Here is a 55,800-nt window from a genome sequence, read left to right as displayed (position 1 = left end):
TGCGAAGTGCTCATCGGATCCCTCGGGTGCCCGCTTGGCGATCACCCCGACCTGATCCAACGAGAATCGGCCCTCCCGCATCCCCGCCGCACACTGAGGGAACTCCTCGAGCCGGCGCGCGACGGCGACGATCTTTTGCGCCGTGTGCGGTGACACCCCGGTCTTCCAGGCCACCAACGCCGCAACCGAACTACACCCCGTAGCACCCCACAACCCGTCGCGGTCGATCTCGGCGACGACCTCCACCAGCCGACCGTCGATCGCGTTGCGCTGACCGACCAACTCCGACACCTCATCGAACAACACATCGATACGCCTGACAGAATTCACCTCAGGAGCGAAAGACTCTGCCACCGAAGACATAACACCATCAAAGCAGAAGCCACCGACAAAAAACGGACGCCAAAACCCCGCCAGCACTACGGCAATAGCGCGATCTTCCCAACGTCCGACTTCTCCAGGAACCGCCGTTGCGCCGCAACGACGCCCTCGAGCGGAAAGGTCGCCGCAATCACCGGTTTCAACCGGCGCTCGGACAAGTACCGGATGATGTTCTCGAAGACGACGTCCTCCTGAAAGGCGCAGCCGTACAGAGTCAAGTCCTTCAGATACAGGGAACGGACGTCCATTTCGACGATCGGCCCGGCGATCGCGCCTGCCGTCACGTAACGACCTCCCCGTCGCAACAACGGCAGCAATGACTTCCACTCCTCCCCCGCCACCAAATCGACCACAGCGGTGAGACTTTCGACGCCGAGGCTCTCGACCAAATCCTCACCGCGAGGGATGACCCGATCGGCCCCAAGCCCGCGCACCGCGTCTGCCTTGCCGGCGGAGGCCACCGCGATCACCTCGGCGCCGCGCAGCTTTGCCAACTGGACGGCCGCCGAACCGACCCCGCCGGACGCGCCGGTGACGAGGACCCGGTCGTTGGAACCAATGTCCGACCGCACGAGCATTCCTTCCGCGGTGCTGTACGCGCAGGGAATGGCACCCAACTCGGCATCGGTCAGGTCGCTGTCCACCCGATAGACATCCGCGTCGGGCGCGACGACGAACTGCGCGAAGCCACCGTCGCACTCCGACCCGAACGTCCAGCACTCATACGGCCGAAAGTCGACCGGCGCCCGCAGCATGGTTCGGACCAGCACCCGCTGCCCAACTCGATCTGGCGCCACGCCATGACCGACGGCGACGACCTCGCCGTAGCAGTCGGCGCCCTGGATGCGGGGGAACCGGATCGGCTGGCCGGTCCAACCGCCGTCGGTGTCGTCGGCCCCCGCGGCGGGGGCACCGGCGTTCGTCGCACCCGTGACCGACTTCGAGTACCAGGCAAGGCGGGTATTGACGTCGGTGTTGTTGATACTCGTCGCCCGGCACCGAATCAATACCTCTCCGGCACCCGGACTGGGCACCGGAACATCGGTCCGAAAATGCAGCTGGTCGAGTTCGCCGTGGCCCAAAAGTAAAGCGGCAGACATCTTTTCGGGGAGCACGCCGCCCACCGCCGTTCTTGATCTCGTCCGGATTGTTCAATGGTCCTCTTGCCAATTTCACCGATACTTAAACACTCGAACCAATGCGGCGAACGTGACCTCAGCGTTTGACGCGGCACCACAGAAGCGGTCGAATTGCTCGACTGACATTCCCAGACGGTGAAGGAGCGGCGGTCACACGCCGACACGATGACATCCGAGATCGACAAGACCCAAGAGTCCAAACAGACCGGTAGCGCGGGGTTGGTGTCGCCCACCTCCGACGTCATCCCGCACCCCGTGTTGGACGTGCCCATCGACGAGGAGGCCCAACACCGCCGGAGAGCATTGGACCGCGCGGTCTTCGGCATCACGGCCGTCATTGCCGTTGCCTTCCTGCTGTGGGGCTTCCTGAGCACGAGCTCGCTCGCGAAGGTTTCGGGTACCGCGTTGACTTGGACGATGGACAACACGGGCTGGTTGTTCGTCCTGACGGCGTCGGCGTTCGTCCTGTTCGTGCTGTGGTTGGCGTTGGGTCGCTTCGGCAACATCCCGCTGGGTCGCGACGACGAGGAGCCCGAGTTCCGCACGGTGTCGTGGATCGCGATGATGTTCAGCGCGGGCATGGGCATCGGCCTGATGTTCTTCGGCGTCAGCGAGCCGCTGTCGCACTTCGTGACGCCGCCCCCGGGTACCGGCGCCCCCGGCAATCCGGATGCCGTGCAGACGGCAATGGCGACCACGCTCTTCCATTGGAGCCTGCACCCGTGGGCGATCTACGCCGTGGTCGGTCTGGCCATCGCCTACGGCGTGTACCGCAAGGGGCGCATGCAGCTGATCAGCGCCGCCTTCGAGCCGCTGATCGGCGACCACGCCAACGGCCCCTGGGGCAAGCTGATCGACATGCTGGCGATCTTCGCCACGTTGTTCGGCTCCGCCGCATCCCTGGGCCTCGGCGCGCTGCAGATCCGCAGCGGCCTGCACATCGTCGCGGGCCTCAGCGAGACCGGCAATGCCATTCTGATCGTCATCATCGCGGTACTGACCTGCGCGTTCATCCTGTCGGCGGTCTCCGGTGTGGCGAAGGGCATCCAGTGGCTGTCCAACATCAACATGGTCCTGGCGTTGACCCTCGCCGCGTTCGTGTTCATCGTCGGGCCGACCGTATTCATCCTGAATCTCATCCCGACCACGCTCGGCAGTTACTTCCAGGAAGTCGCGATGATGTCGGCCAGGACCGGCGCCGAAGGCGGCGACGTCAACACTTGGCTGCAGTCGTGGACGATCTTCTACTGGGCGTGGTGGCTGTCCTGGACGCCGTTCGTCGGGATGTTCATCGCGCGGATCTCGCGAGGCCGCACCATTCGGCAGTTCGTCTCCGGCGTGCTGATGGTGCCGAGTCTGGTGTCCCTGGTGTGGTTCTGCGTGTTCGGCGGGGCGGCGATCGACGTCCAGAAGTCGGGCGTCGACCTGGCCGGCGAGGGCAGCATCGAGGCGCAGCTGTTCGGCCTGCTCGACCGGTACCCGCTGGCCATCGTCGCGAGCGTCCTGGTGATCGTGCTCGTCGCCATCTTCTTCGTGTCGGGAGCGGATGCCGCCTCGATCGTGATGGGCTCGCTGTCGGAACGCGGAACGATCGAGCCGTCCCGGCCAACAGTGATCTTCTGGGGCGCCGCCACCGGGGCGGTTGCCGCGGTGATGCTGCTGGTCGGCGGTGAGGATGCGCTCACCGGCCTGCAGACCATCACGATTCTGGCCGCGCTGCCCTTCGTGCTCGTCATGGTTGGACTCGCCGCGGCGCTGGTGAAGGACCTACGGCATGATCCGCTGATGGTGCGCCGCAGGTATGCCGCCGAAGCGGTGAATGCCGCCGTCGTCACCGGTGTAACCGAGCACGGCGACGATTTCGTGATCTCCGTCGAGAAGAGCCCGGACGCCTAGGCGAGAACGGCGATGCCTGCTTCGGCGTCGTCGGTGCCGTGCACCATCGACAGCAACATCACCGAGCTGAACTCGACGACTCCGATGAGCAGCAGCGGCCACACCAGGCCCCCGGCGATGGCCAGGCTGACCCGATGCGTCGCGGGGCGCCGTTCATCGACGAGGCGGCGGGTGGCGAGCAGCATGATCACCGCGGTCACGATCGCCGAGGCGATGTAGAGAAGCGTCAGATTCCAGAGCACGACTACCCCTTGGGTCAAGTGGTCGCGGTTGTTTTCCCAAGATGTGCGGAGTTCAAACCATCGAGTTGTCGCGCCTGGTCAGGACGACCCCGCGGCGGCGCGAAGCTTTTGCAGCAACGGTTCGGCCGCCTCCTTGAGGAACGTGTCCTGGCCGTCGTCACCGATTTGAACCAGGGCGATGTCGGTGAAGCCGGCTTCCCAGTACTTACTGACCGCGTCGACGATGGCGTCGAGGTCCGGCCCGCACGGAATCGACGACGCCGTGTCCTCCGGCCTGACGAACTGGGTGGCGCCGGCGAAGCCCGCCGTGGTGGGTAGGTCGGCGTTCACTGCCCAGCCGCCTGCGAACCAGCGGAACTGGTCATGGGCGCGGGTGACGGCGGCGTCTCGGTCGGGATCCCAGCAGATCGGGATCTGGCCGATGACGCGGACACCCCCCGGCAACCCGGTGGCCTTGCGCGCCGCGTGCCACGCGTCGACGAGATCCTTGTTGGGTTCGACGGCGATGAGGTGGTCGGCCAGCGGGGCGAACGTCTCGACGGAGCGCTCGCCCGATACCGCGGCGGCGATCGCGACGGGCACCTCGGGAACGTCCCACAGCCGGGCGGAGTCGACCTGGAAGTGTTCGCCCTTCCAGTCCACCAACTCGCCGGTGAAGAGTTCCCTGATGATCTGGATGGCTTCCCGCAGCATCTCCTGGCGGCGCGCGACGGTCGGCCAGCCCTTGCCGACGACGTGCTCGTTGAGGTTCTCGCCGCTGCCGACGCCGAGGGTGAACCGGCCGTCGGCAAGGATCTGCAGGGTCGCTGCCTGCTGCGCCACGATCGCGGGGTGATAGCGCATCGTCGGGCAGGTGATGTAGGTGAACAACTCCACCCGCTCGGTGGCGTGCGCGACCGCGCCCAACGTCGTCCACGCATTTGGCGCATGCCCCTGGGAGGACAGCCAGGGCGAGTAGTGATCGCTACTGACTTCGAAGTCGAATCCCGCCCGCTCTGCCGAAACCGCATAGTCGACAAGCTCTTTGGGGCCGCTCTGCTCGGTCATCAAGGTGTATCCGAATCGCGTCATGCCCGACGGGTACCCGCGCGGTGACGTCGAAAACCGGCCGTCGAAAAGCGGCTAGAGCCGATCCTTGACCGCCGCGGAGAGCCGCGCACCATCGGCTTTGCCGTCGGCGATGGCGGTGGCGGCCTTCATCACCTGACCCATCTGCTTCATGCCTGGTCGATGGCCGATCTCCTCGGCGACCTGGGCGATGGCCGTGTTGGCCACGTTGGCCAGCTCGTCGTCGTTGAGCGGCGTGGGCAGGTATTCGACGATCACGCTCGCCTCGGCGCGCTCGTTGGCGGCAAGCTCGCCCCGACCGTTGGTGATGTAGATCTGCGCAGCCTCACCCCGCTTCCTGGACTCCCTGGCGATCACCTTGAGGACGTCGGCGTCGGACAACTCACGCGCCTCCTTGCCGGACACCTCCTCGCTCTGGATCGCCGCGATCAGCATGCGCAGCGTCCCGGTGCGCAACTTGTCCTTCGCCTTCATCGCCGTGGTGAGGTCGGCGCGCAGCTTGTCCTTGAGTTCTGCCATGGCCGAGACGCTACGCCGACGACCCGGTGACCGTGGCAGGCAAGCGGTTCCAGCTTCCGATGACGCGGGCGTGTCGCTCGGCATCGAACCGGCGTCGGCGCCAGATCATGGCTCGGACCGGCGGGCAATGCGTGCACGTTGTCAATTTCCGCGGCTATCGACAGGATGGTGATCATGAGCAACGACGCCGGTGGGTTCGGTCCTGGCGGCCCACCGCCGCCGGGATATCCGCCGTCCTACGGCCCACCGCCTGGTTACGGGTATCCGCCGCCGGCCCACTATCCGCCGTCCGGCTACCAGGATTACCCACCGGCCGGTTATCCCCCGCCGGGGTACGCACCTCCGGGTTATCCGCCTCCCGGTTATGCGCCGCCGGGCTACGCGCCCCCTGGTTATCCGCCTGCGGGCTACGCACCGCCGGGCTATCCGCCGCCGGGTTATCCGGCAGCGCTCAAGCCGGGCGTCATCCCGTTGCGTCCGCTCAGCCTGTCCGACATCTTCAACGGCGCCATCGCCTACGTCCGGATGAACCCGAAGGCAACGCTGGGCCTGACCACGGTGATCGTGGTGGCCGCACAGGTCATCGCGCTCGTGCTGCAAACCGGAACGCTGTCCGCGACCGGGGGACTGACGCCGATGTTCAGCGAGTCGGGTGACGAAATCTCGACCGCCGCGCTAGTGGGATCGTCGCTGTCCGGACTCGCGGGCGCCGTCACGACCGGGCTTTCGGCGATCGTGCTGAGCGGACTGCTCACCGTCGTCGTCGGGCGCGCGGTATTCGGGGCAAGCATCACGATCGGTGAAGCGTGGCAACGAGTTCGCGGGCGCCTGCTGGCCCTGTTCGGGTTCACCGCACTCGAAGCTCTCGGCGCGGTGCTCCTCGCCGGAATCGTGGCGGGGATCATCGCGGTGATCGCAAGCGCCAGCGTCACGGCGGCGTTCGTCGTCGGTGCACCACTGGTTCTGGCACTGATCGTGGCACTGGTCTATCTCGGCACCATGCTGAGCTTCGCTCCGACGCTCATCGTGCTCGAGCGACTCGCCGTGGTCCCCGCCATCAAGCGCTCGTTCGCCTTGGTCAAGAAGGACTTCTGGCGCGTGTTCGGCATCCGCCTGCTCGCCACGCTGGTGGCAGGCATGATCGCCGGCGCGGTGTCGGTGCCGTTCAGCTTCGGCGGTCAGATCATCTTGGTGAGTTCGACTTCGACGACGACGGTCATCGTCGCGTTGATCCTGACGGCCATCGGCGCAGCGGTAGGTCAGGTCATCACGGCACCGTTCAACGCCGGCGTCGTCGTCCTGCTCTACACCGATCGGCGCATCCGCGCCGAGGCGTTCGACCTCGTCCTGCAGTCCGGTGCGGCGGTCCCCCCGGGCGTACCGGCGGATTCGACCGACCACCTGTGGCTGACGCCACATCCCTGACGTGTCAGTCGAAATCGATCGCGACGCTGCGCACGACGCCGCGCAGCGCGAGCTGTCGAAGCCGATCTACCCGAAGGCCTCGCTGCTCGACCGCCTCACCGACTGGCTCGACGAACTGCTCTTCAAGCTGTTGACCGAGGCGGCTTCGGTGCCCGGCGGCTGGTTCACGCTGACCGTGCTGTTCCTGTTGGTGGCCGTCGCGGTCGTGGTGGCGGTCCGGGTCGCCCGGCGGACCATGCGCACCAACCGCGGGAGGGACGCCGCACTCTTCGGCGCGCACGAGCTGACATCGGACGAGCACCGAGCGACCGCGGAACAGCTTGCAGCGCAAGGCAACTGGTCGGCGGCCATCCGTCACCGCCTGCGTGCCGTTGCGCGGCACCTGGAGGAGACGGCTGTGCTGAACCCGATTCCCGGTCGCACGGCCACCGAACTCGCACGCGACGCGGGTGCGGCGCTTCCCGACCTGACAGACGAATTGCAGCGGTCCGCAGAGGCTTTCAACGACGTCACGTACGGCGAGCGTCCCGGCACCGAGGCGGGCTACCGCATGGTGGCCGACCTCGACGACCACCTCCGCTTCCGCAGCAGGGCCGGCAGCGGCACCGCCGTCGCACCTGCGGCGACCGACGACTGGGCCGACGTCCGATGACCGACGTCTCCTCCGCCGTCGGGCCGACGGTGTTGCAACGCTGGCGCACGATCAGGTGGGTGTTGTTGGCGCTGTTGGTCATCGCGCTGGTGTCTGCACTGACGACCTACCTCACGGCGCCCCGGCCGGGTGGCCGGATGGATCCGCAGTCCACCTCCCCCGACGGCGCCAGGGCGCTGGTCTCCCTGTTGCGCGACCAGGGCGTCGACGTCGTCGAGGCCTCCTCCGTCGCCGACGTCCAACGCGCCGCACGTCCGGACTCACTGTTGGTCGTCGCCGAGACGTACTTCCTGACCGACGACGAGAGCCTGCGGACGTTGTCTGCGGTTCCCGGTGACCGCCTGCTTGTCGAACCGGTGTCCCGTACCCGGGCGGCGTTGTCGCCCCGCATCCGCGTCGCGGCCACGCCCAGCCTCGTCGACGATCCGGATTGCAGCATGCCGGAAGCCAACCGTGCGGGCGTCGTCCAGTTCGGTGGCGGCGACACCTACGAAGCGGTGGACGACGCCGTACTCACCCGGTGCTACGACGGCGCGGTGGTTCGCTACACCGACGCCGGGCGCACGGTGACGGTCGTGGGCAGCGCGGAGTTCATGACGAACAAGGGGCTGCTGGAAGAGGGCAACGCCGCGCTCGCGATGAACCTGACCGGCACCCGCGACAGGGTGATCTGGTATGCGCCGCAAGAGTTTCAGGGCACCTCCAGCGGTGGCTCATCGCTCACCGACCTGATGCCCGATCGAGTCGGATGGATCGTGTTGCAGTTGTGCCTGGCCGTGCTGCTGACGGCCCTGTGGCGCGCTCGCCGGGTCGGCGCACTGGTCGCCGAAGACCTGCCCGTCGTGGTCCGGGCTTCGGAAACCGTGGAGGGCCGCGGTCGCTTGTACCGTTCGCGGCGGGCTCGCGACCGCGCCGCCGAGGCGCTGCGCACCGCCGCACGTGCGCGCATGCTGCCGCGTCTGGGACTGGGGCCCGACGCGGAACCCGCCGCGGTGATTCAGGCCATCGCCGTTCGGGTCGACGTCGACCCGAACACACTTGGCCACGCCCTGTTCGGTCCGCCGCCCGCCACGGATGCCGATCTGATCAATCTTGCTCGCCAACTCGACGACATCGAAAGGCAGGTTGTCCTGTCGTGAACCAGCCCCATCCGACCGCCAACCAGACCGTTGACGAGGACGCCGCGCGGAATGCGTTGCGCGCCTTGCGCACCGAGATCGCCAAGGCCGTCGTGGGCCAGGACGCCGTGGTCAGCGGTCTGGTGATCGCCCTGCTGTGCCGGGGACACGTCCTGCTCGAAGGCGTGCCCGGCGTCGCGAAGACACTGCTGGTGCGCACTCTCGCAGCGGCTCTGCAACTGGAGTTCAAGCGCGTGCAGTTCACCCCCGACCTGATGCCGGGTGATGTCACCGGCTCGCTGGTATACGACGCTCGCACAGCCGAATTCGAGTTCCGGTCGGGCCCGGTGTTCACCAATCTGCTGCTGGCCGACGAGATCAACCGAACGCCGCCGAAGACCCAGGCCGCGCTGCTGGAGGCGATGGAGGAACGTCAGGTCAGCGTCGACGGTCAGCCGCGTGCACTGCCCGACCCCTTCATCGTCGCCGCCACCCAGAACCCGATCGAGTACGAGGGCACCTACCAGCTGCCGGAGGCCCAGTTGGACCGATTCCTGTTGAAGCTCAACGTCCCACTGCCGCCGCGGGACCAGGAGATCGCGATCCTCACCCGACACGCGCAAGGCTTCGATCCGCGGGACCTGTCGGCCGTGCAGCCGGTGGCCGGGCCCGCGGAGCTCGCCGCAGGCCGCGCCGCGGTGCGCCGAGTTCTCGTCGCCGACGAGGTGCTCGGCTACATCGTCGACGTCGTCTGCGCCACCCGGCAGTCACCGTCGCTGCAGCTCGGCGTGTCACCGCGCGGGTCGACGGCGCTGCTGGCCACCGCACGGTCCTGGGCGTGGCTGTCGGGGCGCAATTACGTGACCCCCGACGACGTCAAGGCGATGGCCCGTCCGACGCTGCGGCACCGGGTGGCCATGCGCCCCGAGGCCGAGCTCGAGGGCGCCACGCCCGACGGCGTGCTGGACGGCATCCTGGCCTCGGTACCGGTCCCGCGCTAGTGACGCTGACCGGCCGGGTTGGCCTGATCGCCCTGATCTGCGTCCTGCCGATCGGCGTATCTCCCTGGCCAGCAACGGCCTTCGTCGTCCTGTTCACCCTGCTGGTTGTTGCCGTGGTCGTGGACGTCGCGCTTGCCGGCAGCAGCCGCAAGCTGCGCTTCACCCGCGTCGGTGACACGGCGGCACGGCTGGGCCAGGCCGTCGACACCACGCTGATCGTGGAGAATCCCGGTTCCCGCCGGTTCCGCGGCCAGATCCGCGACGCATGGGCGCCGTCGGCCCGCGCTGAACCCCGCCTGCACGCAGTGAACATCGCTGCGGGACAACGGCTCCGGGTCAATACCCGGCTGCGGCCGATGCGTCGCGGTGATCAGCGTTCGGCACTCGTCACCGCGCGCTCGGTGGGCCCGCTGGGTCTCGCGGGCAGGCAGAGTTCCCACCGGGTGCCGTGGCAGGTCAGGATTCTGCCGCCGTTCCTGTCCCGCAAGCACCTTCCGTCGCGGTTGGCCAAGCTGCGGGAACTCGACGGCATGATTCCGGTGTTGATCCGCGGCCAGGGCACCGAATTCGACTCACTGCGCGAGTACGTGGTCGGCGACGACGTGCGGTCCATCGACTGGCGCGCCACCGCGCGGCGTTCGGACGTCGTGGTACGGACCTGGCGCCCCGAGCGGGACCGCCGGGTGGTCATCGTCCTCGACACCGGCCGCACGTCGGCGGGACGGGTGGGCATCGATCCGACGGCGAGCGACCCGAGCGGCTGGCCGCGGCTGGACTGGTCCATGGACGCCGCACTTCTCTTGGCCGCGTTGGCCTCTCGCGCCGGCGATCACGTCGAGTTCATCGCCCACGACCGAGTCCCGCGGGCGGGGGTGTACGGCGCGTCGCGCACCGAACTCCTCGCCGCGCTCGTCGGGGCGATGGCTCCGCTGCAGCCCGCCCTCGTCGAGTCGGATGCGGCGGCGATCGTCGCCACGGTGCGACGGCGCGTCCGGCAGCGCGCCTTGGTGGTGCTGCTGACCGACCTCAACGCCTCCGCCCTGGACGAGGGTCTGATGGAGGTCCTGCCTCGGCTGTCGGCACGGCACCACGTGCTGATCGCCGCGGTCGCCGATCCGCGGGTGGAGCAGTTGGCGGCCGGACGATCGGACGCGGCGCAGGTGTACGACGCGGCGGCCGCCGAACGGGCCCGCAACGACCGCGTGTCGATCTCCACCCGGCTGCGGCGCCACGGCGTCGACGTCGTCGATGCCGAGCCCGACGAACTGGCTCCCGCGCTGGCCGACCGCTACCTCGCGATGAAGGCCAGCGGCAAGTTGTAGACCCGGCTCATCCCGTCGGCACGACGTCGGGCGCGTCCTCGACGTCGCCCGTCTCCCCCGCCCGAACACCCTTGCGCCCGAAGTGCACGACGTAACCGAGGAAGGCCGCCTCGGCCACCACCCCAATGGCGATTCGGGCGAACGTCGGCAACGGCGACGGCGTCACCAGCGCCTCGATCAGCCCCGACACCAGCAGCACACCGACGAGGCCCACCGCGACCGCGACGACGGCCCGACCCTGCTCGGCGAGCACCTGACCTCGTGGCCGGTCACCGGGGGACACCACCGACCAGCCGAGCCGCATCCCGGCAGCCGCGGCGAGGAACACCGCGGTCAGTTCGAGCAGCCCGTGCGGCGCGATCAGACCGAGGAAGACGTCACCCTTGCCCGCGTCGAACATGAACCCTGCGCTCCCGCCGAGGTTGGCGGCATTCGAGAAGAGCAGGTACGGGATCGGGATGCCGAGCAGGACGGCGAAACCGATGCACTGCGCGGCGACCCACGAGTTGTTGATCCACACCTGCAGTGCGAACGATCCGGCCGGGTGCTCGCTGTAGTAGGAGGCGAAGTCGTGGTTGACCAATTGGTCGATCTCGCTTGGGGTCTGCAGCGACGCCTGCACCTCCGGGTTGCCGGCTATCCACACGGCGATCAACACGGTGACGACGAAGAACGCCAACGCCGTCCCCGCCCACCATCGCCACGACCGGTACGCCACCACGGGGAACGACACCGTCCAGAACCGGGCGAATTCGCTCCACAGCGGCGAGTGCGCTCCGGTGACCGCCGCTCTGGCCCTGGCCACCAGCCCCGACAGCCGGCCGACCAGTACCGAATCCGACGACGCGCTGCGCACCATCGACAAGTGCGTCGACACCCGCTGGTACAGGTCCACCAACTCGTCGATCTCGGCGCCGGTCAGCTTGCGGCGGCGCTTGACCAAGTGCTCGAGCCGGTCCCAACTGGCGCGGTGTGCCAGCACGAACGCGTCGACATCCACGCCCGGAATGCTAGTAGCGTTTCTTTGTATGGTGGCTCAGCCCGAACCGATGGTCACGGGCGACGCCGTGGTCCTCGACATCCAGATCGCCCAGGCGCCGGTCCGCGCAGTGTCGGCGTTCATCGACATCACGGTCGTATTCGTCGTATACGTCATCGGCCTCGTCCTGTGGGCAGCCACGTTGAGCAACCTGGACTCCGCCCTGTCGGGGGCGGTGCTGATCATCTTCACCGTGCTGGCACTCGTCGGGTATCCGCTCATCTTCGAGACGGCCACGCGCGGGCGCTCGCTGGGCAAGATGGCCATGGGTCTGCGCGTGGTGTCCGACGACGGTGGTCCCGAACGCTTTCGTCAGGCGTTGTTCCGCGCGCTGGCGGGCTTCATCGAGATCTGGATGCTGGTGGGTGGACCGGCAGTGATCTGCAGCCTGTTGTCGTCGAAGGGCAAGCGCATCGGCGACGTGTTCGCGGGAACCATGGTGATCAGCGAACGTGGCCCGCGATTGTCTGCGCCGCCGGTGATGCCGCCGTCGATGGCGTGGTGGGCGTCATCACTGCACCTGTCGGGCCTGTCCGCCGAGAGCGCCGAACGCGCACGCCAGTTCCTGTCCCGGGCAACGCAATTGGACGTGCGAGTACGCGATCAGATGGCCTTCCGGATCTACTCCGAGGTGACCGCGCAGATCTCGCCGCCCCCGCCGCCCGGGGCGCCCCCGCAGTTGGTGCTTGCCGCGGTGTTGGCTGAGCGGCACCGGCGCGAATTGGCGAGGATGCGGCCGCCGCCTGGTCCGCCACCGCAGTGGCCGGCGCAACCCGCGTACCCGTATCCGCCGTCCCCATACCCGCAGCCGACACCGCCGGTGCCGCCGTCGTCGGCAGACGCCGGCGGCTTCGCTCCGCCGAGCTAGCGGTAGCGCAGCCCGACCAGCAGCACGGCGGCGATCACTATGCGGTGGTGGTCACCGTCGAGGACGGCACCGACCGGTAGAGCTTGACCGACACAGGCGTCCGCGTCTTTCTATCCGCGTACCGCGCACGCCCGAGATAGCCGCACGGCATAGTGGGACATCTCTGTCCCACTATGACAAGATCGTGCTACATTTGGCTACATGTCGGTATCGCAATCGCAGGACGGCGGCGCACGCTCGCGTACCCGCCGGGCGATCCTCGACGCCGCGATGACGGTCCTCGGCGACAACCCCACCGCGTCGCTCGGTGACATCGCGACGGCCGCCGAAGTCGGCCGCAGCACTCTGCACCGCTACTTCCCCGAGCGCTCGGATCTGCTGTGCGCCCTCGCCCGGCACGTGCACGCGTTGAGCAACGAGGCGATCGAACGCGCGGAGCCGGACTGCGGCCCTGCGGTCGAGGCGTTGCGCCGGGTGGTGGAGTGCCAGCTCGCCCTCGGCCCGATCGTGCCGTTCATCTTCAACGAGCCCACGGTCAACGCCGACCCCGAACTCGCCGCGCTGCTCGATACCGGCGACGAAGTCATCGTCGACGTGCTCAACCGGGCGTCCACCCGAGGTTCCGCCGGACCACCCGAGTGGCCGCGGCTGGTGTTCTGGGCACTGCTGGAAGCCGGCTACCTGGCGCTCAAACGCAACAGCGCCCCGCGCGTCCAGATCGTCGACGCCATCATGGCCAGCCTCACCGAGGGCACCATCAACCCGAATCAAACCTGAACCAACCACCCTGAACCAAACCCTGAACCAGGAGTCCCATGTCCACCCGGCTCGACGTCGTGCCAACCCCCGCCCGCGCTTCCCGGCGCGCGTGGTGGGCGCTCGCCGTCTTGATGCTTCCGGTGCTGTTGATCTCGATCGACAACACCGTGCTCGCCTTCGCGCTTCCGATGATCGCCGAAGACCTGCGCCCGTCGGCGTCCGCCCAGTTGTGGATCATCGACGTCTACTCGCTGGTGCTCGCCGCACTGCTGGTGATGATGGGTAGCCTCGGCGACCGGCTGGGGCGACGGCGGCTGTTGATGTTCGGCGCCACCGGGTTCGCCGTGGTGTCGTTCGCCGCGGCGTTCGCGCCCACGGCCGAATACCTGATCGCCGCGCGTGCGGCGCTCGGGGTCTTCGGGGCGATGCTGATGCCCTCGACGTTGTCGCTGATCCGCAATATCTTCACCGACGCCTCGTCGCGACGGCTCGCCATCGCGATCTGGGCGTCGTTCTTCACCGCCGGGTCGGCGCTGGGTCCGATCGTCGGCGGTGTGCTCCTTCAGCACTTCGCCTGGGGGGCAGTGTTTCTGGTGGCGGTACCGATTCTGCTGCCGCTGCTGGTGTTGGCGCCCCGCCTGGTCCCCGAGTCCAGGGATCCGAACCCGGGTCCAGTGGATCCGGTGAGCGTTCTGCTGTCGCTCGTCACGATGCTCCCCTTCGTGTGGGCGATCAAGACCGCGGCCCACGACGGGTTCTCGGTTCTCGTCGCGGCGGGCTTCGTGATCGGCATCGGGTCGGGCGTCGCGTTCGTCCGTCGCCAGAAGCGCAGCGCGACACCGATGCTCGACGTCAGCTTGTTCCGCTCCGGACCGTTCTCCTCGTCGATCCTGGCCAACTTCCTGTCGATCGTCGGGCTGATCGGCTTCCTGTTCTTCGTCTCGCAGCACCTGCAGCTGGTGCTGGGCCTGAGCCCGCTGGCGGCAGGCCTGGTGACGCTGCCAGGAGCGATGCTGTCCATGGTGGCGGGAATCGGTGTGGTGCAGCTGGCGAAGCGGTACTCGCCGCGCACGCTGTTGATCGTCGGGCTGCTGCTGGTGTCGGCCGGCTTCGGCATGATCCTGCTGTTCCGTCACGATCTGACGGTGCTGGCCGTGGTGGTGTCCTTCGTGGTGCTCGAGCTGGGAGTCGGGATGTCCCAGACGATCTCGAACGACACCATCGTCGCGTCGGTGCCGCCCGCGAAGGCAGGGGCGGCGTCCGCCGTCTCGGAGACGGCATACGAAGTCGGTGCCGTCGTCGGCACGGCGACGCTGGGCACCATCTTCACGGCGTTCTACCGCACGAACGTCGACGTACCCCAAGGCCTTCCACCACGGGAGGCCGCTGACGCCGCCGAGAGCATCGCAGGCGCGACGGCGGCTGCGCAGCACCTGCCGGCCACCCTCGCCGAGCGGCTGCTCGACTCGGCCAGGATGGCGTTCGACTCGGGCATCGCGCCGACCGCGGCCATCGCGGGCCTCTTGACCCTGATTGCTGCCGCGGTCGTCGCCATCGCGTTTCGGGATGCTAGAAGTACCGAAGGCCCGTCAGCATCAGTGCCGCGCCCACGAACCCGGTCGCGGTCCGGACGTGGTTCCACACCGTCCACGTCGACAAGTAGGCCTGCCACTCGCTGGCAGCGTCGGCGACCGACAGACCCGCGGGGTCGACGCCGTCGAGATGATTGTTCAGCGGGACGTTGAACGCCATCGTCACGAAGGCGGCGCCGATCCCGAAGACCGCACCCGCCAGCAGGTACCAACTTCCTGGCTGACCGAGTCGGGTGACCGCGACGATGCCGAGGGCCACGGCGAGCACCGCCGAGCCGAGGAACATCAGCAGGAACGGCGCGTTCGCCTGAGCTTCGGCGTTGATGCCGCGCATTGCGGTGATCGCATCGACGGGGTCGGTGCGGTCCAGACCCTTCATCACTAACGTCGAGAACGCGTAGAAGAGGCCTCCTACCGCGGCGCTGCCGATCGCGGTGACGGTGGTCAGGATGACGAGTGGGCTGGTGTTCATGACGCTTAGTCAACCGCGGGCCACTGAGACGATCCATGGCTTGCAGTCTCGCTCGCATATCTGATCGTCTACCATTTCGGGGGTGGACGCAGTGGTGGGCCTACTCGACGGAGTGCGCGCCCGCGGCGCCTTCCTGCTCCGGATGAAGATGGATCCGCCGTGGTCGATGAGCATCCGCGACGAGGCCCCGCTGACGCTGATCTGCCAGACCCACGGCGAGGCCGTGATCGTCTCGGAGTCCGCCGGCACGACGCGGCTGGCGCCGGGGGACGTCGCCCTGACCCGCGGAACCGAGCACTACCTGTTCGCCGACGATCCCGCGACGAAGCCGATGGTGGTGATCAACCCCGGCCAGCGCTGCACCACGCTGTCGGGTGACGATCTGCGGTTCGAGATGTCGCTGGGCGTGCGGACCTGGGGCAACAGTGCATCGGCCGCGACGACGTCGTTGATCTGCGCGTACGAAGGTCATAGTGCGGTCAGCGGGCGGCTGCTGGATGCGCTTCCGACCGTGCTGGTGCTGCGCGCCGACGACTGGAACAGTCCCCTGGTCGGCCTGCTTGCCGCCGAGGCCGGACTGGATGGCCCCGGCCAGGAGGCCTATCTGGACAGGCTGCTCGACGTGCTGCTGATCGCGGTGCTGCGCACCTGGTTCGATCGCGACGGGAACGCGCCGACGTGGTGGCACGCCGAGCGCGACCCCGTCGTGGGCCATGCGCTCAAGCTCATCTACAACAATCCCGCACATCCCTGGACCGTCGCGAATCTCGCTGCTGCGGTTGGCAATTCCCGCGCGGTGTTCGCCCGGCGTTTCACCGACCAGGTGGGCGAGCCACCGATCGCGTTCCTCACCACCTGGCGCCTGGCCCTGGCCGCCGACATGCTGCGGTCGGGCCGCATCACCATCGCGGCCATCGCCCGGCAGGTGGGCTACGGAACGCCGTTCGCGTTGAGCAGCGCGTTCAAGCGCGCCTACGGCGTCAGCCCGAACGTCTACCGCGAGACGGCCGCGTCCTCGGCTTGACGCCCGCCCCGCTCCTCCCCTCCCCTCCCCCTTTCGCCGAGACTGCTGCTAGATCACGAATTTCACCAAAATCGCGATCTGACAGCAGTTTCGGCGAGTTTGAAGTCGCGCCTAACGTGCAGGGTCAGCGCCGCGCTGGGCTCGCTTCGCCAGCGCGCCCGCGACCGAGGTGACCGCGATGGTGACCAGTGCGCCGAGGATCAACGCCGACGGCTCCCCCGCGCCGAGCAGGCCCCGCTCGATGCCGAGAGTGGCCGCCGCGACGGGGACACCGAGCTGCGCCGCCGCGAGCGCAGCAAGAGCCAGCGGTTGGCCCAGGAGCCTGCCCACGCAGTGCGCCAGCACCGCGCCGACACCCAGTCCCATTCCAAGCACGACGAACTCGGGATGGTCGGCCAGTTCCCGAACCTGAAGTGAGGCACCCAACCACACGAAGAACAGCGGCGCGAAGAATCCCTCGGTCACGCCGAACAGTTGGCGCGCGAGCCGGCGTGGTTCACCGATCGCCGACACCACCAGGCCAAGGGCGAAGCCTGCCAACATGATCGACACGTGGGTGGCGACGGCGAGCGCAGCGAGACCGAACAGGCAGATGAGGCTGATCCGCAGCTCGAGGGCCTGCCGGTGGTCTTCGGAGTAGTGGTGCAGTCGCTTGCGGTCACCGCGGCGATCGAAGTACCACAGCACCACGAACAACACGGCCGCCCCGCCGACGATGGCCAACGCGCCGAGAGCGGCGCGCGGCGCGTGACTCGGGTCGATGACCAACGGCAACAACACGATCGACGCGGAGTCGGCAATCGCGATCTGGGCGGTGACCGACAGGACCTGCGGTCCGCCGAGCCCGAGCGAGTCGATCACCGGCAGGGCCAGCGCAGCGGACGACGACGCCATCAGTACCGCGTAGAGCGCCGCATGCCCCGTGTCGAACGCGGCGGCCAGCGCGACGCCGAGGACCGCGGCGACGGCGCCGACGAGCACGGCCCGCAGCAACGCCTTCGGCAGCGCGCCGCGAAGGGATTCGTCGCGGACCGGCACGTGGGTGCCGACCACGAACATCACCAACGCGAAGCCGATGTTGGCGAGCAGCGTGAACGTGGGGTCGGAGGCGTCGACGATGCCGAAACCCGTTCTGCCGACCACGATGCCGGCGGCCAGCTCGCCCACGACGACGGGGATGGCCAGCCGTGGCACCGCGGCCAGCAGCGGCCCCGCCATCCCGACCACGACCAGCAGAGCCAGCGTGTCGAACCCGAAGCCCGCCATCTCAGCCGGTCAGCGCGGCTGCCACGACACCAGCCGGCACGGGATCGGGGTGTTCTCGTCGGTGAGGTAGCTGGCGCATACCCTGTGGTATCCGTCGGCAATCTGTAGCGCCGTGGCGGTCTGGAAGTTGCCGCGTACCAACAGGATCGGCGAGAGCTTCTTGCCGGCGTCGATCTTGGCCAGGTCGCCCTTGACGCGCACGTTCGACTCCGTCAACAAGGCCAACTGGGCCGCGCGCAGGATGTCCTTGGCCTTGCGGAACGTCGGTTTCGCGTGCTTGAGAGCCTCAACCGTCGCGCCGACGGTGTCGGGTTCCGCGATCAGGGTGAGGTAATCGGTGGCCGCGTCGTAGTCGTGCGCTTCGGGCTCGTCCAGCCACTTGACCGCCATCCGCACACCATATGTCGAACCATGCCGGAAGCGTCAACTGTTCCGCCGACTAGGCGCCAATCCAGTTGCCGTGGAAGCCGTACGGGACGCGCTGCGGCAGTTTGATGGTGGCCACCGGCTTGCCCGCGAAGTCGGAGGCGTCGACGATCACCAGATCGCTGCCGTCGCGGTCCGGGTCGTAGACGTACCCGAGATACCAGCCGTTGCTCTCGTCGGCCGCACCGGGCGCTGGCACGAACACGGCCTCACCGGCTCCGCCTGCGCCGAGGTCATGCACGACGGCCTGCCCACTGGTCAGGTCGTGGCGCACCCAGTTGTTGGTGCCGACCGAGACCGAATAGCGCGCGGGCAGGCCCGCCAACCGATCGTCGATGCGCGGGAACTCCACGCTGCGGTCGTCGAGTTGACGCTCGGAGACGGTGCCCGCGCGCAAGTCGATCGTCCAGTTCCACAGCACGCCGTTCGCGTCGAATCCGCCATTGTCCCGCCATAATTCGGGGTAGCGGACCGCCTGCAGCACGATCGACGAGCCATCATCGGAGTCATGGGCGTTTGCGACGTGGAAGACGTAGCACGGGTCGATCTCGAACCAGCGGACCTCGCCGAACGGATCGTCGCGGCGCAGCACGCCCAGCCGCGCGCCGTACCCGTCGTCCCAGCGGTAGGGCATGTCGCCGTCACCCTTGAGCGCGACGTCCATGTTGAAGACGATCGGCAGGTCCATGAAGACGACGTGCTCTGCCGTGAGCGCGAAGTCGTGCATCATCGTCAGCGCCTTGACCTCCAACGGCCGGTTGATGATGAGCTCGCCGTTGGCGTCGGCACGGTGATAGGTGACGTGGGGTTCGAAGATGTTGCCGTAACCGAAGAAGTGCAGTTCGCCGGTGGTCGGGCAGATCTTGGGATGGGCGGTCATCGAGTCGACCAGCTTGCCGCCGAAGTCGTAGGCGCCGATGGTCTCGAGGTCGTTGGTGATCTCGTAGGGCAGCGATGATTCGACCAGCGCCAGGGTCTTCCCCGCGTGGTTGACCACGTGGGTGTTCGCGTGACTGGCACGCAGGTTGCGGGTGCCGTCGGCGTTGTACAGCGGAAACTCGTCGACGAAGCTGTCGGTGCGCACCCAGCGGTTGCGGTACCACTTCGCCTGCCGGTCCTCGACGCGGACGCCGTGGATCATGCCGTCCCCGGTGAACCAGTGCGCGGTGGCCTGGCGCGGGTTGGGGCCGTTGCGGAGGTACCAGCCGTCGAGTTCGGGCGGAATGGCGCCCTCGACGGGCAGGCCGTGTTCGGTGAGTTCGTCGGCGACGGGCGCATAGTTGCCCACCCGGAAGAAGTCGCCGGTGCTGGGCAGGCCGGCCGGATCGGTGGCCGAGAGATCCGTGGTGTCGGTCATGAGTGCCTCCTGGGGCTGTCGGCGGTGTAGGACCACGATGACATTCCACTAGTGACATGTCAAGAGTGAACTGTCATGTCCACCCGCCGGATTCGCCCAAAACGTAGGAGGATCGCTGAATGCCGGCCCGACGACATTCAGCGCTGCTGTTCAAGCTCGCGGTGAACCGCGGCGGCACGTCCCAGCAGACCATCGTCGACGAGCTTCGCCGGGTGATCCTCGACGGTGAAGTGCCGCCCGGCACGCCGATCCCCGTCGGCGACGTCGCCGAACTCTTCGGGGTCAGCGCCATCCCGGTCCGCGAGAGCCTCAAGACCCTCAGCGCCGAGGGATTGGTCCAGCATCAACCCAACGTCGGATTCGCCGTAGCCCAACTCACCGCCGAAGAGCTGGCCGAGATGTACATCGTCCGTGAGACGCTCGAGTCGGCGGCGTTGGCCGCCGCGGTGCACCTCGCCACCGACGCCGACCGCGAGCACGTCATCGAGATCAATCGTCTACTGGAAGTGGCTGTGCGCCTTGATGACCCGCAGTCATATCACCGGCAGAGCCGGCAGTTCCACATCGGCCTGACCCGGCCGTCGCGGATGCTACGCCTCATGCACATGCTCGAATCAGCCTGGAACATAACCGAACCCGTTCAGGCCATGGTGCACGTCGAGAACACCGACCGCGCCCAACTGCACGAGGACCATCAAGTGATGCTCGACGCGTTCGTGTGCCGCGATGCCGACCGCCTGCTTGCCGCGGCCGCGATTCACCACAATCACCTCAACCGGGTGGTCGCGACACTTCCCCCAGGCAGCGGACTCATCGAACCCGATGGCTAGCTGACGAAAATATATTCTCGGGGCAACGGTTACGAAATATCGCGCGGCTATTTTTCCTCCATCTACCGCACTGTTTCTGACAGGAAGCCGCTGACATGACCGAACTCAAAGAGCCGCCGCCGGGCGCCAAGGTGGGCGCAGGCGACATCGTCGAAGCCGCAGGACATCCGGTCGGTGCCGGACTGATCAAGCCCGACTACGACCCACGCCTCACCAACGAGGACCTGGCGCCGCTGCGCGATCAGCACTGGTCGTCGTACAACATCTTCGCGTTCTGGATGTCCGACGTACACAGCGTCGGCGGCTACGTGACCGCCGGCAGCCTGTTTGCACTCGGCCTCGCCAGTTGGCAGGTGCTGATCGCGCTTCTGGTCGGCATCACGATCGTCTACTACCTGTGCAACCTCGTTGCCAAGCCCAGCCAGCAGGCCGGTGTTCCGTATCCGGTGGTGTGCCGCAGCCCGTTCGGCGTGCTGGGCGCCAACATCCCGGCGATCATCCGCGGCCTGATCGCCGTGGCGTGGTACGGCATCCAGACCTACCTCGCCTCGGCAGCGCTGGACATCGTGCTGCTCAAGCTGTTTCCCGGCCTGGCGCCCTACGCCGACGTCGATCAGTACGGGTTTACGGGCCTGTCCCTTCTCGGCTGGGGCAGCTTTACGCTGCTGTGGATCCTGCAGGCGGCCGTGTTCTGGCGCGGCATGGAATCGATCCGCAAGTTCATCGACTTCTGCGGCCCCGCCGTCTACGTGGTGATGTTCATCCTGTGCGGCTACCTGCTGTGGAAGTCGGGCTGGCACGTCAGCCTGAACCTGGGTGGTGAGAAGAAGGGCAACTCGCTGGTCATCATGCTCGGCGCGATCGCCCTGGTGGTGTCCTACTTCTCCGGTCCGATGCTGAACTTCGGAGACTTCGCCCGCTACGGCAAGAGCTTCAAGACGGTGAAGAAGGGCAACTTCCTCGGCCTGCCGGTCAACTTCCTGGTGTTCTCACTGCTGGTGGTCGTCACCGCGGCCGCGACGGTCCCGGTGTTCGGCGAACTGCTCACCGACCCCGTACAGACGGTCGCCCGGATCGACAGTGTGACGGCAATCGTGTTGGGCGCCTTGACATTCAGCATTGCGACGATCGGCATCAACATCGTCGCGAACTTCATCTCACCCGCGTTCGACTTCTCCAACGTCAGCCCGCAGAAGATCAGCTGGCGCATGGGCGGCATGATCGCCGCCGTCGGCTCGGTGCTCCTCACACCGTGGAATCTGTACAGCAACCCAGAGGTCATCCACTACACGTTGGAGACGCTCGGCGCGTTCATCGGTCCACTGTTCGGCGTCCTCCTCGCGGACTTCTACCTGATCCGCAAGCAGAAGATCGTGGTCGACGACCTGTTCACCATGTCCACGTCCGCGAACTACTGGTACAAGAACGGCTACAACCCGGCGGCGGTGGCTGCGACGGTGGTGGGCGCGGTCCTGGCCATGGCGCCCGTGCTCCTCGGCGGCATCGTCTTCGGAATGGCAGGCGCGTCGCAGTACAGCTGGTTCATCGGGTGTGGGGTGTCCTTCGGCTTGTACTACGTGTTCGCGACGCGCGGCCCGTGGACGATGGCGCCGCTTAGCGAGAGCGAAACCGCAGAGGCCACCGTCTGATCTCGACACGCTGACCTCGACTCGCCGCTACGGCCCGACATTCCACAACTGGAATGTCGGGCCGTACGATTTTCTGGTGAGCCTTCGCATTGCGGCCCTCGGGCTGCTGGTCCGGCATCCCGGCAGTGGGTATGACCTGCTCAAACGGTTCCAAAAGTCGATGGCGAACGTGTGGCCCGCCACCCAGAGCCAGCTGTACGGCGAGCTGAACAAGCTCGCCGACAGCGGGATGATCGAGGTGTCCGACGTCGGTCCGCGTGGCCGCAAGGAATACCGCGTCACCGAGGCGGGCCACGCCGAGCTGCTGCGCTGGATCACCAATCCGCAGGACGACCCGCCGTGGCGCAGGCCCGATTTGTTGCGCGTCTTCCTGCTGGGGCAGATCCCGGCCGAGGATGCCCGCAAGTACGTCGCCACCTTCGTCGAGCATGCGGAGTCCGAGCTGAAAAGGCTTGAGCACCTTCGTGATTCGATCGACTGGGACAACGGCCAAGGCGACTTCTACGGTCGCGCGGCGCTCGAGTACGGGCTGCGCCACTCGGCAATGGAGGGCGAATGGGCGCGCTGGCTGATCCGGGCGATCGACGAGCGGGCCAGAATCTAGCACCACTCAGTAGTTGCATCGCGATAGCTTCCGATATATCGTTAACGTATCGGAAGCGCATTCGGCGTTTCCCGTCGAAAGAAGGACAACAGATGGACACCCCATTCAACGAAGGCCCGTTCCAGGGCCACCCCGGTTTCGGATTCACTCCCGCCGACCGCCGCGTGCTGCACGAACAGCGCAGGCAGGCCCGACGCGACTTCCGCGACCACGTACGCGAGCACCGCGGCGAGCACGGCGGCTTCGGCCCAGGTTTCGGTTTCGGCCCCGGCCGTGGTTTCGGCTTCGGTCCCGGCGGCTTCGGCCCAGGGGGCTTCGGTCCCGGTGGACCCCGTGGCGGCAGGCGTGGCGGACCGCGCGGCGGCGGACGCAGCAGGCGCGGTGACGTGCGTGCGGCGATCCTCAAGCTGCTCACCGACCGGCCGATGCACGGCTACGAGATGATCCAGGAGATCAACGATCGCAGCCAGGAACTGTGGAAGCCCAGCCCCGGCTCGGTGTACCCGACGCTGCAACTGCTGGAGGACGAAGGCCTGATCGTCGCCGTCGAAGCCGAGGGCAGCAAGAAGCTGTTCCAGCTGACCGACGAAGGCCGCGCCGCCGCCGACAAGATCGAGACGGCGCCGTGGGACGAGATCACCGAAGGCGCCGACCCCGGCGCGGTGAGCCTGCGCAGCGCCGTCGGCCAGCTGATGGGCGCGGTCGCCCAGTCGGCGCACGCCGCGTCGGCCGAGCAGCAGCAGCGCATCGTCGACATCGTCAACAACGCCCGCCGCGAGATTTACCAGATCCTCGGCGAGTCCGAATAACCCCCCGTGATTTGGGCGTGATCGGTTGCGCTGAGCGTGACCGATCACGCCCGAATCGCACGGTCGCTAGCCTGAGAGACCATGACGACGTTTCCGCTCGGTCAGTACACGGTTCACCGCGTCGGGTTCGGCGCCATGCAACTCCCCGGACCCGGCGTGTTCGGCCCGCCGCGCGACCGCGATCAAGCGCTGGCCGTGCTGAGGCGGGCGGTGGAGCTGGGCGTCGACCACATCGACACCGCTCAGTTCTACGGCCCCGACGTCGCGAACGAACTGATCCGCGAGGCGCTGCATCCCTACGCGGACAACCTCGCGCTGGTGAGCAAGGTCGGTGCGCGGCGCGACGACACGGGTGCGTGGGTTCCCGCGCACGAGCCCGACGATCTACGCGCCGACATCGAGACGAACCTCCGATCCCTCGGAACGGACCAGCTGACCGCAGTGAATCTCCGTGTGATGGACAGTGATTCGGCTGACCCGACCAGTGTCGGCACCGTCGACCGCGACCAGTTCTGCGCTCAGCTGGCCGCGATGATCCAGGCTCGCGAGGACGGCCTGATCGCAGGCATCGGGCTGTCCAACGTCAGTGTGGACCACCTCAAGATCGCCCTCGAGCGCACCGAGATCGTCTGCGTGCAGAACGCGTACAACCTCGTCGACCGCGCGTCGCAGCCGGTGCTCGACGCGTGCATCGAACACGGCATCGCGTTCGTGCCGTTCTTCCCACTGGGCTCCGGCTTCAACGCCGACAATCCAGTGCTGGGCAACGACATCGTGCGCCGAACGGCCACCGAGCTCGGCCGCACCCCGGCGCAGATCGCCCTCGCGTGGACGCTGTCCGTGGCGCCCAACGTGCTGCTGATCCCCGGCACGTCGTCGGTGGCTCACCTCGAGGAGAACCTCGCCGTCGCCGACATCGAACTGCCCGCCGAGGTGAAGACCCAGCTGGACGCCCTCGCCTAGTAGCGATTTCGGCGTGATCGGTAACGCTCAGCGTGACAGCACACGCCGAAATCACTCGACGTCGACCCAATCCAGCGTCCGCGTCACGGCCTTCTGCCAGCCCGCGTAGCCCTCGGCGCGCTGCTCGTCGCTCCACGACGGCGACCACCGCGCGCCCTCCTGCCAGTTGGCCCGCAGATCGTCCGGGTCCGCCCAGAACCCGACGGCCAGGCCCGCGGCGTACGCCGCGCCCAGCGCGGTGGTCTCGGCGACGACCGGCTTGACCACGTCGACGCCGAGTACGTCGGCCTGGATCTGCATGCACAGGTCGTTGGCCGTGATGCCGCCGTCGACCTTCAGCACTTCCAGGTGCACGCCCGAGTCGGCCTCCATCGCGTCGACGACGTCGCGGCTCTGGTAGCAGATCGCCTCCAGCGTGGCGCGGGCCACGTGCGCGTTCGTATTGAATCGCGACAGGCCCACGATGGCGCCGCGCGCATCGGATCTCCAGTACGGGGCGAACAGGCCGGAGAAGGCCGGCACGAAGTACACGCCGCCGTTGTCCTCGACCTGGCGGGCCAGCGTCTCACTCTGCGCCGCGCCGCTGATGATGCCCAACTGATCGCGTAGCCACTGCACCGCCGAACCCGTCACGGCGATCGAACCCTCAAGCGCGTAAACGGGTTTCGCGTCACCGAACTGATAACACACCGTCGTCAGCAGACCGTTCTCCGACCGCACCATGTTCTCGCCGGTGTTCAGCAGCAGGAAGTTGCCCGTGCCGTAGGTGTTCTTGGCCTCGCCCGCCTTCAAGCAGACCTGGCCCACCATGGCGGCCTGCTGGTCGCCGAGGATGCCGGTCAGCGGAACGCTGCCGCCAAGGGGACCGTTGTCGAGCGATGTGCCGTAGGCGTCCGGATACGACGACGGCTTGATCTCGGGCAGCATCTGGCGCGGAATCCCGAAGAACGACAACAGTTCCTCGTCCCAGTCCAACGTCTCCAGATTCATCAGCATGGTCCGGCTGGCGTTGGTCACGTCGGTGACGTGCACGCCGCCGCGCGGCCCGCCGGTGAGATTCCACAGCACCCACGTGTCGGGGGTGCCGAAGATCGCGTCGCCCTTTTCGGCGGCCTCGCGCACGCCGTCGACGTTCTCCAGGATCCACTGCGCCTTGCCCGCGGAGAAGTACGTGGCGGGCGGCAGCCCCGCCTTGCGCCGGATGACGTCGCCGCGCCCGTCGCGGTCCAGCGCCGAGGCGATCCGGTCGGTGCGGGTGTCCTGCCAGACGATGGCGTTGTAGTACGGCCGTCCGGTGCGACGGTTCCACACCAGCGCCGTCTCGCGCTGATTGGTGATGCCGAGGGCAGCCAGGTCGCTCGAGGACAGATTCGTCTTGTTGAGCGCCGACATGATCACCGACGCGGTGCGCTCCCAGATCTCCACCGGGTTGTGCTCGACCCAGCCCGCCTTCGGCAGGATCTGGTCGTGCTCCAGCTGGTGGCGGCCCACCTCGGCGCCGTCGTGGTCGAAGATCATGCACCGAGTGCTCGTGGTGCCCTGGTCGATGGCGGCGACGAATTCGGCCACGCGTGCTCCCTCCCTTCAGATCATCCCGGGTCGCTTCGCTCCTGCCCTCCGAGAAGTGTCCGTCGTCCATCATGGACTACATGGCCACTTCGACTGTCGACATCGCCGCCATGCCCCGCGGCGGCCCGGACGCATCGTGCCTCGACCGCCTGCTGGAGACGGACCGGCAGGAATACCTCGACCGCGACGACGTCGACCCGGCGCTGAAGCGTGGCGTGGTGCGGGCGCTCGAGCGCACCGGCGAGTGGTTCGGCAACCACCAGAAGTTCGCGCAGATCGCGCTTGAAGAGGTCGCCGACGTGCCCGATCCGCGGATCCTCGAACTGGGTTCGGGCCACGGCGGCCTGACGGCCAAACTGCTGGAGATGCACCCCAGTGCGCGGCTGACGGTGACCGACGTCGAGCCCGACTCGGTGGCTGCGATCGCCGCCGGTGAGCTCGGGCGTGATCCGCGCGTCACGGTGCGCGCCATGGATGCGACCGCCATCGACGCCGAGGACGGCGCGTTCGACCTCGCGGTGTTCGCGTTGTCGTTCCACCACCTTCCGCCCGCGGCCGCGGCCGAAGTGTTCGCCGAGGGCACCCGGGTGGCCGGCAAGCTGCTGATCATCGACCTCCCGCGCCCGCCGACGCCGCTGCACCTGCTGCGGTTGGCGACGATGCTGCCGTTCGCGCCGTTCGTCCCTTTCGTGCACGACGGCGTGATCAGCTCGCTGCGGGCCTACAGCCCGTCGGCGCTGCGGGCGCTGGCCGCGCATGCCGACCCGTCGATCGAGCTCGATCTGCGCGGCGGTCTCGCCAGCCCGCAGGTGGTGGTCGCAAGCCGCGGCTGACGTCACACGGTGACCGAGGACCCGCGCTGCAGCTCGATGACACGGTCGGCCAGCCCGCGCCGCCGCATCTCCTCGAGAAAGTCGGACAGCGGAGACGCGAACACCCCGTAGTCGTTGAAGTGCACCGGAATGATGCGTGACGGATTCACCAGCTGCGCGACGTCGGCGCCCTGCTCCCCGTCCATCGTCACGGTCAGGCCGAACGGGAGATGCCGGCCGAACGGCAGCCGGGTACCGCCGAGATGCAGGATGCCGGCATCGATCGGATCGAACCGCCGCGGTATCTCGTTGAGCTCCTCGATCAGCAGCGTGTCGCCGGAGACGTAGATCCGCCGGGTGGTGCCGTCCTCGCTGGCCGCCACCACCATCGACCCCATCACCGGCGGCAGGAACCGGTGCACGGGCGACGGCGCATGGCGGCCCGGTAGCGCCGTCACGCTGGTGGTCGTGTCGCCCTTGACGAATGCGTGGCTCTGCCAGGTCGACAAGCCGAGCGCCTGCCCGAAGCCGCGACGCACCAACCGCTTGGCGGCGTGCGGTGTGGTGAGGACGGGCAGCTCGTGGTCCAGCCCGGCTTGCGCGACGCGATCCCAGTGATCGCCGTGCATGTGGGACAGGACGATGCCGTCGAGCGGGGGCAGCATGCCGACGTCGAGGGCCGGTTCCTGTAAGCGCTTCGACACCAGGCCGTAGCCCAGGTAGGCACGCTGCCCCTGGTGCAGGAAGTTCGGGTCGGTCAGCAGAGTCACGCCGCCAGCCTCGATGAGTGTGGTGGCGTTGCCGATGAAGGTGACGGTGACGTCCATCGGCTCCGTCTACCCCGTCATGTGACGGACATGCGGCGATCCGGCGATTTCCTTGCGGACGCGTCATCGAGCCTGTTGCATCGGGTTCGTGGGTGAGGACGTCACGAAGACCGAGTTCACTCGGGCGCACCGCCGCGAATACCGGCGCAAGGTCCAACTGTGCCTCGACGTCTTCGAGACGATGCTCGCTCAGTCCAGTTTCGACGTGGAACGCCCGATGACCGGCATGGAGATCGAGTGCAACCTGGTCGACGGCGACTATCAGCCCGCGATGAGCAATACCGAAGTCCTGGCGTCGATCGCCGATCCGGCCTACCAGACCGAATTGGGTGCCTACAACATCGAATTCAACGTTCCGCCGCGTCGATTGCCTGGCCGCTCGGCGCTCGACCTGGAAGCCGAGGTGCGGGCCAGCCTCAACGCTGCGGAAGCCAAGGCGAGCGAGGACGGCGCCCACATCGTCATGATCGGCATCCTGCCGACGCTGCTGCCCGAGCATTTGTCGGGCCACTGGATGAGCGAGTCGCGGCGTTATCAGGCGCTCAACGACTCGATCTTCACCGCGCGCGGCGAGGACATCCACATCGACATCGGCGGACCGGAGCGGCTCAGTCTGGAATCGGCGTCGATCGCGCCCGAATCCGCCTGCACCAGCATGCAATTGCACCTCCAGGTCTCCCCTGCCGACTTCGCCAAGAACTGGAATGCCGCGCAGGTGCTTGCCGGTCCGCAGTTGGCCCTCGGCGCCAATTCGCCGTACTTCTTCGGCCACCAACTCTGGGCAGAGACCCGCATCGAGCTGTTCGCGCAGGCCACCGACACCCGTCCCGACGAGCTCAAGACGCAGGGAGTGCGGCCGCGGGTGTGGTTCGGCGAGCGCTGGATCACGTCGATCTTCGACCTGTTCGAGGAGAACGTCCGCTACTTCCCGTCCCTGCTGCCCGAACTGTCGGACGAGGACCCCGTCGCCGAGCTCGCGGAGGGCCGCACGCCCAAGCTGCCCGAGCTGCGGCTGCACAACGGCACCATCTATCGCTGGAACCGCCCGGTGTACGACGTGGTCGGCGGCCGGCCGCATCTGCGGGTGGAGAATCGGGTGCTGCCCGCCGGCCCCACGGTGGTCGACATGTTGGCGAACTCGGCGTTCTACTATGGGCTGCTGCGCACGTTGTCCGACGACGACCGGCCGGTCTGGACGAAGCTGAGTTTCGCTGCGGCCGAACATAATTTCCTGGCCGCCGCTCAGCACGGGATGGACGCGCGGCTGTACTGGCCGGGGCTTGGCGAGGTGACGCCCGACGAACTGGTGTTGCGGCAGTTGTTGCCGATGGCCGAGGAGGGACTGCGCCGCTGGGGTGTCGCCGCCGAGGTGCGCGACCGGTACCTCGGCGTCATCGAAGGCCGCGCGAAGACGGGGCTCAACGGGTCGACGTGGCAGGTCGCGACGGTCCGCGCCTTGCAGGAACGCGGGCTGACCCGGCCCCTGGCCCTTGCCGAGATGCTGCGGCTGTACTGCCAGCGCATGCACAGCAACGAGCCCGTGCACACCTGGGACGGGCCCTCGTGAACAAGACGTGGTCGGTGGCGCTGCTCATCGGGATGGCGGTGGCGGGCTGCGGGTCGAGCCCGGTGGCAGAGGCAGATCCGGTCGCCTTCACGTGGGACCAGGCCTTCGCCCTGCCCGGCGGACGGGAAGCGACGGCGCCGGGCGGCGACCTCCTGGTGCGCTTCACCGACGTGCTGGAGGATTCGCGCTGTCCCACGGAGGTCGAATGCTTCTGGACCGGGCAGGCGCGAATCGCGATCCAGGTGCAACCCGCGGGGCGTGAACCGACCACCACCGAGTTCAACACCAACCCTGCGCCCGGCCAGAACGTCCAGACGGCCCGCGTCGGCGAGTACACGGTCAGCCTTCGATCACTCGACCCGTACCCACGGGTCATCGACGAGTCGATCTCGCTCGAGGACTACACGGCAACCTTGTCGGTGACGAAAGCCGCAGGTTGACGGAACCCTGGCAACGAGCCAGGCCAGACGTGGGAAATCAAGGCGTACTTTGTCTTTCATGAGCGATGCGATGAACACGGACATCATGGATTGGGACAGCGTCTACCGCGGAGAGGCCGGTTTCGAGGGCCCGCCACCGTGGAACATCGGCGAACCCCAACCCGAGCTGGCGGCGCTCATCGCGGCAGACAAGGTGCGCGGCGACGTACTCGACGCCGGCTGCGGACATGCCGAGCTGTCGCTGGCCCTCGCCGCCAAGGGGTACACCGTGGTCGGCATCGAACTGACCCCGACCGCCGTCGCGGCCGCGACGCAGGCGGCCAAGGAGCGCAACCTGCCCAACGCCACGTTCGTTCAGGACGACATCACGACGTTCACCGGGTTCGACGGCCGCTTCGACACGATCATCGACTCGACGCTGTTCCACGCGCTGCCCGTCGAGGCGCGGGATGCCTACCAGCAGTCGGTGTTCCGTGCCGCCGCGCCCGGTGCGGTGTACTACATCCTGGTCTTCGCCAAGGGCGCGTTCCCGGCCGAACTCGAACAGAAGCCCCACGAGGTCGACGAGGCCGAACTGCGTGAAGCGGTCGGCAAGTACTGGGAGATCGACGAGATCCGCCCGGCGTTCATCCACGCCAACCCGATCGTCGTCCCGGACGCGCCGTTCGAGATGCCTGCCCACGACCACGATGACAAGGGCCGCATCAAATTTCCCGCATTCCTGTTGACGGCGCACAAGGCCTAAGCGGCGGCAGTCACCGCGGCCAGTGCCCGGGTGAACGTCTCGAGATCCTCGGCGGTGACGTCCACGTGCGGCGACAGCCGCAACGCCGGGCGCGTCATCTCCCCCGGCGCGCGCTCAACACCGGCGTAGGTGGTGACGATGCGGTGTTCGGCAATCAACCTGGCCCGCACGGTCTGCGGGTCGACGCCGTCGGGTGGGACCAGCGTCGTGATGGCGCTGCGCTCGTCCACCGGCTCCACCACCTGCCAGCCCGTGACGTCGGCCACCGCGGTTCGTGTCATCGCGCCGACCTCGGCCAGGCGCGACTGAATTCGCGCCGGGCCTGCGGCCAGGTGCTCACCCAGCGCGAGTGAAAGCCCCACCTGTGCAGCGACATTGACTTCACTGTGATCGAGCTGGGCGCGCGTGTCGTCGCTCAGCAACCCGCCCCGTGCGGCGAGCACGCCGACGCCGCGCGGCCCGGCCGTCCACTTGCGCGACGACGAATACACCGCGTCGGCGTCGACGCCCGAACAGTCCAGGTGCGCGAACGCCTGCGCGGCGTCGACGATCAGCGGGATGCCGTTGGCGCGGCACACCGTGGCGATCGCGGCCGCCGGCTGCACGGTGCCACGATGGCTGCCCAGCGGGGTGAGGTGCACCAGCGCCGGCGGATCGGCCGCCAGCTGGCGGGCAGCGGCGTCGACGTCGAGGCGGTCGCCGTCGTCGACCGGAAGCGGTCGCACGTCGAAACCGTGCCGCGCCATGATCACCAGGTTCGGCCCGTACTCGCCGGGCAGGCAGGCCAGCGTGCGGGCGCCCCGCCAGTCGGCGAGCAACGTGTCGAGGGCGTGGTTGGAGCCGGTGGTGAATACCACGTCCCCGGAAGAGAATCCGGTGAGCGCGGCGACGGCCGCGCGGCCCGCGTCGAGCACCGGTGCGGCCGCTTCGGCGGCGACGTAGCCGCCGACCTCGGCCTCGTGCCGCGCGTGCTGGGCCGCGGCGTCGATCACTGCGACCGTCTGCCGGGAGCAGGCGGCGCTGTCGAGGTGCACCCCCGCCATCGGGGGCCTGGCATCCCGCCAGGCGGTCGCCAGGTCGGCGGTCCCGGTCATTTGACCGCGAGTGACAACCCGAAGTCCCCTGCCGAGTCGGTCCACCACTCGATCCGGCGCAGACCGGCGGCAGCGAGTTCGTCGGCGACACCGTCTGACCGGAACTTGCAGGACACCTCGGTGAGCATCTCCTCGCCTGCGGCGAAGTCGACGGTCAGGTCGAGCTCGGTGATGCGTACCCGCTGCGGAGTGCTTGCGCGCAGCCACATTTCGATGCGCTCCTCGTCGGCATTCCAACGTGCCACGTGTTCGAAGGCATCGAGGTCGAAGTCGGCGTCCAGCTCCCGGTTCACCACGGCGAGCACGTTCTTGTTGAACCGCGCGGTCACCCCGGCGCTGTCGTCGTAGGCACGCACCAGCCGCTCGACGTCCTTGACCAGGTCGGTGCCGAGCAGCACGGTGTCACCCGGCCGGAGGCTGTCCGACAACGCGGTGAGGAACTCCGCGCGCGGTCCGGTGGTGAGGTTGCCGATGGTCGATCCGAGGAATGCCACGAGCCTGCGACCGACCCGCGGGATCTCGGCCAGGTGGTGCTCGAAGTCCCCGCAGACGGCGTCGATCTCGATGCCGGGATACTCCTCGCCGATGGCAGCGCCCGCCGCCCGCAGCATGCCGGCGTCGACGTCGAACGGGATGAACCGTCGCAGGCTTCCGCCGTCACGGAGCGCGTCGAGCAGGATGCGGGTCTTCTCGGACGTGCCGCTGCCGAGCTCGACCAGCGTGTCGGCGCCGGATGTCGCGGCGACGTCCGCAGCGCGGGTGCGCAGGATCTCGGCCTCGGCGCGCGTCGGGTAGTACTCCGGCAGCCGGGTGATCTGGTCGAAGAGGTCGCTGCCGACGGTGTCGTAGAACCACTTGGGAGGCAACGTCTTCGGTGTCTGCGCCAAACCCTCGAGCACGTCGCGCCGCAGCGCGGCGGCGGCGGAGTCCTCGGCGAGGTAGTTGGACAGCGACAAGGTCATGACGATCCTTTCAGCGGTATCAGTTCAATTCCAGCAGTGTCGACGCGCACCAGGTGGCGGTCCGGGATCTCCTGCCACTGCGGGTCGTCGTCGTAGGGTTCACTCGCCAGCACCACGCCATCGCTGCGGCGCAGGACGGACAACGTGTCACCCCACGTGGTGGCCACCAGCCGAGATCCGTTGGCCGCCAGGATGTTCAGCCGGGCGTTGGGGTCGGCGGCACCGACTTCTCCGATGGTCTCGCCGAGGCGGTCCAGCCCCCGCTCGAAGATCAGCGCGGCGAGGAGCGCACTGTCGACGGTGGATTCCGCCTTCGACGACAACGGCAGCACCGCCCGGTCCACCAGACCGTTGTGGGACAACAGCCATTCGCCGTCACTGAACGGCGCCGACGCCGACGGTTCGATGGGCATGCCGACGCTCGCCGAGCGGACCGCTGCGACGATGCATCCGCTGCGCAGCGCTGGCGCGACCGATGCGAACGACGCGTCGCCCCACAGCGGGGCGGCGCTGCGCCACCGCGCGGGCCGGTCCCCCGGCAGGTCCGGTGAGAAGAATCCCACTCCCCAGCCGTCGGCGTTCATCAGGCCGTGCTTCTGTCGCCGCGGCGCGTACGACTGAACCCCGAGGCCGTACGGCGGCTCCAGGACGAGCGACGCGACCGATACCGGTTGCCCGAGCCAGCCCAGATGTCGGCACACGGGCTCAGACGTCCCAGGCCAGCCGGACGCCGGAGAAGATCTGCCTCCGGACCGGGTGATCCCAGTTGCGGAAGCTGGGCCGGATGATGCTCGACCCCACCGCCCAGGACCCGCCGCGCAGCACCCGGTAGTCGCCGCCGAAGAACGGCTGCGTGTACTGCTCGTAGACCATCGGAGTGAAGCCCGGCCACGGCCGCAGCGGGGACGTCGTCCACTCCCACACGTCACCGATCATCTGCTCGGCGCCGTACGCCGACGCGCCGGCCGGGTAGGCCCCGACGGGCGCGGGGCGCAGCGCGTCCCCGCCGAGGTTGGCCAACTCGGCGGTGGGTTCAGCCATCCCCCAAGGGAATCGGCGACGCTTCCGCGTCACGGGATCCCACGCACACGCCTTCTCCCACTCCTCCTCGGTGGGCAGTCGGGCGCCTGCCCATGCCGCGAACGCCTCGGCCTCGAAGAACGTCACGTGCTGCACCGGTTCGTCGGGCGGAACGTCCTCGACGTGGCCGAACCGGGTGCGCGTCCCGTCGGGACCCCAATACTTCGGCGCCGTCAGACCCGCCTCCTGGCGATGCTTCCAACCGCGGTCCGACCACCACCGCGGCTCGCGGTAGCCGCCGTCGTCCATGAATTCGCGCCACTCGGCGTTCGTCACGGGCACACGACCGATGCGGAAGCTCGGTACGTCGACGTGGTGCGCGGGCCGCTCGTTGTCCAGCGAGTGCGGTTCGCTGGTGGCGTCCACGCCCAGCACGAAGGGACCGCCGGGCACCAGGACCGACGTGCCTGCGACGCCGGACCGGCCGCGGGGCAGCGGCGCGCCCGAGCCGAGAATCGCCGGCCCCGACCGCAGACCGAGAGCCTGCAACATCGTCTCGTCGTGCTGGTTCTCGTGGCTGATCACCAGGCCGTAGACGAACGCGGGGTCGAAGGCCGTGCCCGCCAGACCCGCCAACTTGTCGTCGGAGAACCCGTCCAACGCGTCGAGGGCCTTGGACCGCACGGTGCCGCAGTAGGCGCGGGCGTCGGCGGGGGGCAGCAGCGGAAGGTCGACGCGGCTGGCACGCGAATGCACGAACGCGTCGTAGAGTTCGTCGACCGCGGCGGGCAGCATGCCGGGCCGGGCCGCGTCACCACCGCGCAGCAGCCACAGTTCCTCCTGCTGGCCGATGTGAGCGAGGTCCCAGACCAGCGGGCTCATCAACGGGTCGTACTGGCGCAGCAGTTCGGCGTCGTCGAATTCGACGAGACGCAGGGTGCGGTCGCGCGCGCGGGTCAGCTCCCGCGCGAGGAGTTCGCGTGTGCTCACGAGGCGCCCTGCGCCAACAGGCTCACCGCCGCGTCGACCCCACGAGCCACCACCAGATCGGAGAAGTCGTCGGCGGGACACCGGCCCAGCTCGACCTGCGCCAGCAGATCGCCCATCGCGTCGGCCAGCCCGTCGGGTGCGCGCTCCGCGGCAGCCTCCACGCATCGGACGGCGGCCTCCTGCAGCCGGTGATCGCCCAGCCCGAGCCGCGCGGCGCGGTCCCAAGCCGTGGCGACCGATTCGGTGGCCTCGGCGGCGATGTCGGCGGCGACGGGATCGTCGAGCAGGGTCGCGAGGGTGAACACGACGGCGGGCCACACGTCGTCGGGAACGCTGTCCAGATAGCGGATCTCCAGGAAACCCCTCGGCCGCACGGGCGGAAACAGCGTGGTCAAGTGGTAGTCGACGTCGGCCGCGGTCGGGCGACGCCCGTCCAGCATCGTCGTGCCGTCGGCCCAGTCGGCGAACGGCACCCAGTCCGTCATCGGTACGGCCTCGGGCGTGTGCACCAGCATCACCGGCGCCTTCAACGCATAGCGCGACCAGTCATTGGCGGGGTCGTCGCCGTTGGCGCCGAGAATCGGGCCGCACCGCGCGGAGTCGAGTTGACTCCACACCCGCTGACGCGTGCTGCGCCACCCGGAGAACTCGCCGCCCAGCAGTGGCGAGTTGGCCGAGATCGCGATCATGGTCGGCCCCAGCGCGTGGGCCAGCCGCACCCGGGAGGCCCACTGATCGCGGGGACCCGCATCGACGTTGACCTGAACCGACGCCGTCGACGTCATCATTGCGGCGCCCGCGGCGCCGGTGTCACTGGCCTCGAAGAACCGTTCCATCGCGTGGTAGCGGGCGCCGGGATTGACGCGTTTGGCGGGTCGCAGCGGATCGGCGCCGAGCAGCACCATGCCGAACCCGCACCGCGCGAAGGCTTCTCGAAGCACGGCCCGATCCGCGCTCATCGCCGCGATGGCGGCGATGGCGTCGTCGTAGGGCGGGCCGGAGAGCTCGACGGCACCGCCGGGCTCGACGGTGATCACGCTGCCGCCCGGCAGAGCCGGAACGGTGTCGATGACCTCGGTCAGCTCGTCCCAGCCGGGGCGACGCATCGGATCGGCCAAGTCGAAGCAGTGCGCCTCGATCTCCAGACCGACCTTGCCCACCGGGCCATCGCGCAGGCATTCACCGCCGATGTACTGGGCGACGTCGACGGCGCTCGGGAGTTCAACGGAGACGCTGGTGCGGCGCTGGTCCACTGCAGTGGTCGTCATCTCAACCATGCCTCTCGGGTCGGTCGCGGTCGCTCGTGATCGCCGATCCCCTCTATCTTCCAGAGGGCACCGACAAAGTCGCGCGGATTTTCCGGCCACTCATGCCGCAACGCACTCCGCCGAGCCGTTACTGACCCAGGCTGTTCTGCATCGCCCCAGCCAGAACGTTCACCGCGGGTCCGCCATTGCCAGGCTGGCAGACTTTCGCTTGCAGCAGAACGTTCTCGCGCAACCGCGTCTGGGTGAAGCACCGTCGGTCGGTACCCGCTTCCTGCTTCACCCACACGGCGTCGGTCGCCGTCGGCGGACCACCGGTGAAGGTCCACACCTCGGTGACGAAGTCGTTCAGGTGCATCGCCGTGGTCTGTCCGGCGCACCCGACCGTGCGGTCGGTGACGCGGTGAAACGCCCTTGTCGCCGCGTCAGTGGTAGCGAACACGCCGACCGCCTGCTTGGCCATGTGCGTGTCGTCGTCGGGGCCGCGCTGGCTCACCGCTCCGTTGAATGAGGCGAGATCCGGGTCGAGGTACACCTCGGGCAGCCCAATGTCGGCCCAGTTGTTGCACTCCGGCACGTCGACCGAGAAGCCCTGGAACGGCTCGGTGAACGTCGACTCCCACGTCATCGGGGCGCCAACGATGTTGCCGACCGACCCCTTGCCGAGTACGGCGTAGGACACCACGCCCGGGTCGGACGGACGTGCGTGCGCCGGTGCCGCCGCGAGTACGGCAACAGCGACGACGCCCGCCGATACGGCGGGAAACCGCATCGGGATTAGACCTTCGCCGACAGCGTGACGTCGATGTTGCCGCGGGTGGCCTTCGAGTACGGGCACACGCCGTGCGCCTTCTGCATCAGATCGTCGGCGACGCTCTGCTCAAGACCGGGCAGGTAACCGACCAGGTTGGCGGTCAGGCCGAACCCGCCCTCGGAATCCTTCCCGAAGCCGATCTGCGCGGTGATGGCGCTGGCGTCGTCGATGTCGATCTTCTCGTTGCGTGCGACGAGGCGCAGAGCACCCAGGAAGCAGGCCGAGTAGCCGGCCGAGAACAACAGTTCGGGGTTCACGCCCTCGCCGCTGCCGCCCATCTCCTTGGGCGGGCGGGTGTCGAGGTCGATCTTGCCGTCGGTGGACTTGACGTGGCCGTCGCGTCCGCCGCCGGAGGCGGTCGATTCTGCGGTGTAGACGACTTCGATGCTCATGTCTCGATCATGCCAGCCAAACGAGCTGAGAAAAGGGCCCCGGCGCGGTTACCGTTGTTCGGCCGCTAGTGAGGAGTTCAATGCGATGGACATGATCAAGTACGCGACGATCTGTGCGGCTGCCGCCGCATCGTTGACCGCTTGCGGAGGAGGCGTCTCGCACGACGCCGCAACTACTGGCCAATCGGTCGCACCCCTTGCCACGAGTGAATCCGCGTCCCCGTGCTCGTCGGCGACGGCGGATGTCTTGAAGTCGGCCACACAACGCGAGTACGGGCAACCCGGGAAAGCCCTTGACGGGCCGTTCACCGTCGAAAAGGTGCTGTGCTCCGGCGATTGGGCGAAGACCCTGATCGACGTGGAGGCTCCCCCCGACACGAATCCCGGCAGCATCGTGCTGTTCCACCACGACGGCGCTGATTGGCGCGCAGTGAATTACGGCAGTGGGTTCGATTGCCGGTATGACGGCGTACCACCATCGATCGCCGCCGAACTCGAATGCTAGGTAGCGTTCAGTAGATCGTCAGCGTGCAGTACGTGCGCGCCGGCGAGGGGTACGGCCAGGCATATTCGCCGACGTTCGACGGGCACGCCTGCTGGTCGCGGACGTCGAGGCGCTGGGTGACCTGGACCAGCAGGCCCTGCTGCTGTGCGCGCTGCGAGCAGTCGGCTAGCTGGACGACGCCGACCGGCATGTCCAAGACGTAGCAGTGGTTGGCGACGAGGTTGGGCACCAGGCATAGCCGCGACGTGGATGGGTCGGCGAATTTCGTTGGCAGATGCTGATATTCGTCGCTCGGGCAGGAACCAGAGGAATCTGTGAGTGCGCCGACGGTGTAGCTCGGGTCGGCCGTGCAGCCCACCTTGGTGGCCTTGAGGCTGTCGGGCGCGGTGGACGGAATCTCGACGCAGTCGCCGACGGTGAAAATCGGGGCACCTTCGCGCGCCAGCGGCTCACGCGGCAATCCGCAGGCGCTGACGAGCGTCAAGGCGGAAGCCAGCACGGTAAAGACCACGCAACGGATCGATGACGAACGCCTCATGGTTAACGACAGTCTCACGCGTAACGCGAAATCGCGACCCGTTGACCAAAGTTCTCAAGTTTTCCACAGAGCTCGCCAATTTCCCGGTATTGCCGGTTTCGGCGTGTCGCAGCAGCCCGGTACGACGATGCCCCGGTCACCAAGGGGGGTGGCGACCGGGGCATCGGGTCATGGGATCAGCGCGGTGCCGTCGTCGTCGGAGGCTGGCCTGGCGACTCCGATCCGCCTTGTCCACCGGGGATGCCTGGTCCGCCGGGGAATCCGCCGGGCCCGCCCGGGAAGATGAAGCCGGGGCCAGGCCGGAACATCGGGCCCATGGGCGGTCCCTGGTGGAACTCCATGCCACCGCGGCGGTCACCGAAGTCGCCACGGTGGTGCCCACCGCCCGAGTGGGCGCCGAGCATGAAACCGGTGCCGAAGATGATCGCGACGATGAACACCACGCCGGCGACGATGCCGACCCACGCGGCAACGACGTTGAGCCGGCTCGGCCGCCTGCGGTATTCGGGCGGTGGCGGCGGAGCGTAGGGAGGCCCGGCCGGCGGCGGCGGTGTGGCGTCGATGGGCCCGGTGACGGGGTCGTTGGACGTGGTTGTTTCGCTCATGTGTCCGATGATGGTCGCGGTTGTGATGCGCCAATGAAGAACCGGCTGTGAATCAGCTATGAAGGCCGCCCGGAAAGTCTGCGAAGAAAGTCCGCGAGAAAAAAGTGTGGGAATCGGCGCGGCCACTCGCTCCTAACAGGTGAACGCGGCCCAAGCGGGTCGCGACCAACCTCAGGAGAACGACATGACCGCCACCCAGCCCAACCAAAACAAGCCCAACTACTTCCGCCTTCGCACCTTCATCGCCGCCGGCGCCCTCGCCGCGGCCGCGTTGTCCATGGCATCGGGCCTCGCCCAGGCCAAGGATTCCGAGACGACCATCAAGAACGACTGCACCTCTCAGGTCGGCGGCACGTACACCACGACCGTCGACTCCAACGGGCACCGGACGTCCAAGTGCTGCTACGAGGGCCTCTTCGGCGTCACGCATTGCGACGTGTTCGTCGACGGCGAGTACGACGACGGCCAGTCCTTCCTCGAGCAGCCGCCAGTGAAGCCCCCGGTCGTCGGGCCACGGCCGGTTCCCCCGGGCGTGCTGTCCCCGCAGATCGTGGAGGTCGCGCCGTCGAAGGATCCGGTAAAGCCGTCCACGCCGAAGCCCGTGTTGGCGCAAGAGCCCGTCTTGTCGAAAGGATAGGGACGCAACGACATCCGACCCGTCGGCCCGTCACACCTCCCGGTGGCGGGCCGACCCCTATGGCTTGAACGGGTTAACCGCGAACTGGATGACGCGATACGGCGCGTTGTCGCCGCGCGCCGTGGTGTTCCACTGGCTGATGAACACCCGCAACTCGTCGAGCGTCGACCCCGGCGAGATGTAGCCGCCGTACGGCTGGGCCAGCCGGTTGTCCTCCGGCGCAGGCAACTCGTCGGCGACGTCCGGCCAACCAGCGGCGACCACGACCGTCGTCACGGGCGCAGCGCCGAGCCCGGTCGGGTCGTTCGCGACACGAACCTCCATGTTGCCGGTGCTGGCGTTGAAGTAGGACAACACGGTCTTGCCGTCGATCTGGCGGACGCTCATCTCGCCGACCTTGTCCAGCCACAGCGGCGTCGGCGGCTTGTTCCATCCGGCCACCGAGGACCACGGTTGCCAGCTGGACCGGTCGGTGAAGGACTGCGGCGTCGCCCGATACAGCTCGACCGGACCGGTGCGGTCGAAGTCGTTGGCGACGATGTACACCCAGCCGCTCGGGGAGTCCAGCGTCGGGATGGGGTCGTAGTAGCCGCTGATCTGCGACTGGCGTCCCTTCGCGTAGCCATCGGGCCGCTGCGAGTTCGGCACCGTCGGCCAGCTCCCCCGCGCCGGATCGGCCTTCACCAGCCGCGACGTCTGCGGCACCAGATCCTTGGTCGTGGTGACCATCATGTAGTTCTCGCGGTTGATCTGTACGACGCCCGCGGGCAGCTGCGAGGAGCCCGGCGGCGTCGGGTCGGCCAGCAGCGGCTGGTCCGTTCCGCTGATGCGGTCGTAACGCACCCCGGTCGGGTCGTCGATCGAGTCGGTCTCGACGTGCAGCGCGATCGGTGAGTACCAGCCGCCGAATCCCGCGCCCTGCCCGGCGAAGCTGTCACCACACACCTGCAGGATGCCGCTTGGGAACTCCATGAACTCACACAGGTCCGTCGCACCGATGCCGTAATCCGCTGTGGGCGTACCGGTTCCGGCCGTCGGGCCGATGCGGACCGCCTGCCCGGGCGCCAGCGGTGCGAGCACCGGTCCGGGTACGGGAGCGGGTGGATCGGCGCGCGCGACGGCAGGCGTGACGCTCGCCAACGCCAGCAGCGCAGTGCCGATCACCGTTCGCGCGCTCATCGCGGGACAGCGTATCGACGGATCCGACTCAGAGTTGGGCGGCCAGCAGCTCGGCGATCTGGATCGTGTTGAGTGCGGCGCCCTTGCGCAGGTTGTCGCCGGACACGAACAGCGCAAGCCCTCGACCGTCGGGCGCACCGGGATCCTGGCGGATCCGGCCGACCAGCGAATCGTCGGCGCCCGCGGCGGCCAGCGGCGTTGGCACGTCGACCAGCGTCACGCCCGGTGCGTCGGCCAGAAGCTCCCGCGCCCGCTCCGGAGTGATCGGCCGGGCGAACTCCGCGTTGATCGACAGCGAGTGCCCCGTGTACACCGGCACACGCACGCAGGTTCCGCTGACCAGAAGGTCGGGGATGCCGAGGATCTTGCGGCTCTCGTTGCGCAACTTCTGATCCTCGTCCGTCTCGCCGGAGCCGTCGTCGACCAACGACCCCGCCAGCGGGACGACGTTGAAAGCGATTGGCGCGACGTACTTTTCGGGCGCCGGGAACTGCAGCGCCGAACCGTCGTGCACCAGCTGCTCGCTGTCGTCGACCACCGCACGGGCCTGGCCGAACAGCTCCTGCACACCGGCCAGTCCGCTGCCGGACACCGCCTGATACGTGGACGCGATCATGCGGACGAGGCCCGCTTCGTCGTGCAGGACCTTCAGCACCGGCATCGCGGCCATGGTGGTGCAGTTCGGGTTGGCGATGATGCCCTTGGGTCGAATGCCTGCGTCGCGCTCGAAGTTGACCTCCGACACCACGAGGGGGACGTCGGGATCCTTGCGCCATGCCGACGAGTTGTCGACGACGATGGCTCCCGCGGCGGCGAACCGCGGCGCCTGCACGCGCGACATCGTGGCACCGGCGGAGAACAGCGCGATGTCCAGACCCGACGGGTCGGCGGTCTCGGCGTCCTCGACCTCGATCTCCTGGCCGCGGAACGGCAGCTTCTTGCCCTGCGAGCGCGCGGAGGCGAAGAACCGCACGGACGTCGCTGGGAAGTCACGTTCCTCCAGCAGGCGACGCATCACCTGACCGACCTGGCCGGTCGCGCCAACTACTCCGATGCTGACCATTTAGATCCCGCTTCCCGCGTACACGATCGCTTCCTCGTCGCCCCCGAGGCCGAACGCCTCGTGCAGCGCCGCGACGGCCTTGTCCAACTCGGTGTCCTTGACCAACACCGAGATTCGGATCTCGGAGGTCGAGATGAGGTCGATGTTGACGCCGACGGCGGCCAGCGCCTCGCAGAACGTCGCCGTCACACCCGGATGGCTGCGCATGCCCGCTCCGATGAGCGACACCTTGCCGATGTGGTCGTCGTAAAGCACTGCGCTGAAACCGATTTCGTCTTGCAGTGAGGCCAGCTTCTCCACCGCGCCAGGGCCGCTGTCCCGCGAGCAGGTGAAGGTGATGTCGGTCTTGCCGTCCTCGACCTTGGAGATGTTCTGCAACACCATGTCGATGTTGACGTCGGCATCGGCGACTGCGCGAAACACCTTGGCGGCGTAGCCAGGAACGTCGGGCAGCCCGACAACGGTGACCTTCGCCTCGCCGCGGTCGTGTGCGACCCCGGTCAGGATGGCGTCTTCCATCGGGATGTCCTCCATGGATCCTTTGACGAGCGTGCCTGGCCTATCGGTGTACGACGACCGCACGTGAATCGGAACGTCGTACCGGCGCGCGTATTCCACGCACCGCAGCATGAGCACCTTGGCCCCGCACGCCGCCATCTCGAGCATCTCTTCGAAGCTGACGGTGTCGAGTCGGCGCGCGTTCGGCACGATGCGCGGATCGGCGGTGAAGATGCCGTCCACGTCGGTGTAGATCTCGCACACGTCGGCGTTGAGTGCGGCGGCCAGCGCGACGGCGGTGGTGTCCGACCCGCCGCGACCCAGGGTGGTGACGTCCTTGCTGTCTTGACTGACGCCCTGGAAGCCGGCGACCAGCACGATCAGGCCCTCGGCGAGGGCGTCCTGCAGCCGGCCGGGCGTGACGTCGATGATCTTGGCGTTGCCGTGCGTGCTGGTGGTGATGACACCGGCCTGCGAGCCGGTGAACGAGCGCGCCTGGGCGCCCAGGGAGTAGATGGCCATGGCCACCAGGGCGTTGGAGATGCGCTCCCCCGAAGTGAGCAGCATGTCCATCTCGCGCGGGGGCGGCGCGGGGCTGACCTGACGGGCCAGGTCCAGCAGGTCGTCGGTGGTGTCACCCATCGCGGACACCACGACGACGACGTCGTTGCCCGCCTTCTTGGTCTCGACGATCCGTTCGGCGACGCGGCGGATCCGGTCGGCGTCGGCCACCGAGGATCCTCCGTACTTTTGTACGACGAGCGCCACCCGTCCGCCTTTCGTTCCGCAGGGAGTCCCATAAAGGATAAGGGGTCTGCGCACTCGGTTTTCCCTTCCGGCCCGGCGGTAGCGTGAGGCGCGTGACTGATCCAGGAGACCGGCGGGCCGACACCCTGGTTCCCATTCACGACGCCATCGCCGCGCGCTGGAGTCCCCGTGCCTTCGATCCCGACGCCGTCGTGACGGTCGAGCAGGTCACCGCACTGTTGGAGGCCGCCCGCTGGGCGGCGACGTGGGGCCAGCGTCAGCCGGTGCGATTCATGGTCGGCTTCCGAGCCGATGAGACGTTCACCTCACTGGCGGCGACGCTCAAGCGGGGCAACGCGTACGCGCACGCGGCGAGCGCACTGATCCTGGTCTGCGCCGACGAGGGCCCCGACGAGAGGACCGCCCTGTATTCGGCGGTCGATGCAGGCGCCGCGATCGCGAATCTGACCATCGAGGCGGTGTCGCGAGGCCTGATCGCTCATCCCATGGCGGGGTTCGCCGCCGACGCTGCGCGGCAGGCGTTCGGCATTCCTGACGAGGTGCGGCCGTTGGCCATCGTCGCGGTCGGCGTGCTGGCCGACTATGCGACGGCTGACCCCGCGGTCGTCGAGCGGGACGCGCGCCCCCGCGAGCGCTTGCCGTTGAGCGAGGTGGCCTTCACTCGCACCTGGGGCACGGCGTTCATTCCGGACAGGCCTTCGCCAGCTGGCTGACCTCCGCCTCGAACTGGTCGTTGAACGCCGTGACCACCATGGCCGTGGCCTGCGGCCCCGGACCTCCCGGTGCGGTCTTCGCGCTCTGGGCGTTGAAGTCGATCTTGGCCTCGACGAGACGGTCAGCGGTGTGCGCCAGCTCACGCGCCTGGTCGGCGAGACCCTCCGCCGTCACCTTGGCGGCGCGATCGGAGAGCCCGTTGGACCAGGCTCGGAAGTCCATGTCACTGGGTTCGGTCGCGGCCTCGTACGACCCCTTCTCGGGGACGTGAGTCTTGGCGTTGAGCGCGTCGATCTGAGTCTTGTTGTAGGACAGCAGCTCTCTGACCGGCGCGCAATCCGCCGACGACCGCTGGTCGCGGAAGAACACCCACCAGATGCCGCCTCCGACGACGATGGCGACCAACACCACCACGGTTGTCAGTGGCCTGGTTCGTCTCACGACACGATGCTGGCACGAGTCGGCCCCGCACCCAGCATCAGGCGGACTGTTACACGTGAGAAACATGCCGATACCGTCCACGTAACCGAAACATCGGTTACTGCGAGTGAACGGCCTGTGGGGGCCGCATCACTCCAGGAGAAATTTGATGGACGTAGTGGACACAGGCACCACAGCCTTCATGCTGTGTTGCATCATCGGCCTCACGCTGATGATTCCAGGGCTTGCGCTGTTCTACGGCGGCATGGTCTCGGTCAAGAGCTCGACCAACATGATGATGATGACGTTCGGCGCTGCCGCTATCGTCGGCGTCCTCTGGGTGCTCTTCGGCTTCTCGATGACGTTCGGCACCACCATGGGCGGCTTCGTCGGGAGCATCACCGAGTTCATGGGCATGAAGGATCTGCTGGAGTCGCAGACCACCATCTCGGGTCTTCCCGTGAGCCTCTTCGCGTTGTTCCAGGCGCTGTTCGCGGCGATCACGGTCGCCCTGATCTCGGGCGCGGCAGCGGACCGGATGAAGTTCGCGTCGTGGATGGTCTTCGCCACCCTCTGGGCGGTGCTGGTGTACTTCCCGGTCGCCCACTGGGTGTTCGCGTTCGACGGCGTCGCGACCAAGGACTCGGTCGGCGGCTGGATTGCCAACAGCCTCAAGGCGATTGACTTCGCCGGTGGTACCGCCGTGCACATCAACGCCGGTGCTGCGGCGCTGGCCGTCGCCATCGTGCTCGGCAAGTCGGCGTCCTGGGGGCAGCTGCGCAAGCCGCACAACGTGCCGCTGACCCTGCTCGGCGCCGGCCTGCTGTGGGCCGGCTGGTACGCGTTCAACGGCGGATCGGCACTGGCCGCGGGCAACTCGGCGGCGATCGTCATGGTGACCACGTTCGTGGCCACCTGCGCCGCGACGCTGGCCTGGCTCGCCGTCGAGAAGATCAAGGACGGCCACGTCACCGGTGTCGGTGCGGCCGCAGGTGCCATCACCGGCCTGGTCGCCATTACCCCCGCGTGTGGTGCGGTCACCCCGGTCGGCGCCATCATCCTCGGCCTGATCGCCGGTGCGATCTGCCCGTTCGCGGTGGGGCTGAAGGAGCGGTTCGGCTACGACGACTCGCTCGACGTCGTCGGCGTCCACCTCGTCGGCGGTGTCATCGGCACCCTGCTGATCGGGCTCCTGGCCAGCGAGAGCATGCCCAACAAGACCAACGGGCTGTTCTACGGCGGTGGGTTCGACCAGCTGTGGCGGCAGGCGGTGGCCGCAGGCGCGGTCATGGCGTACTCGTTCGTGGTCGCGTTCATCATCGCCTTCGCCATCAAGAAGACGATGGGCATCCGCGTGGCTCCCGAGGACGAGGAAAGCGGCATCGACGCCAAGTTGCACCGCGACGCGGCGTACGAACTCGCGACAACCAACTAAGAGCAGATCCCGGCCGACGCGGTTCGCCCGCGTCGGCCGGGATTTCTCGGCGCGCGGTTCGTTTCATAGCGTGATACTTTGATTCCTAACAAGAGACAAGGACTCGGATGACCACTGACCTCGCGACACTCGCCGAACAAGCGGGCACCAAGTTCATCCTCGCGTTGTTCGTGGACCTGCGAGGCAAGCCATGCGCGAAGCTGGTGCCGGTCGAGGCCGTCGAGCTGCTCGCGACCGAGGGCGTCGGATTCGCCGGGTACGCCGTCGGCGCCATGGGCCAGGAGCCCAAGGATCCGGACCTCATGGCGATCCCCGACGCCGCGTCCTTCACCCCGATCCCCTTCATCAAGGAGGGGCTGGCCATCGTGCACTGCGACCCGCACGTCGAGGGCAAGCCGTGGCCGTATGCGCCACGCATCATCCTCAAGTCGCTGATCCAGCGCGCCGCCGACGCCGGCTTCGAGCCGTGGGTGGGCGCCGAGGTCGAGTACTTCCTGCTCACCCGCAACGCCGACGGCAGCCTCGCCACCGCAGACACCGCCGACACGGCCGCGCAGCCCTGTTACGACGCCCGCGGCGTCACGCGGATGTACGACCACCTGACCACGATCTCGTCGGCGATGAACCGGCTCGGCTGGTCCAACTACGCCAACGATCACGAGGACGGCAACGGGCAGTTCGAACAGAACTTCCAATTCTCCGACGCGCTGACCACCGCCGACCGGGTGGTGACGCTGCGCTACCTGCTGTCGATGATCGCCGCGGAGCGCGGCATGATCGCCACGTTCATGCCCAAGCCGTTCGCCGACCGCACCGGCAGCGGACTGCACCTGCACCTGTCGCTCACCAGCGGCGGCACCCCGGTCTTCCAGACCGACGGTGGCGAAACCGACGATCGCGGTCTCGGCCTGTCCCCGACGGCGTATTCGTTCATCGGGGGCATCCTCGACCATGCGTGCGCGCTGCAGGCCGTTATCGCGCCAACGGTCAACTCCTACAAGCGAACCGGCGCGCTGACCACCGCGTCCGGCGCATCATGGGCGCCGAGGCAGCCCAGCTACGGCGGCAACGATCGCACGCACTACATCCGCGTGCCCGACGACCAACGCGTCGAATTGCGGGGTGGCGACGGCTCGGCAAACCCCTACCTTGCGATTGCCGCGGCCCTCGGCGCGGGCATCGACGGCATCAAGCGCAGCGTCGACCCCGGCGCGGTGGGCTCCGTCGCCGAGAATCGCCCCGCACTGCCGCCCACGCTGCTGCACGCGGTGGACGAGCTGGAGGGCGATCCGCTGATCACCGGCGTGCTCGACGCGGCCGGGGAGGGCGTGGCGAGCTACTTCGCAGGCATCAAGCGCGAGGAGTTCTTTGCCTACCACGGCTCGGTCGGCGAGTGGGAGATCGAGCAGTACCTGACCGCTTTTTAGCCATTTGTGGAGTTTGATCGGCGGTGCGCGCGGCTCAAACTCCACAAATCACAGACGAGAGGACAAGCGATGTGCGGCATCGTGGGACTACACCTGCGCACACCCGACCTGTATCCACGGCTGGGTGAACTGCTCACCGGGATGCTGTGTGAGATGTCCAACCGCGGCAGCGACTCCGCAGGGGTCGCCATATACGGCGACCCCGTGTGGACCCCGCCAGGCCAGGGTTGCGTATCACTGCTCGACGTTGGTGACGACACCGAATCCGTCTGCGCGGCAGTCGGTTCCGCGCTCGGCTCCGATGTATCGGTACGGATGGTTGGTGACACCTATCTGCTGACGACCGACGCCGGCTCCGAGTCGCTGCTCGCCGCAGCCAGGACTGCTTTCCCGGACGCGTTGGTGGCCGGCTTCGGCGCCGACCTGGCCGTGCTCAAGGGCGTCGGCGACCCCGCCACGCTGACGCGGTCGTGGGGCCTGGCCACCGCGCAGGGCTGGCAGGGCGTCGGGCACACCAGGATGGCCACCGAGTCGGCGGTCACCCCGTCGGGCGCGCACCCGTACGCGGTCGGACCCGAGCAGTGCCTGGTGCACAACGGCTCGTTCGCCAACCACGCCACCATCCGGCGCGAATTGATCGCCAGCGGTGTGCATTTCGACAGCGAGAACGACACCGAGGTCGGGGCACGGTTCGTCGCACGCCGGCTGGCCGAGGGTCGCGACGTGGAGACCGCACTGAAGGAACTGTGTGCCACGTTCGACGGCTTCTACACGCTGCTGGTGTCCAACCGCGACTCGTTCGCCGTCGTGCGCGACGCGATCGCGTGCAAACCCGCGGTGATCGCCGAGACCGAGGACTGGGTGGCGATGGGCAGCGAGTACCGCGCGCTTTCCGGCCTACCCGGCGTCGAGAACGCCGCCATCTGGGAGCCCGAGCCGGAGGTCGTGTACGCATGGACACGTTGACCAGCTACGACCTCGCCAAAACAGCTCTGCGCGAGGTCAATTCAGCCCTGCACGTTCCCGGCCTGGCCGGTGACTTCGTCATCGAGAACCCCGCAGGCGCCCACAACGTGGCCGTCGGCCTGGACGCCGAGGTCAAGGTCACCGTCGTCGGCCACGTCGGGTATTACGCCGCAGGCATGAACCAGCGCGCCGACATCACCATCGAGGGCAACGCAGGCACCGGGGTCGCGGAGAACATGATGAGCGGCACGGTATGGGTGAAGGGCAACGCCTCCCAGTCCGCGGGCGCCACCGCTCACGGCGGACTGCTAGTGATCGAGGGCAATGCCGCTGCCCGATGCGGCATTTCGATGAAGGGCGTCGACATCGTCGTCGGCGGCGACGTCGGGCACATGAGTGCGTTCATGGCACAGGCGGGCAGGCTGGTCGTGCGCGGCGACGCCGGCGACGCGCTCGGCGACTCGATCTACGAAGCACGCATCTACGTGCGCGGCGAAACCGCGTCGTTGGGCGCCGACTGCGTGGCCAAGGAGATGCGTCCCGAGCATCACGAAGAGCTGGGCCGGCTGTTGAAGGCTGCGGGGTACGAGGACGACGACACCCACGCCTACACCCGCTACGGCTCCGCGCGCAGCCTCTACCACTTCCACGTCGACAACGCATCGAGCTACTGATGACCGAAACCTCCGACGCCAGGGCACGATTGGGCCTGCGCGAATCCGCCACCTTCGACCGGACCACCATCGCCGCGATTCAGCGGGCCGCCGAGACGGGCATCTACGACATCCGGGGCTGGGGCGCCAAACGCCCACTGCCGCACTTCGACGACCTGCTGTTCCTCGGCGCGTCGATGTCGCGGTATCCACTCGAGGGCTACCGCGAACGGTGCGACACCGACGTGGTACTCGGCGACCGCAACGCGAAACACCCCTTGCACCTCGACATTCCGGTGACCATTGCGGGCATGTCGTTCGGCGCGCTGTCCGGGCCCGCCAAGGAGGCCCTCGGCCGCGGCGCCAGCGAGGTCGGCACGTCCACCACCACGGGCGACGGCGGTATGACGCCCGAGGAGCGGGGGCAGAGCAAGCACCTGGTCTACCAGTATCTACCGTCGCGCTACGGCATGAACCCCGACGACCTCCGCAGGGCCGACGCCATCGAGATCGTGCTCGGGCAGGGCGCCAAGCCGGGCGGCGGCGGAATGTTGCTGGGCCAGAAGATCTCCGAACGCGTCGCGGGCATGCGCACCCTGCCGCAGGGCATCGACCAGCGTTCCGCGTGCAGGCATCCGGACTGGACCGGACCCGACGACCTCACCATCAAGATCAACGAGCTGCGCGAGATCACCGACTGGGAGAAGCCGATCTACGTCAAGGTCGGTGCCACCCGCACCTACTACGACGTCAAGCTCGCCGTGCACGCCGGCGCGGACGTCGTCGTGGTCGACGGCATGCAGGGCGGCACCGCCGCCACCCAGGACGTGTTCATCGAGCACGTCGGCATCCCGACGCTTGCCGCGGTGCCGCAGGCGGTTCGAGCGCTTTCCGAACTGGGCGTACACCGCAGCGGCGGCGCCGGGCGAGAAGTGCAGCTCATCGTGTCGGGCGGCATCCGCAGCGGTGCCGACGTCGCCAAGGCGCTCGCGCTCGGCGCGGACGCCGTCGCCATCGGCACGGCCGCACTGATCGCGCTCGGGGACAACCACCCGCGCTACGCCGCCGAGTACGAAAAGCTCGGCAGCGCAGCAGGTTTCTTCGACGACTTCCAGGACGGCAAGGACCCCGCGGGCATCAGCACGCAGGACCCCGAGCTGGCGAGCCGGTTCGATCCGGTCGAGGGCGGTCGGCGGCTGGCCAACTACCTGCGGGTGTTGACGATGGAGGCGCAGACCATCGCCAGGGCGTGCGGCAAGGCGCACGTGCGGCACCTCGAACCCGAGGACTTGGTCGCCGTCACGATCGAGGCCGCGGCGATGGCGCGGGTCCCGCTGGCGGGCACCGACTGGATCCCGGGATCTCGTCCATGAGTAACGAGACCGCCGACGTCGTCATCGTCGGCGGCGGCATCGAGGGCGCCGCCGCGGCATGGGCCTTGGCCCAGCGCGGTGTCACCGACGTCGTCGTCGTCGAACGCAACACCGTCGGATCGGGGATGACCGGCAAGTCCAGCGGCATCGTCCGGTGCCACTACGGCGTGAGCTCGCTGGCGGCGATGGCCACCACCGCGCTGGAGGTGTTCGAGAAGCCGCAGGAGTTCCTGGGGGAACACGCCGCCGACATCGGCTTCCGGCAGACGGGCTACGTGGTCGGGGTCGGCGAACCCAACGTCGACGCACTGCGCAAGAGCGTTGCCGCGCAACGCGCCGTCGGCGTGCAGACCGAGGAGATCGACGCCGCCGAGGTGGCCGAGCTGTGGCCGTTCGCCGACCTGTCGCCGTTCGCGGCGTTCGCGTGGGAGGCCCGCGGCGGATACGGCGACGCCTACCAAACCGCACAGGCGTTCGCCGTGTCCGCACGGGCTGCGGGGGTGCGGATCCGCCAGGGCGCCGCGATGACGGATCTGCTGCTCGACGGTGACCGGGCGAGCGGCGTGCGGCTGGCCGACGGCACCGAGGTGTCGGCGGGCACCGTGGTGGTCGCCACCGGCGTGTGGACGCGAGAGCTGTTGGCGCGCCATGGGATCGACGTCCCGATCCGGGTGGTGCGCGAGCAGATCGTGCTGATCTCCCCCGGCGTGGACATCGGCCCCGTGCCGGTGTTCTCCGATCTGGTGTCGCTGCAGTACATCCGGCCGGAGCCCGGCGGCGCGCAGGAGAACACCGTGCTGTTCGGCAACAGCGACCTGTCGCACTGTCAGGTGGCAGACCCCGACGACTACCTCAACCGCGCCACCGAGTCGTTCATCGACCTCACCGTCGACCGCGTCGGCACCCGCTTCCCCGGCTTCACCGACGCCGCCATCACCGGGAGCTACGCCGGCTGCTACGACGTCACCCCCGACTGGAACCCGGTGATCTCCCGCACCGGGATCGATGGCCTCCTGGTGGCCGCGGGGTTCAGCGGCCACGGCTTCAAGATCGCGCCCGCGGTGGGCAGGCTGGTCGCCGATCTGGTGGTCGACGGCCACAGCTGCGACCCGCGCATCCCGGAGACCGACTTCAGGTTGGCGCGCTTCGCCGAGGACGACCTGTTGAGGTCGCCGTACCCGTATGTCGGCGCGGGCGAGATGCGCTAGCCGCCGGAGAGGGAAGACTGTTCACGTGACCGACGATGGGCTGCTCCGCAACAAGTCCGGCACCGCGCGCGAACGCGATCCGGGTGAGCCCGTCGACGAGCTGGAGTTCGAGGCCGCGATCGGGCGCAACGTGCGTCAACTACGCCTGCAGCACGGGCTCACGGTGGCCGAGACCGCGGCCCGCGTCGGCATCTCGAAGGCGATGATGTCGAAGATCGAGAATGCCCAGACCTCCTGCAGCCTGTCCACGCTGGCGCTGCTGGCGAAGGGTTTCGACGTCCCGGTGACCAGCCTGTTCCGCGGCTCTGACGTCGAGCGGCCCGCGGCGTTCGTCAAGGCGGGCACCGGTGCGCGCATCGTCCGCAACGGCACCCGCGAGGGCCACGAGTATCAGCTGCTGGGCTCACTGCGCGGTGAGCACAAGCGCCTCGAGTGCCTCGAGGTGACGTTGACGGAGAAGAGCAAGACCTATCCGCTGTTCCAGCACCCCGGCACCGAATTCATCTACATGCTCGAAGGCGTCATGGAGTACAGCCACAGTCGTTCGGTGTACCGGCTGCACCCGGGCGACTCCCTGCAACTCGACGGTGAGGGCGCGCACGGTCCGGTGGATCTGATCGAACTTCCGATCCGGTTCCTGTCGGTGGTCGCGTTCCCCGACTCGCAGGTCTAGCACCCGCGCCCCTGCCGAAAAGCAGGTAGCCGACTACGCGCGTTCTGCGCGCGCTCCCTCGATAGCGTCCATTTCGCTACAGCCCTTGGACGGGGGACGGCCATGGCCCACAGGAGGATTCAATGAGTACGAGGAACTTCAAGAGATTCGACGATGCACCGTTGCGTACGCGCGAGCAGATCGCGCGTGAGGTGCATGCCGTGTCGCTGCGGCGTGGGCTCGACGAGCTCGCCACCGTCATCGCGCTGATGACCATTTCGACCGAGGTCGGCGCCAACGACCGCAACGGTCAACGGCAGTGGTGGTGCCCCTTCAACCGCAAGGACCCGCAGTCCGAGCAGTTCCCGCACGACAGCGAGTCGGACGACGGCCTGTCCTCGGGCTACTTCCAACAACAGGTCTCGCGGCCCGGCGCACCAGGACGCCCATGGGGATGGGGTGGCCTGTTCGGTGACATCAACGGAAACCGCAGGCGGATGACGCTGGCCGAAAGCGCGGACATGTTCCTGGAGGCGCTATCCGACGACTACACCAGCGCCAAGGACAACCCGCGGCTGGCAGGCCAGTTCGCGCAGCGCGTGCAGGGCAGCGCGTTCGGAGACCGGTACGCGGGCAAGTGGGACGAAGCGTGGACGGTGCTGCGTCGAGCGCTCGCGGAGGGCCCCGTCCGGGCCGCGCGGGCACGCAAGGGAACCCATCGCGGGACGCACCGTGGCGATCCCACGTGGCTGGAGGAGACGCTGCGGCCCGTGTTGGGCGACCGGCTGAAGACCCTGGACGGCTGGCAGAACCGGGGCCACGGCGACTTCTTGGACATCCGCGGGGTCATGGTCCACCACACCGGCAATTCACGGGAGTCGGCCGAGTCGATCCGCAACGGCAGGCCGGACCTGGCCGGTCCGCTGGCGAACCTGCACATCGCACCGGACGGCACCGTGACCATCGTCGCCGTCGGCGTCTGTTGGCACGCGGGCAGGGGAAGTTACCCGTGGCTGCCGACCAACAACGCCAACTGGCACATGATCGGCATCGAATGTGCCTGGCCGACAATTCATCCCGACGGTACCTTCGACAAGCACGAGCAGTGGCCGGATGCGCAGATCATCTCGATGCGCGACACCTGCGCGGCGCTTGCGCTGCGGCTCGGGGTGAGCGCTGACAAGGTGATCGGCCACAAGGAATACGCCGCCATTCAGGGCAAGTGGGACCCGGGCAACATCGACATGAACTGGTTCCGCGGCGAGGTCGCCAAGGACATGCGTGGCGAGTTCAGGGACAAGGCACGGCGCCGGATGGTGCCACCGCCGGCAGCGGTCGTCGTCGATCCGTGCGACCTACGAGCGCCCGAGGAGCCCCGGTCCGATCGAGTTCTGTTGGAGGAGATCTGGACGGTGCTGCGCGGCCCGGGAGGCGACGGATGGCCACAGCTCGGCGGCAAGTCGCTCGTCGACTTCCTTTCCCTGCTTGCCGACGTGCCGCTGGATGCGGCAGTGGCCGCCGCACCTGGCAATGGGGCTCAGGCCGACAGGGCGCGCGCTGCGAAGGCACCGGCCAAGAAGTCGCCGGTGAAGAGGGCACCCGCAAAGAATGTGACGCCGGCGAAACGCTCGGCGACGAAGAAGAAGGTGCCCGCCTAGGAGCCACGTTGGTGGCTCGGGCCTGGTGCGGAACGGCGATCCGCACCAGGCCCTTCGGCGGATCACACCATCTGAAGAAAACTGAAGGAAGCGGCCAATTGCCGGAGGCGGCACGGCCAAGCGTGCGACGGTGGTGGTGGCGATCAACGTGACCGACGGGCATCGTCAAACGATCGACGAGGGGTAGCGCCATGGCCAGCGTGATCGAATTGGAGGTCACCGCCGCACCGGTGGAGGGCCAGTTCGTGGTCCGTGTCGTGCGCTCCGCCTCCGGCGAGGGCTCCACGGGGACAATGCAACTGGACCCCCAGACCTACGTCGCATCGAGGGACGCCTTGGAGACCGCGGTGCTGGCGTCGGCGGTGACGAACCGCAGGGTGCTCTCACCGGGCGAACGGCAACTGCGCACGGTCGGCCAGGAATTGTTCGATGCCCTCTTCAGCGGGCCGGTGGGCGAGGCGTACCGGAGCAGCGCCACGTCGGCCAATGCGGCTGGCGAACGGCTGCAGGTAGTGCTCCGGCTGGACGTCCCTGGCTTGGCCGCCATTCCGTGGGAATCGATGTACGACTCGCAGAACGGTGAATACATCGGGCTCGCCGAGCCGGTGATACGCCAGGTCCCTTCGACGCAGGCCGAACCACTCGCGATCGTCGCACCGCTGAAGGTGCTGGTGTTGGTCGCGTCTCCCGGGGGAATGTCGACCTTGGACGTCGAGGCCGAACGCCAGAAGCTGTCCCAGGCGCTTGCCGAACCGATGGCCGACGGCCGAATCGAGCTCAAGTGGCTGCTGCAGGCCACCTGGGATGCCGTACAGGACGAAATGCTCCACGGCACATGGCATGTGCTGCACTTCATCGGCCACGGCGATTACGATCAACGAGCCGATCAGGGTGTGATCGCCCTCGTGGGCGCCGACGGCGGCACGCACCTGGTGGACGCCGACCGGCTCGCGAGGCTGCTCAACGAGGCCAAGCAAACTCCCCAACTGGTGGTGTTGAATTCGTGCCAGTCCGGCAGGAGCGGCACGCAGGACCTGTTCTCGAGCACCGCGGCGACACTGGTGCGGCGGGGTATCAGCGCCGTGGCGGCGATGCAGTTCTCGATCAGCGACGACGGCGCCACCAGGTTCGCCCGCGGCCTGTACAGCGCGCTGGCACGTGGCCGCAGCATCGGCGATGCGATGGGAAGCGGACGCGTGGGCCTGCTGGGTACACCCGGTTCCCTGGAGTGGGTGACGCCGGTGCTGTACGTGCGTGGCGACACGTCCACGTTGTTCACCATCGCCCCAGCACCGACTCCGGCGGCCCACCCGCGCACGGGGCCAAACAAGAAAATGCTGGCCATCGCGGGTGGGCTCGCTGCTGCGGTGGTCGCGGTCGTCGTCATTCTGGTGGTCGTCCTCAGTTCGTCGAGTTCCACGCTCCCCACCGCCGGCCCGACGACCAGTTCGGCGGTCGCGTCGAGCACACCGACCACCACCTCCGACGTCGTCACGCCACCACCGAACGACCTCGACCCACTCATCCGGACACTCGCCGCTGCCGGCATAGACACCTCGTTGCCCGGCGGAAACGCCGAACTCGCAAGCTATCTCGCCAATTCCGAGTACACGCCATATCCGGCCGTCGCCAGTGCACTTCTCGACGCGATCGGCACCGACCAGCTACGCCGGCCGGTAGCCATCGACGCCATCGTCTTCGCGTACGAGGAGTTCGCAGGGGCGCCGCCGCCGAACCGGGCCGATCTGATGGACGTCGACCTGCTCAAGAAGTCGGTCGTGTCCGAATACACCAGTCGGTACGGCGGTCAGGTAGCCAGCTTCGAGTCGTTGTTGGTCAAGCGGTAGCGCGAATCAGACTGGTACGGCGGCATTTTCGTCGCTGAACGGCATCTGTGCCAGCATCGCCTTGACACCCTCGCCGTAATAGAAGATCTGCGGCTCCTGGTCCGAGTTCTCGATGGCGCCGAGGACCTCCAGCTGGAGGTCTTTGTAGCCCTTGCGATAGTCGCGGCCGTTCTTCTCCCAGACCTGCAGGAACGCGTAGGTGAACGCACCGTTGCCCGGGCCGTCCATGGACGTCTGCTCGTCCCTGCATCCGGAGATCAGGACCACCTTTGCGGGAACGTCGGCGTCAGGGAGCTGTTTCGGTGCCCACCAGCCTTGTTGGGCCTTGTAGGCCTGCTGGTTCTTCTCGTACTCGGCGGTGGTGAACTCCAGCGGAGCTCGTTTCGACTTGGGTCCGGGTTGATTGTCCACGAATGCGCGCCGTTCCTCCCTGGCGGCGATCCGCTGGATGCCTGGTCCGCGGCGGGCGACGGTTTCGCTGTGGCAACTGTCCGACATGATGAAGATCCGAACGCCCTTCTTGAACGTGCACAGGGCACCGTAGAGGGAGTCGTCGACCAGTTCGGTGTCGTAGAGACACCATGTCTCGTCGTAGCCGTCGATTTCATCACCGTTTTGATCGGGCACCTGTCCGCCGTGTCCGGAGTAGGTGAGGAACAAGAAGTCGCCGTCTTCGAGCTGAGAGGCGTACTCGTTGAGCTTGTCCCTCACTGCACCGACGGTGGCCTGGTCGTCG

General features: G+C 67.8%; 56 protein-coding genes and 1 pseudogene (1 of these 57 cut by a window edge). 31 read left to right on the top strand and 26 right to left on the bottom strand.

The window, feature by feature from the left end; genetic code table 11:
- Together N536_RS0131985 and N536_RS0131980 are read right to left on the bottom strand one after the other, a co-directional pair.
- Positions 1-363 (bottom strand): DUF222 domain-containing protein (locus N536_RS0131985; protein ID WP_155948828.1); only part of this gene is annotated, 363 nt, incomplete at its 3' end.
- 56 nt (positions 364-419) lie between these two features.
- Positions 420-1,415 carry a zinc-binding dehydrogenase gene (locus N536_RS0131980; RefSeq protein ID WP_231514695.1) on the bottom strand — a complete coding sequence of 332 codons (996 nt, stop codon included), beginning with the start codon at positions 1,413-1,415 and terminating at the stop codon, positions 420-422.
- Between the two features lie 270 nt (positions 1,416-1,685).
- Here N536_RS0131980 and N536_RS0131975 point away from each other — a divergent pair, with 270 nt between their 5' ends.
- Positions 1,686-3,416, top strand: a complete 1,731-nt coding sequence (locus tag N536_RS0131975; RefSeq protein ID WP_029117343.1) for a BCCT family transporter — start codon at positions 1,686-1,688, stop codon at positions 3,414-3,416.
- On the opposite strand, the gene N536_RS0131970 is transcribed toward N536_RS0131975, so the two are convergent.
- From N536_RS0131970 to N536_RS0131960, 3 genes are all read right to left on the bottom strand, one after another.
- On the bottom strand, positions 3,413-3,658 hold the full coding sequence (locus N536_RS0131970) for a hypothetical protein (protein ID WP_029117342.1): 246 nt from the start codon (positions 3,656-3,658) through the stop codon (positions 3,413-3,415). The genes N536_RS0131975 and N536_RS0131970 overlap by 4 nt on opposite strands.
- A gap of 78 nt (positions 3,659-3,736) precedes the next feature.
- The gene (locus tag N536_RS0131965; protein WP_029117341.1) at positions 3,737-4,729 is read right to left on the bottom strand and encodes an LLM class F420-dependent oxidoreductase; all 993 of its coding nucleotides are present in this window, start codon (positions 4,727-4,729) and stop codon (positions 3,737-3,739) included.
- Between the two features lie 51 nt (positions 4,730-4,780).
- Positions 4,781-5,245, bottom strand: coding sequence for a GatB/YqeY domain-containing protein (locus tag N536_RS0131960; protein ID WP_029117340.1), 465 nt, complete (start codon positions 5,243-5,245; stop codon positions 4,781-4,783).
- 174 nt (positions 5,246-5,419) lie between these two features.
- Here N536_RS0131960 and N536_RS0131950 point away from each other — a divergent pair, with 174 nt between their 5' ends.
- From N536_RS0131950 to N536_RS0131930, 5 genes are read left to right on the top strand one after another with little or no spacing between them, the layout of a single operon-like run.
- Positions 5,420-6,670 carry a hypothetical protein gene (locus N536_RS0131950; protein ID WP_369798491.1) on the top strand — a complete coding sequence of 417 codons (1,251 nt, stop codon included), beginning with the start codon at positions 5,420-5,422 and terminating at the stop codon, positions 6,668-6,670.
- 1 nt (position 6,671) lies between these two features.
- A complete protein-coding gene (locus N536_RS0131945; protein WP_369798490.1) occupies positions 6,672-7,322 on the top strand; it encodes a DUF4129 domain-containing protein in 651 nt (216 codons plus the stop codon).
- Complete coding sequence (locus N536_RS0131940) at positions 7,319-8,461, top strand: DUF4350 domain-containing protein (protein ID WP_029117337.1); 1,143 nt, start codon at positions 7,319-7,321, stop codon at positions 8,459-8,461. Before N536_RS0131945 ends, N536_RS0131940 begins: the two co-directional genes overlap by 4 nt.
- Positions 8,458-9,441 (top strand): MoxR family ATPase, encoded by a 984-nt coding sequence (locus tag N536_RS0131935; RefSeq protein WP_029117336.1) that lies wholly within the window; start codon positions 8,458-8,460, stop codon positions 9,439-9,441. The genes N536_RS0131940 and N536_RS0131935 overlap by 4 nt, the downstream gene beginning before the upstream one ends.
- Positions 9,441-10,763 carry a DUF58 domain-containing protein gene (locus N536_RS0131930; RefSeq protein ID WP_029117335.1) on the top strand — a complete coding sequence of 441 codons (1,323 nt, stop codon included), beginning with the start codon at positions 9,441-9,443 and terminating at the stop codon, positions 10,761-10,763. Before N536_RS0131935 ends, N536_RS0131930 begins: the two co-directional genes overlap by 1 nt.
- Positions 10,764-10,770: 7 nt before the next feature.
- Here N536_RS0131930 and N536_RS0131925 read toward each other — a convergent pair whose 3' ends face one another.
- The gene (locus N536_RS0131925; RefSeq protein ID WP_029117334.1) at positions 10,771-11,763 is read right to left on the bottom strand and encodes a stage II sporulation protein M; all 993 of its coding nucleotides are present in this window, start codon (positions 11,761-11,763) and stop codon (positions 10,771-10,773) included.
- A gap of 28 nt (positions 11,764-11,791) precedes the next feature.
- On the opposite strand from N536_RS0131925, the gene N536_RS0131920 reads away from it, so the two are divergent.
- From N536_RS0131920 to lfrA, 3 genes are all read left to right on the top strand, one after another.
- A complete protein-coding gene (locus tag N536_RS0131920) occupies positions 11,792-12,670 on the top strand; it encodes an RDD family protein (protein WP_029117333.1) in 879 nt (292 codons plus the stop codon).
- Between the two features lie 201 nt (positions 12,671-12,871).
- A complete protein-coding gene (locus N536_RS0131915; protein WP_029117332.1) occupies positions 12,872-13,447 on the top strand; it encodes a TetR/AcrR family transcriptional regulator in 576 nt (191 codons plus the stop codon).
- 38 nt (positions 13,448-13,485) lie between these two features.
- Positions 13,486-15,174: an efflux MFS transporter LfrA gene (gene lfrA / locus N536_RS40030; protein WP_081809469.1), complete on the top strand. Its 1,689-nt coding sequence runs from the start codon at positions 13,486-13,488 to the stop codon at positions 15,172-15,174.
- Here lfrA and N536_RS43205 read toward each other — a convergent pair.
- Positions 15,086-15,307, bottom strand: a pseudogene (locus N536_RS43205) (anthrone oxygenase family protein); the annotation flags it as partial. The gene lfrA and the pseudogene N536_RS43205 sit on opposite strands and share 89 nt — an antisense overlap.
- Positions 15,308-15,575: 268 nt before the next feature.
- On the opposite strand from N536_RS43205, the gene N536_RS0131900 reads away from it, so the two are divergent.
- On the top strand, positions 15,576-16,517 hold the full coding sequence (locus N536_RS0131900; RefSeq protein WP_029117330.1) for an AraC family transcriptional regulator: 942 nt from the start codon (positions 15,576-15,578) through the stop codon (positions 16,515-16,517).
- Positions 16,518-16,628: 111 nt separating this feature from the next.
- On the opposite strand, the gene N536_RS0131895 is transcribed toward N536_RS0131900, so the two are convergent.
- The 3 genes from N536_RS0131895 to N536_RS0131885 are packed head-to-tail and all read right to left on the bottom strand — an operon-like array spanning position 16,629 to position 19,566.
- Positions 16,629-17,783 carry a cation:proton antiporter gene (locus N536_RS0131895; protein WP_029117329.1) on the bottom strand — a complete coding sequence of 385 codons (1,155 nt, stop codon included), beginning with the start codon at positions 17,781-17,783 and terminating at the stop codon, positions 16,629-16,631.
- A gap of 9 nt (positions 17,784-17,792) precedes the next feature.
- Entirely contained in the window at positions 17,793-18,173 is a 381-nt protein-coding gene (locus N536_RS0131890; protein ID WP_029117328.1) for a hypothetical protein, read from the bottom strand.
- Positions 18,174-18,222: 49 nt separating this feature from the next.
- The gene (locus N536_RS0131885; protein WP_029117327.1) at positions 18,223-19,566 is read right to left on the bottom strand and encodes a carotenoid oxygenase family protein; all 1,344 of its coding nucleotides are present in this window, start codon (positions 19,564-19,566) and stop codon (positions 18,223-18,225) included.
- A gap of 119 nt (positions 19,567-19,685) precedes the next feature.
- Here N536_RS0131885 and N536_RS0131880 point away from each other — a divergent pair, with 119 nt between their 5' ends.
- The 5 genes from N536_RS0131880 to N536_RS0131860 all read left to right on the top strand — a co-directional run bounded on the left by N536_RS0131880 (position 19,686) and on the right by N536_RS0131860 (position 24,421).
- On the top strand, positions 19,686-20,396 hold the full coding sequence (locus N536_RS0131880; protein WP_029117326.1) for a GntR family transcriptional regulator: 711 nt from the start codon (positions 19,686-19,688) through the stop codon (positions 20,394-20,396).
- Positions 20,397-20,491: 95 nt separating this feature from the next.
- Complete coding sequence (locus N536_RS0131875) at positions 20,492-22,045, top strand: NCS1 family nucleobase:cation symporter-1 (protein WP_029117325.1); 1,554 nt, start codon at positions 20,492-20,494, stop codon at positions 22,043-22,045.
- 76 nt (positions 22,046-22,121) lie between these two features.
- Positions 22,122-22,649: a PadR family transcriptional regulator gene (locus tag N536_RS0131870; protein ID WP_029117324.1), complete on the top strand. Its 528-nt coding sequence runs from the start codon at positions 22,122-22,124 to the stop codon at positions 22,647-22,649.
- A gap of 92 nt (positions 22,650-22,741) precedes the next feature.
- Positions 22,742-23,458 carry a PadR family transcriptional regulator gene (locus N536_RS0131865; RefSeq protein ID WP_029117323.1) on the top strand — a complete coding sequence of 239 codons (717 nt, stop codon included), beginning with the start codon at positions 22,742-22,744 and terminating at the stop codon, positions 23,456-23,458.
- 81 nt (positions 23,459-23,539) lie between these two features.
- Positions 23,540-24,421, top strand: coding sequence for an oxidoreductase (locus N536_RS0131860; RefSeq protein WP_029117322.1), 882 nt, complete (start codon positions 23,540-23,542; stop codon positions 24,419-24,421).
- Positions 24,422-24,472: 51 nt separating this feature from the next.
- Here N536_RS0131860 and glpK read toward each other — a convergent pair whose 3' ends face one another.
- Positions 24,473-25,939: a glycerol kinase GlpK gene (gene glpK, locus N536_RS0131855; RefSeq protein ID WP_231514696.1), complete on the bottom strand. Its 1,467-nt coding sequence runs from the start codon at positions 25,937-25,939 to the stop codon at positions 24,473-24,475.
- 122 nt (positions 25,940-26,061) lie between these two features.
- Here glpK and N536_RS0131850 point away from each other — a divergent pair, with 122 nt between their 5' ends.
- Positions 26,062-26,823 (top strand): class I SAM-dependent methyltransferase, encoded by a 762-nt coding sequence (locus tag N536_RS0131850; protein WP_029117320.1) that lies wholly within the window; start codon positions 26,062-26,064, stop codon positions 26,821-26,823.
- A gap of 2 nt (positions 26,824-26,825) precedes the next feature.
- Here N536_RS0131850 and N536_RS0131845 read toward each other — a convergent pair whose 3' ends face one another.
- A complete protein-coding gene (locus N536_RS0131845) occupies positions 26,826-27,629 on the bottom strand; it encodes an MBL fold metallo-hydrolase (protein ID WP_029117319.1) in 804 nt (267 codons plus the stop codon).
- 88 nt (positions 27,630-27,717) lie between these two features.
- Between N536_RS0131845 and N536_RS0131840 the strand changes: the two genes are divergently transcribed.
- The 3 genes from N536_RS0131840 (at position 27,718) to N536_RS0131830 (ending at position 30,381) form a co-directional block, all read left to right on the top strand.
- Positions 27,718-29,196: a hypothetical protein gene (locus N536_RS0131840; protein WP_029117318.1), complete on the top strand. Its 1,479-nt coding sequence runs from the start codon at positions 27,718-27,720 to the stop codon at positions 29,194-29,196.
- A complete protein-coding gene (locus N536_RS40985; RefSeq protein ID WP_231514693.1) occupies positions 29,193-29,636 on the top strand; it encodes a hypothetical protein in 444 nt (147 codons plus the stop codon). The genes N536_RS0131840 and N536_RS40985 overlap by 4 nt, the downstream gene beginning before the upstream one ends.
- 70 nt (positions 29,637-29,706) lie before the next feature.
- Positions 29,707-30,381: a class I SAM-dependent methyltransferase gene (locus N536_RS0131830; protein WP_029117316.1), complete on the top strand. Its 675-nt coding sequence runs from the start codon at positions 29,707-29,709 to the stop codon at positions 30,379-30,381.
- Here the strand turns inward: N536_RS0131830 and egtE are convergent.
- From egtE to N536_RS0131795, 7 genes are all read right to left on the bottom strand, one after another.
- Positions 30,378-31,475 carry an ergothioneine biosynthesis PLP-dependent enzyme EgtE gene (gene egtE / locus N536_RS0131825; protein WP_029117315.1) on the bottom strand — a complete coding sequence of 366 codons (1,098 nt, stop codon included), beginning with the start codon at positions 31,473-31,475 and terminating at the stop codon, positions 30,378-30,380. The genes N536_RS0131830 and egtE overlap by 4 nt on opposite strands.
- Positions 31,472-32,437 (bottom strand): L-histidine N(alpha)-methyltransferase, encoded by a 966-nt coding sequence (gene egtD, locus N536_RS0131820; protein ID WP_029117314.1) that lies wholly within the window; start codon positions 32,435-32,437, stop codon positions 31,472-31,474. The genes egtE and egtD overlap by 4 nt, the downstream gene beginning before the upstream one ends.
- Complete coding sequence (gene egtC / locus N536_RS0131815; protein ID WP_029117313.1) at positions 32,434-33,138, bottom strand: ergothioneine biosynthesis protein EgtC; 705 nt, start codon at positions 33,136-33,138, stop codon at positions 32,434-32,436. The genes egtD and egtC overlap by 4 nt, the downstream gene beginning before the upstream one ends.
- A gap of 4 nt (positions 33,139-33,142) precedes the next feature.
- The gene (egtB, locus tag N536_RS0131810) at positions 33,143-34,447 is read right to left on the bottom strand and encodes an ergothioneine biosynthesis protein EgtB (RefSeq protein ID WP_029117312.1); all 1,305 of its coding nucleotides are present in this window, start codon (positions 34,445-34,447) and stop codon (positions 33,143-33,145) included.
- Positions 34,444-35,715, bottom strand: a complete 1,272-nt coding sequence (gene egtA / locus N536_RS0131805; RefSeq protein WP_036438326.1) for an ergothioneine biosynthesis glutamate--cysteine ligase EgtA — start codon at positions 35,713-35,715, stop codon at positions 34,444-34,446. The genes egtB and egtA overlap by 4 nt, the downstream gene beginning before the upstream one ends.
- A 127-nt stretch (positions 35,716-35,842) precedes the next feature.
- Entirely contained in the window at positions 35,843-36,484 is a 642-nt protein-coding gene (locus N536_RS0131800; protein WP_029117310.1) for a sensor domain-containing protein, read from the bottom strand.
- 5 nt (positions 36,485-36,489) lie between these two features.
- Positions 36,490-36,918: an organic hydroperoxide resistance protein gene (locus N536_RS0131795; protein ID WP_029117309.1), complete on the bottom strand. Its 429-nt coding sequence runs from the start codon at positions 36,916-36,918 to the stop codon at positions 36,490-36,492.
- An 85-nt stretch (positions 36,919-37,003) separates the two neighbouring features.
- Here N536_RS0131795 and N536_RS0131790 point away from each other — a divergent pair, with 85 nt between their 5' ends.
- The gene (locus N536_RS0131790) at positions 37,004-37,423 is read left to right on the top strand and encodes a hypothetical protein (RefSeq protein WP_029117308.1); all 420 of its coding nucleotides are present in this window, start codon (positions 37,004-37,006) and stop codon (positions 37,421-37,423) included.
- Between the two features lie 7 nt (positions 37,424-37,430).
- Here N536_RS0131790 and N536_RS0131785 read toward each other — a convergent pair whose 3' ends face one another.
- Positions 37,431-37,922 (bottom strand): hypothetical protein, encoded by a 492-nt coding sequence (locus N536_RS0131785; RefSeq protein ID WP_231514692.1) that lies wholly within the window; start codon positions 37,920-37,922, stop codon positions 37,431-37,433.
- 215 nt (positions 37,923-38,137) lie between these two features.
- On the bottom strand, positions 38,138-38,566 hold the full coding sequence (locus N536_RS0131780) for a hypothetical protein (protein ID WP_036438308.1): 429 nt from the start codon (positions 38,564-38,566) through the stop codon (positions 38,138-38,140).
- A gap of 184 nt (positions 38,567-38,750) precedes the next feature.
- On the opposite strand from N536_RS0131780, the gene N536_RS0131775 reads away from it, so the two are divergent.
- Positions 38,751-39,203 carry a hypothetical protein gene (locus N536_RS0131775; RefSeq protein WP_155948827.1) on the top strand — a complete coding sequence of 151 codons (453 nt, stop codon included), beginning with the start codon at positions 38,751-38,753 and terminating at the stop codon, positions 39,201-39,203.
- A 57-nt stretch (positions 39,204-39,260) separates the two neighbouring features.
- On the opposite strand, the gene N536_RS0131770 is transcribed toward N536_RS0131775, so the two are convergent.
- Genes N536_RS0131770 through N536_RS0131760 form a run of 3 tightly spaced genes read right to left on the bottom strand, consistent with a single transcriptional unit; the run spans position 39,261 to position 42,711 of the window.
- Positions 39,261-40,382 carry a DUF4185 domain-containing protein gene (locus tag N536_RS0131770; RefSeq protein WP_036438306.1) on the bottom strand — a complete coding sequence of 374 codons (1,122 nt, stop codon included), beginning with the start codon at positions 40,380-40,382 and terminating at the stop codon, positions 39,261-39,263.
- 28 nt (positions 40,383-40,410) lie between these two features.
- Positions 40,411-41,445: an aspartate-semialdehyde dehydrogenase gene (locus N536_RS0131765; RefSeq protein WP_029117303.1), complete on the bottom strand. Its 1,035-nt coding sequence runs from the start codon at positions 41,443-41,445 to the stop codon at positions 40,411-40,413.
- Positions 41,446-42,711 carry an aspartate kinase gene (locus N536_RS0131760; protein WP_029117302.1) on the bottom strand — a complete coding sequence of 422 codons (1,266 nt, stop codon included), beginning with the start codon at positions 42,709-42,711 and terminating at the stop codon, positions 41,446-41,448.
- A 92-nt stretch (positions 42,712-42,803) separates the two neighbouring features.
- Here N536_RS0131760 and N536_RS0131755 point away from each other — a divergent pair, with 92 nt between their 5' ends.
- Complete coding sequence (locus N536_RS0131755) at positions 42,804-43,424, top strand: nitroreductase family protein (RefSeq protein ID WP_029117301.1); 621 nt, start codon at positions 42,804-42,806, stop codon at positions 43,422-43,424.
- Here the strand turns inward: N536_RS0131755 and N536_RS0131750 are convergent.
- Positions 43,393-43,866, bottom strand: coding sequence for a hypothetical protein (locus N536_RS0131750; RefSeq protein ID WP_155948826.1), 474 nt, complete (start codon positions 43,864-43,866; stop codon positions 43,393-43,395). The two genes, N536_RS0131755 and N536_RS0131750, sit on opposite strands and share 32 nt — an antisense overlap.
- 157 nt (positions 43,867-44,023) lie before the next feature.
- Between N536_RS0131750 and N536_RS0131745 the strand changes: the two genes are divergently transcribed.
- From N536_RS0131745 to N536_RS0131705, 9 genes are all read left to right on the top strand, one after another.
- On the top strand, positions 44,024-45,280 hold the full coding sequence (locus N536_RS0131745) for an ammonium transporter (RefSeq protein ID WP_029117299.1): 1,257 nt from the start codon (positions 44,024-44,026) through the stop codon (positions 45,278-45,280).
- Between the two features lie 107 nt (positions 45,281-45,387).
- Positions 45,388-46,707, top strand: a complete 1,320-nt coding sequence (glnT, locus tag N536_RS0131740; RefSeq protein WP_029117298.1) for a type III glutamate--ammonia ligase — start codon at positions 45,388-45,390, stop codon at positions 46,705-46,707.
- Positions 46,708-46,776: 69 nt separating this feature from the next.
- A complete protein-coding gene (locus N536_RS0131735) occupies positions 46,777-47,673 on the top strand; it encodes a glutamine amidotransferase (protein ID WP_029117297.1) in 897 nt (298 codons plus the stop codon).
- Positions 47,661-48,347, top strand: coding sequence for a protein glxC (locus tag N536_RS0131730; protein ID WP_029117296.1), 687 nt, complete (start codon positions 47,661-47,663; stop codon positions 48,345-48,347). Before N536_RS0131735 ends, N536_RS0131730 begins: the two co-directional genes overlap by 13 nt.
- On the top strand, positions 48,347-49,699 hold the full coding sequence (locus N536_RS0131725; protein ID WP_029117295.1) for an FMN-binding glutamate synthase family protein: 1,353 nt from the start codon (positions 48,347-48,349) through the stop codon (positions 49,697-49,699). Before N536_RS0131730 ends, N536_RS0131725 begins: the two co-directional genes overlap by 1 nt.
- Positions 49,696-50,907: an FAD-binding oxidoreductase gene (locus tag N536_RS0131720; RefSeq protein WP_036438304.1), complete on the top strand. Its 1,212-nt coding sequence runs from the start codon at positions 49,696-49,698 to the stop codon at positions 50,905-50,907. The genes N536_RS0131725 and N536_RS0131720 overlap by 4 nt, the downstream gene beginning before the upstream one ends.
- A 25-nt stretch (positions 50,908-50,932) precedes the next feature.
- On the top strand, positions 50,933-51,580 hold the full coding sequence (locus N536_RS0131715) for an XRE family transcriptional regulator (protein WP_029117293.1): 648 nt from the start codon (positions 50,933-50,935) through the stop codon (positions 51,578-51,580).
- Positions 51,581-51,702: 122 nt separating this feature from the next.
- A complete protein-coding gene (locus tag N536_RS43665) occupies positions 51,703-53,217 on the top strand; it encodes an N-acetylmuramoyl-L-alanine amidase (RefSeq protein ID WP_081809467.1) in 1,515 nt (504 codons plus the stop codon).
- A gap of 191 nt (positions 53,218-53,408) precedes the next feature.
- Positions 53,409-55,064, top strand: a complete 1,656-nt coding sequence (locus N536_RS0131705) for a CHAT domain-containing protein (protein WP_029117292.1) — start codon at positions 53,409-53,411, stop codon at positions 55,062-55,064.
- 6 nt (positions 55,065-55,070) lie between these two features.
- Here N536_RS0131705 and N536_RS0131700 read toward each other — a convergent pair whose 3' ends face one another.
- Positions 55,071-55,800: the 3' portion of a caspase family protein gene (locus N536_RS0131700; RefSeq protein WP_036438301.1), read on the bottom strand. It continues 152 nt past the right edge of the window; the window shows 730 of its 882 coding nt (coding positions 153-882); the start codon falls outside the window, past its right edge — the gene reads right to left on this strand; it ends in the stop codon at positions 55,071-55,073.

The organism is Mycobacterium sp. URHB0044, from assembly GCF_000620625.1.
GTDB lineage: Bacteria > Actinomycetota > Actinomycetes > Mycobacteriales > Mycobacteriaceae > Mycobacterium.
This window is presented reverse-complemented; position numbering and strand designations above follow the sequence as displayed.

What these genes read in the sequence shown, in the direction of transcription:
- N536_RS0131975 (WP_029117343.1), top strand. Translation starts at nt 1,686, where the DNA reads ATGACATCCGAGATCGACAAGACCCAAGAGTCCAAACAGACCGGTAGC.
- N536_RS0131965 (WP_029117341.1), bottom strand. Translation starts at nt 4,729, where the DNA reads ATGACGCGATTCGGATACACCTTGATGACCGAGCAGAGCGGCCCCAAA.
- N536_RS0131960 (WP_029117340.1), bottom strand. Translation starts at nt 5,245, where the DNA reads ATGGCAGAACTCAAGGACAAGCTGCGCGCCGACCTCACCACGGCGATG.
- N536_RS0131950 (WP_369798491.1), top strand. Translation starts at nt 5,420, where the DNA reads ATGAGCAACGACGCCGGTGGGTTCGGTCCTGGCGGCCCACCGCCGCCG.
- N536_RS0131940 (WP_029117337.1), top strand. Translation starts at nt 7,319, where the DNA reads ATGACCGACGTCTCCTCCGCCGTCGGGCCGACGGTGTTGCAACGCTGG.
- N536_RS0131920 (WP_029117333.1), top strand. Translation starts at nt 11,792, where the DNA reads ATGGTGGCTCAGCCCGAACCGATGGTCACGGGCGACGCCGTGGTCCTC.
- N536_RS0131915 (WP_029117332.1), top strand. Translation starts at nt 12,872, where the DNA reads ATGTCGGTATCGCAATCGCAGGACGGCGGCGCACGCTCGCGTACCCGC.
- lfrA (WP_081809469.1), top strand. Translation starts at nt 13,486, where the DNA reads ATGTCCACCCGGCTCGACGTCGTGCCAACCCCCGCCCGCGCTTCCCGG.
- N536_RS0131895 (WP_029117329.1), bottom strand. Translation starts at nt 17,783, where the DNA reads ATGGCGGGCTTCGGGTTCGACACGCTGGCTCTGCTGGTCGTGGTCGGG.
- N536_RS0131890 (WP_029117328.1), bottom strand. Translation starts at nt 18,173, where the DNA reads ATGGCGGTCAAGTGGCTGGACGAGCCCGAAGCGCACGACTACGACGCG.
- N536_RS0131885 (WP_029117327.1), bottom strand. Translation starts at nt 19,566, where the DNA reads ATGACCGACACCACGGATCTCTCGGCCACCGATCCGGCCGGCCTGCCC.
- N536_RS0131880 (WP_029117326.1), top strand. Translation starts at nt 19,686, where the DNA reads ATGCCGGCCCGACGACATTCAGCGCTGCTGTTCAAGCTCGCGGTGAAC.
- N536_RS0131875 (WP_029117325.1), top strand. Translation starts at nt 20,492, where the DNA reads ATGACCGAACTCAAAGAGCCGCCGCCGGGCGCCAAGGTGGGCGCAGGC.
- N536_RS0131865 (WP_029117323.1), top strand. Translation starts at nt 22,742, where the DNA reads ATGGACACCCCATTCAACGAAGGCCCGTTCCAGGGCCACCCCGGTTTC.
- N536_RS0131860 (WP_029117322.1), top strand. Translation starts at nt 23,540, where the DNA reads ATGACGACGTTTCCGCTCGGTCAGTACACGGTTCACCGCGTCGGGTTC.
- glpK (WP_231514696.1), bottom strand. Translation starts at nt 25,939, where the DNA reads ATGATCTTCGACCACGACGGCGCCGAGGTGGGCCGCCACCAGCTGGAG.
- N536_RS0131850 (WP_029117320.1), top strand. Translation starts at nt 26,062, where the DNA reads ATGGACTACATGGCCACTTCGACTGTCGACATCGCCGCCATGCCCCGC.
- N536_RS0131845 (WP_029117319.1), bottom strand. Translation starts at nt 27,629, where the DNA reads ATGGACGTCACCGTCACCTTCATCGGCAACGCCACCACACTCATCGAG.
- N536_RS0131830 (WP_029117316.1), top strand. Translation starts at nt 29,707, where the DNA reads ATGAACACGGACATCATGGATTGGGACAGCGTCTACCGCGGAGAGGCC.
- egtE (WP_029117315.1), bottom strand. Translation starts at nt 31,475, where the DNA reads ATGACCGGGACCGCCGACCTGGCGACCGCCTGGCGGGATGCCAGGCCC.
- egtD (WP_029117314.1), bottom strand. Translation starts at nt 32,437, where the DNA reads ATGACCTTGTCGCTGTCCAACTACCTCGCCGAGGACTCCGCCGCCGCC.
- egtA (WP_036438326.1), bottom strand. Translation starts at nt 35,715, where the DNA reads ATGACGACCACTGCAGTGGACCAGCGCCGCACCAGCGTCTCCGTTGAA.
- N536_RS0131800 (WP_029117310.1), bottom strand. Translation starts at nt 36,484, where the DNA reads ATGCGGTTTCCCGCCGTATCGGCGGGCGTCGTCGCTGTTGCCGTACTC.
- N536_RS0131795 (WP_029117309.1), bottom strand. Translation starts at nt 36,918, where the DNA reads ATGAGCATCGAAGTCGTCTACACCGCAGAATCGACCGCCTCCGGCGGC.
- N536_RS0131790 (WP_029117308.1), top strand. Translation starts at nt 37,004, where the DNA reads ATGGACATGATCAAGTACGCGACGATCTGTGCGGCTGCCGCCGCATCG.
- N536_RS0131780 (WP_036438308.1), bottom strand. Translation starts at nt 38,566, where the DNA reads ATGAGCGAAACAACCACGTCCAACGACCCCGTCACCGGGCCCATCGAC.
- N536_RS0131775 (WP_155948827.1), top strand. Translation starts at nt 38,751, where the DNA reads ATGACCGCCACCCAGCCCAACCAAAACAAGCCCAACTACTTCCGCCTT.
- N536_RS0131770 (WP_036438306.1), bottom strand. Translation starts at nt 40,382, where the DNA reads ATGAGCGCGCGAACGGTGATCGGCACTGCGCTGCTGGCGTTGGCGAGC.
- N536_RS0131765 (WP_029117303.1), bottom strand. Translation starts at nt 41,445, where the DNA reads ATGGTCAGCATCGGAGTAGTTGGCGCGACCGGCCAGGTCGGTCAGGTG.
- glnT (WP_029117298.1), top strand. Translation starts at nt 45,388, where the DNA reads ATGACCACTGACCTCGCGACACTCGCCGAACAAGCGGGCACCAAGTTC.
- N536_RS0131735 (WP_029117297.1), top strand. Translation starts at nt 46,777, where the DNA reads ATGTGCGGCATCGTGGGACTACACCTGCGCACACCCGACCTGTATCCA.
- N536_RS0131730 (WP_029117296.1), top strand. Translation starts at nt 47,661, where the DNA reads ATGGACACGTTGACCAGCTACGACCTCGCCAAAACAGCTCTGCGCGAG.
- N536_RS0131725 (WP_029117295.1), top strand. Translation starts at nt 48,347, where the DNA reads ATGACCGAAACCTCCGACGCCAGGGCACGATTGGGCCTGCGCGAATCC.
- N536_RS0131720 (WP_036438304.1), top strand. Translation starts at nt 49,696, where the DNA reads ATGAGTAACGAGACCGCCGACGTCGTCATCGTCGGCGGCGGCATCGAG.
- N536_RS43665 (WP_081809467.1), top strand. Translation starts at nt 51,703, where the DNA reads ATGAGTACGAGGAACTTCAAGAGATTCGACGATGCACCGTTGCGTACG.
- N536_RS0131705 (WP_029117292.1), top strand. Translation starts at nt 53,409, where the DNA reads ATGGCCAGCGTGATCGAATTGGAGGTCACCGCCGCACCGGTGGAGGGC.